Source organism: Geobacter sp. PheSNFMC, from assembly GCF_059620965.1.
This window is the reverse complement of sequence record NZ_JCAMRN010000021.1, coordinates 1-42,463: the sequence shown is the minus strand read 5'-3', so window position 1 is coordinate 42,463 and position 42,463 is coordinate 1. Positions and strand designations below refer to the sequence as shown.

At 64.6% G+C, this 42,463-nt stretch carries 43 protein-coding genes; 17 read left to right on the top strand and 26 right to left on the bottom strand.

Annotation, left to right across the window (positions count from 1 at the left end; all coding sequences use genetic code 11):
• From AC6CDK_RS06520 to AC6CDK_RS06475, 10 genes are all read right to left on the bottom strand, one after another.
• Positions 1–143, bottom strand: a 143-nt coding sequence (locus AC6CDK_RS06520) for a ferritin family protein (RefSeq protein ID WP_496639781.1), incomplete at its 3' end; no start/stop codon positions are given.
• Positions 144–201: 58 nt separating this feature from the next.
• Complete coding sequence (locus tag AC6CDK_RS06515; RefSeq protein ID WP_039643316.1) at positions 202–1,101, bottom strand: cation diffusion facilitator family transporter; 900 nt, start codon at positions 1,099–1,101, stop codon at positions 202–204.
• Entirely contained in the window at positions 1,091–2,827 is a 1,737-nt protein-coding gene (gene recJ / locus AC6CDK_RS06510) for a single-stranded-DNA-specific exonuclease RecJ (protein WP_039643315.1), read from the bottom strand. The genes AC6CDK_RS06515 and recJ overlap by 11 nt, the downstream gene beginning before the upstream one ends.
• A 61-nt stretch (positions 2,828–2,888) precedes the next feature.
• Entirely contained in the window at positions 2,889–3,479 is a 591-nt protein-coding gene (locus AC6CDK_RS06505) for a tetratricopeptide repeat protein (protein ID WP_039643314.1), read from the bottom strand.
• Positions 3,480–3,492: 13 nt separating this feature from the next.
• On the bottom strand, positions 3,493–4,401 hold the full coding sequence (gene secF / locus AC6CDK_RS06500) for a protein translocase subunit SecF (protein ID WP_039643313.1): 909 nt from the start codon (positions 4,399–4,401) through the stop codon (positions 3,493–3,495).
• A 9-nt stretch (positions 4,402–4,410) separates the two neighbouring features.
• Positions 4,411–6,012 (bottom strand): protein translocase subunit SecD, encoded by a 1,602-nt coding sequence (gene secD / locus AC6CDK_RS06495; RefSeq protein ID WP_039643312.1) that lies wholly within the window; start codon positions 6,010–6,012, stop codon positions 4,411–4,413.
• A 25-nt stretch (positions 6,013–6,037) separates the two neighbouring features.
• Positions 6,038–6,358: a preprotein translocase subunit YajC gene (gene yajC / locus AC6CDK_RS06490; RefSeq protein WP_039643311.1), complete on the bottom strand. Its 321-nt coding sequence runs from the start codon at positions 6,356–6,358 to the stop codon at positions 6,038–6,040.
• A gap of 64 nt (positions 6,359–6,422) precedes the next feature.
• The gene (gene tgt / locus AC6CDK_RS06485) at positions 6,423–7,532 is read right to left on the bottom strand and encodes a tRNA guanosine(34) transglycosylase Tgt (protein ID WP_039648103.1); all 1,110 of its coding nucleotides are present in this window, start codon (positions 7,530–7,532) and stop codon (positions 6,423–6,425) included.
• A gap of 84 nt (positions 7,533–7,616) precedes the next feature.
• Positions 7,617–8,648, bottom strand: coding sequence for a tRNA preQ1(34) S-adenosylmethionine ribosyltransferase-isomerase QueA (gene queA, locus AC6CDK_RS06480; RefSeq protein WP_192905512.1), 1,032 nt, complete (start codon positions 8,646–8,648; stop codon positions 7,617–7,619).
• Positions 8,635–9,771, bottom strand: coding sequence for a SpoIID/LytB domain-containing protein (locus AC6CDK_RS06475; RefSeq protein ID WP_039643309.1), 1,137 nt, complete (start codon positions 9,769–9,771; stop codon positions 8,635–8,637). Before AC6CDK_RS06475 ends, queA begins: the two co-directional genes overlap by 14 nt.
• A gap of 424 nt (positions 9,772–10,195) precedes the next feature.
• Between AC6CDK_RS06475 and AC6CDK_RS06470 the strand changes: the two genes are divergently transcribed.
• The 4 genes from AC6CDK_RS06470 to AC6CDK_RS06455 all read left to right on the top strand — a co-directional run bounded on the left by AC6CDK_RS06470 (position 10,196) and on the right by AC6CDK_RS06455 (position 14,787).
• A complete protein-coding gene (locus AC6CDK_RS06470) occupies positions 10,196–12,334 on the top strand; it encodes an HD domain-containing phosphohydrolase (RefSeq protein ID WP_192905511.1) in 2,139 nt (712 codons plus the stop codon).
• Between the two features lie 102 nt (positions 12,335–12,436).
• Positions 12,437–13,399 carry an ABC transporter ATP-binding protein gene (locus tag AC6CDK_RS06465; protein ID WP_039643307.1) on the top strand — a complete coding sequence of 321 codons (963 nt, stop codon included), beginning with the start codon at positions 12,437–12,439 and terminating at the stop codon, positions 13,397–13,399.
• A complete protein-coding gene (locus AC6CDK_RS06460) occupies positions 13,396–14,394 on the top strand; it encodes an ABC transporter ATP-binding protein (RefSeq protein ID WP_192905510.1) in 999 nt (332 codons plus the stop codon). The genes AC6CDK_RS06465 and AC6CDK_RS06460 overlap by 4 nt, the downstream gene beginning before the upstream one ends.
• Positions 14,395–14,502: 108 nt before the next feature.
• Positions 14,503–14,787 carry an ArsR/SmtB family transcription factor gene (locus AC6CDK_RS06455; RefSeq protein ID WP_039643305.1) on the top strand — a complete coding sequence of 95 codons (285 nt, stop codon included), beginning with the start codon at positions 14,503–14,505 and terminating at the stop codon, positions 14,785–14,787.
• Between the two features lie 158 nt (positions 14,788–14,945).
• On the opposite strand, the gene bioC is transcribed toward AC6CDK_RS06455, so the two are convergent.
• From bioC to bioF, 3 genes are read right to left on the bottom strand one after another with little or no spacing between them, the layout of a single operon-like run.
• On the bottom strand, positions 14,946–15,749 hold the full coding sequence (gene bioC, locus AC6CDK_RS06450; protein WP_192905509.1) for a malonyl-ACP O-methyltransferase BioC: 804 nt from the start codon (positions 15,747–15,749) through the stop codon (positions 14,946–14,948).
• The gene (locus AC6CDK_RS06445) at positions 15,742–16,563 is read right to left on the bottom strand and encodes an alpha/beta fold hydrolase (RefSeq protein WP_039643303.1); all 822 of its coding nucleotides are present in this window, start codon (positions 16,561–16,563) and stop codon (positions 15,742–15,744) included. The genes bioC and AC6CDK_RS06445 overlap by 8 nt, the downstream gene beginning before the upstream one ends.
• A gap of 11 nt (positions 16,564–16,574) precedes the next feature.
• Positions 16,575–17,750 carry an 8-amino-7-oxononanoate synthase gene (gene bioF, locus AC6CDK_RS06440; RefSeq protein ID WP_039643302.1) on the bottom strand — a complete coding sequence of 392 codons (1,176 nt, stop codon included), beginning with the start codon at positions 17,748–17,750 and terminating at the stop codon, positions 16,575–16,577.
• Positions 17,751–17,913: 163 nt separating this feature from the next.
• Between bioF and AC6CDK_RS06435 the strand changes: the two genes are divergently transcribed.
• The 4 genes from AC6CDK_RS06435 (at position 17,914) to AC6CDK_RS06420 (ending at position 21,068) form a co-directional block, all read left to right on the top strand.
• On the top strand, positions 17,914–18,600 hold the full coding sequence (locus AC6CDK_RS06435) for a metallophosphoesterase family protein (RefSeq protein WP_192905508.1): 687 nt from the start codon (positions 17,914–17,916) through the stop codon (positions 18,598–18,600).
• Positions 18,597–19,013: a secondary thiamine-phosphate synthase enzyme YjbQ gene (locus AC6CDK_RS06430; RefSeq protein WP_039643300.1), complete on the top strand. Its 417-nt coding sequence runs from the start codon at positions 18,597–18,599 to the stop codon at positions 19,011–19,013. The genes AC6CDK_RS06435 and AC6CDK_RS06430 overlap by 4 nt, the downstream gene beginning before the upstream one ends.
• 78 nt (positions 19,014–19,091) lie before the next feature.
• Entirely contained in the window at positions 19,092–20,327 is a 1,236-nt protein-coding gene (locus AC6CDK_RS06425; protein ID WP_039643299.1) for a GGDEF domain-containing protein, read from the top strand.
• A 123-nt stretch (positions 20,328–20,450) separates the two neighbouring features.
• Complete coding sequence (locus AC6CDK_RS06420) at positions 20,451–21,068, top strand: YMGG-like glycine zipper-containing protein (RefSeq protein ID WP_039643298.1); 618 nt, start codon at positions 20,451–20,453, stop codon at positions 21,066–21,068.
• A gap of 97 nt (positions 21,069–21,165) precedes the next feature.
• Here the strand turns inward: AC6CDK_RS06420 and AC6CDK_RS06415 are convergent, their stop codons facing one another.
• The 11 genes from AC6CDK_RS06415 to AC6CDK_RS06365 all read right to left on the bottom strand — a co-directional run bounded on the left by AC6CDK_RS06415 (position 21,166) and on the right by AC6CDK_RS06365 (position 32,622).
• Positions 21,166–21,501, bottom strand: coding sequence for a hypothetical protein (locus tag AC6CDK_RS06415; protein ID WP_039643297.1), 336 nt, complete (start codon positions 21,499–21,501; stop codon positions 21,166–21,168).
• 36 nt (positions 21,502–21,537) lie between these two features.
• Positions 21,538–21,957, bottom strand: coding sequence for a bacteriohemerythrin (locus tag AC6CDK_RS06410; protein ID WP_039643296.1), 420 nt, complete (start codon positions 21,955–21,957; stop codon positions 21,538–21,540).
• A gap of 38 nt (positions 21,958–21,995) precedes the next feature.
• Entirely contained in the window at positions 21,996–23,870 is a 1,875-nt protein-coding gene (locus AC6CDK_RS06405; protein WP_052269377.1) for an alpha-amylase family glycosyl hydrolase, read from the bottom strand.
• 84 nt (positions 23,871–23,954) lie between these two features.
• A complete protein-coding gene (locus AC6CDK_RS06400; RefSeq protein WP_039643295.1) occupies positions 23,955–24,941 on the bottom strand; it encodes an NAD(P)H-quinone oxidoreductase in 987 nt (328 codons plus the stop codon).
• Between the two features lie 232 nt (positions 24,942–25,173).
• Complete coding sequence (locus AC6CDK_RS06395; protein WP_192905507.1) at positions 25,174–27,228, bottom strand: coiled-coil domain-containing protein; 2,055 nt, start codon at positions 27,226–27,228, stop codon at positions 25,174–25,176.
• A 158-nt stretch (positions 27,229–27,386) separates the two neighbouring features.
• The gene (locus AC6CDK_RS06390) at positions 27,387–28,088 is read right to left on the bottom strand and encodes a roadblock/LC7 domain-containing protein (RefSeq protein WP_192905506.1); all 702 of its coding nucleotides are present in this window, start codon (positions 28,086–28,088) and stop codon (positions 27,387–27,389) included.
• 44 nt (positions 28,089–28,132) lie between these two features.
• A complete protein-coding gene (locus AC6CDK_RS06385; protein WP_066357101.1) occupies positions 28,133–28,864 on the bottom strand; it encodes a DUF4388 domain-containing protein in 732 nt (243 codons plus the stop codon).
• A gap of 251 nt (positions 28,865–29,115) precedes the next feature.
• Entirely contained in the window at positions 29,116–29,805 is a 690-nt protein-coding gene (locus AC6CDK_RS06380) for a hypothetical protein (protein WP_039648099.1), read from the bottom strand.
• Positions 29,806–29,836: 31 nt separating this feature from the next.
• The gene (locus tag AC6CDK_RS06375) at positions 29,837–30,304 is read right to left on the bottom strand and encodes a cytochrome C (RefSeq protein WP_192905505.1); all 468 of its coding nucleotides are present in this window, start codon (positions 30,302–30,304) and stop codon (positions 29,837–29,839) included.
• Between the two features lie 44 nt (positions 30,305–30,348).
• On the bottom strand, positions 30,349–31,611 hold the full coding sequence (locus AC6CDK_RS06370) for a hypothetical protein (protein WP_039643291.1): 1,263 nt from the start codon (positions 31,609–31,611) through the stop codon (positions 30,349–30,351).
• Between the two features lie 78 nt (positions 31,612–31,689).
• Positions 31,690–32,622: a cytochrome C gene (locus AC6CDK_RS06365; RefSeq protein WP_192905504.1), complete on the bottom strand. Its 933-nt coding sequence runs from the start codon at positions 32,620–32,622 to the stop codon at positions 31,690–31,692.
• A gap of 252 nt (positions 32,623–32,874) precedes the next feature.
• Here AC6CDK_RS06365 and AC6CDK_RS06360 point away from each other — a divergent pair, with 252 nt between their 5' ends.
• A complete protein-coding gene (locus tag AC6CDK_RS06360; protein ID WP_039643289.1) occupies positions 32,875–33,207 on the top strand; it encodes a hypothetical protein in 333 nt (110 codons plus the stop codon).
• 76 nt (positions 33,208–33,283) lie between these two features.
• Here the strand turns inward: AC6CDK_RS06360 and AC6CDK_RS06355 are convergent, their stop codons facing one another.
• Both AC6CDK_RS06355 and AC6CDK_RS06350 read right to left on the bottom strand, forming a co-directional pair.
• A complete protein-coding gene (locus AC6CDK_RS06355) occupies positions 33,284–34,153 on the bottom strand; it encodes an SDR family oxidoreductase (RefSeq protein WP_039643288.1) in 870 nt (289 codons plus the stop codon).
• A gap of 101 nt (positions 34,154–34,254) precedes the next feature.
• Positions 34,255–34,722: a YqhA family protein gene (locus AC6CDK_RS06350; protein WP_192905503.1), complete on the bottom strand. Its 468-nt coding sequence runs from the start codon at positions 34,720–34,722 to the stop codon at positions 34,255–34,257.
• Positions 34,723–34,867: 145 nt separating this feature from the next.
• Between AC6CDK_RS06350 and AC6CDK_RS06345 the strand changes: the two genes are divergently transcribed.
• The 8 genes from AC6CDK_RS06345 to AC6CDK_RS06310 form a co-directional block, all read left to right on the top strand.
• The gene (locus tag AC6CDK_RS06345; protein WP_041914022.1) at positions 34,868–35,035 is read left to right on the top strand and encodes a hypothetical protein; all 168 of its coding nucleotides are present in this window, start codon (positions 34,868–34,870) and stop codon (positions 35,033–35,035) included.
• A 99-nt stretch (positions 35,036–35,134) separates the two neighbouring features.
• The gene (locus AC6CDK_RS06340) at positions 35,135–35,944 is read left to right on the top strand and encodes a transporter substrate-binding domain-containing protein (RefSeq protein WP_039648097.1); all 810 of its coding nucleotides are present in this window, start codon (positions 35,135–35,137) and stop codon (positions 35,942–35,944) included.
• Positions 35,945–35,950: 6 nt separating this feature from the next.
• A complete protein-coding gene (locus AC6CDK_RS06335) occupies positions 35,951–36,739 on the top strand; it encodes an amino acid ABC transporter permease (protein WP_039643286.1) in 789 nt (262 codons plus the stop codon).
• A complete protein-coding gene (locus AC6CDK_RS06330) occupies positions 36,729–37,460 on the top strand; it encodes an amino acid ABC transporter ATP-binding protein (protein WP_039643285.1) in 732 nt (243 codons plus the stop codon). The genes AC6CDK_RS06335 and AC6CDK_RS06330 overlap by 11 nt, the downstream gene beginning before the upstream one ends.
• Before the next feature lie 210 nt (positions 37,461–37,670).
• Complete coding sequence (locus tag AC6CDK_RS06325; RefSeq protein ID WP_039643284.1) at positions 37,671–38,849, top strand: methyl-accepting chemotaxis protein; 1,179 nt, start codon at positions 37,671–37,673, stop codon at positions 38,847–38,849.
• A gap of 60 nt (positions 38,850–38,909) precedes the next feature.
• The gene (locus AC6CDK_RS06320; RefSeq protein ID WP_039643283.1) at positions 38,910–40,325 is read left to right on the top strand and encodes an MATE family efflux transporter; all 1,416 of its coding nucleotides are present in this window, start codon (positions 38,910–38,912) and stop codon (positions 40,323–40,325) included.
• A gap of 113 nt (positions 40,326–40,438) precedes the next feature.
• Positions 40,439–41,497, top strand: a complete 1,059-nt coding sequence (pdhA, locus tag AC6CDK_RS06315) for a pyruvate dehydrogenase (acetyl-transferring) E1 component subunit alpha (RefSeq protein ID WP_066357095.1) — start codon at positions 40,439–40,441, stop codon at positions 41,495–41,497.
• A gap of 15 nt (positions 41,498–41,512) precedes the next feature.
• A partial coding sequence (locus tag AC6CDK_RS06310; RefSeq protein ID WP_496639779.1) for an alpha-ketoacid dehydrogenase subunit beta occupies positions 41,513–42,463 on the top strand: 951 nt, incomplete at its 3' end.

The window sequence follows — 42,463 nt, the reverse complement described above, 5'->3', positions numbered from 1 at the left end:
GCAGCGGCACGGAAGAGCTTGGCCACCTGGGCGAACCCTTCCTTGTCCGCCTGCTTCGCAAAGGCGAGGTATTTGCGGTTCGCCTGGGACTCACCGGCGAATGCTTCCTTCAGATCAGCGATACTCTTGGGGGTCTCTGCCATGGCTGCCTCCTTGTGGTGGTATGGGGTCCGCGTGCATCAGCGCCCGAACGCCTCTCCGCTAAAGCCGTATCAGGTCCTCGTGCTCCTCGTCGTGGGGGTTGATGTGGATCATGACATCCCCCACGTTGGGGAACCGCTCGAAAATCAATTTTTTGACACGGGTGGCGATGTCGTGGGACTGCTTGACCGTCATCTCCGGATCCATGTCGAGCTTGAGATCAATGATGATGTACTGGCCCGACCGGCGGCCCCGGATTTCGTGGACGTGCTCCACCCCCTCCACCCCCTCGGCCAGTTCCGTGACCGCCCGGATGAAGTTATCGGGCGGCTGACCGTCCATGAGGTCGTGGAGGGCGGTTCGGAAGGTCTCGTACCCGATCCGGAAGATGAAGAGGGACGTGAGCCCCGCTGCCAGCGGGTCCATGACCCCGAACCCGGCATAGGCGCCGGCAACCCCCACCAGGGTCCCGATGGAGGTAAGGGCGTCCTTGCGATGGTCCATGGCAACGGCCTGGACTGCCGGACTGTCGAGCTTCCGTCCCGCCGCGGCGCTGTACCGGTAGAGCCCTTCCTTGATGATGATGGTCAGGAAGGCGACCCCCACGGCCATGAGATCGGGGGTCTGCCAGGCCCGGAACATGATGGTGCGCACCGACTGCACCAGAATGAACATGCCGGCGCCGACGATGACCAGCGCGATGACGAATGCCGCCACGTTCTCCGCCCTGCCGTGGCCGTAGGGGTGCCTGGCGTCGAAGGGCTTGCGCCCCACCCGCAGCGCCGCCAAGGTGAAGAGGAGCGCCACAAAGTCGCAGCCGCTCTCCACGCCGTCGGCAAAGACCGCTTCCGAGCCGCCGAAGTGTCCTGCCGCCAGTTTCACGACCATCAGAACGGCGTTGACCCAGAATCCCAGGTGAATGACTTGTTCCGCCCGCTCGAACCGTTCCTCACGAAGCACGGCCGTCTCCCGATCGTCTCAGATCCTTCAGGGTAAGCTGGAACTTCCGCCGGCCGTTCCAGTTGTTCCAGCCCGCCGAGAAGAGGATGTCCACCCGGTCGCCGGGCGCGCCATCCCTGGCGGCGAGATTGAAGCCGACGGCATCGACCTGGCGTCCTCCCAGGTCCAGCCGCAGTTGCAGGTGATGCCCGCCGGCGACCCGCCTGCCGCAGACCGTGACGCCGCGCAGCAGGAACAGCGGCTCCGGATTCCCCATGCCGAAGGGTTCCAGGTCCTCGATCAGATCCACGAGCTCCGGGATCACCTCGCCGGCGGTGAGTTCGGCGTCAACGGCCACCACCGGTTTCAGATCCTCGGGGTCCAGCAGCCCGGCACAGACGTCCTCGAACCGCTCCACAAAAATCTGGAGAGTTTCCTCGTCAATCGTGAGGCCCGCCGCCTGCCGGTGTCCGCCGAACTTCTCCAGGTGTTCGCCGCACGCCGACAGGGCATCCAGGAGATGGAGCGCGGGCACGCTCCGCCCGGAGCCCCGCCCCATCCCGTCCTGCAGGGCGATGAGGATGGTGGGCCGATGGAACCTGTCTACCAGGCGGGAGGCCACGATGCCGACCACCCCGGGATGCCAGGAGTCCGAGGCGAGGACGATGCTCCTCTTGCGGGGCATGGCGGGGTTTGCCCGCACCATGGCGGTCGCCTCGTCGAGGATGGAGCGCTCCAGGGCCTGGCGCTCCCCGTTGCTCCGGTCGAGTTCTGCCGCAAGGACGGCCGCCCTGCTCCGATCACCGGTGAGGAGGAGTTCCACGCCGAGGGAGGCATCCTCCAGGCGGCCGGCAGCGTTCAGGCGCGGGGCCAGGCGGAAGCCCACGGCGCCGCAGCCGACCCGGCCGGCAACTCCTGCCACCTCCTTGAGGGCGCTCAGCCCCACGCGGCCCGTGGCGGTCATCTCCTTCAACCCATAGGTAACAAAGATGCGGTTCTCTTCCACCAGTGGCACCACGTCGGCAACAGTCCCCAGGGCCACCAGGTCCAGATACTGGCGGAGATTGGGGCCGGGACCGCCGGCGAAACGCCCCTCCTCCCGCAACCGGCCCCGGAGGGCGATCAGGAGGTTGAAGGCAACGCCGACGCCGGCCAGGGACTTGAAGGGGTAGGAGCAGCCGGGTTGCCGGGGATTGATGACCGCCAGGGACCGGGGCAACTCGGGACCGGGGGTGTGGTGGTCGGTGATGATGAGGTCCACGCCGAGGGAGGCGCACAGCTCGGCCTCCGCCAGGGAGCCGATGCCGCAATCGACCGTGACGACCACCCGCGCCCCCCTGTCCGCAATGGTGCGGATGCCGTCTTCGGAAAGGCCGTAGCCGTCGCTGAGCCGTTTGGGAATGTGATAGCCGCAGGAAAACCCCACCTCACGGAAAAAGCTCACCAGGAGGGCGGTGCCGGTCACGCCGTCCACGTCGTAGTCGCCGTACACGCAGACCTGCTCACCGTTGCGCAGGGCGGTGCAGAGGCGCTCCACCGCGGCATCCATGCCGCGCAACAGCAGCGGGTCTCGGATGTCGGCCAGGGTGGCACCGACAAAGCGCCGCCCGCCGGCACCGTCGGTCACCCCCCGGTTGGCCAGCAGCCGGGCCAGGAGGGGATCAACGGAGAGATCCCGGACGAGCCGGGCCACCACCTCCTGGCCGGGCTCCCGCATGGTCCAGATTTTGTCGTTGGTCGCGTGCATGGCTCCTCGTGACCGGCTGTGCGAAAAAAATCCCCGCCGGAGCGGGGATGAGGTGTGCGACCTACCGGAACATGGGACCCGGCGCCGAAGAACTGGGCTGGACCTGTTTCGCCTGTTCCAGCATCATCCTGACCCGCTGGGCATTGGGGCTCGCGGGGTCCAGCTCAAGGTAGCGCGTCCAGTACTGGATTGCCTTGGCGGGCTGTTTCAGGTCTTCCATGTAGATGATGCCCAGGTTGAACAGGCTCTGGACATGCTTCGGATCAACCTTGACGGATGCCTCCAGGTTGGCGATCGCCTTGTCGAACCAGCCCACGGCCCGGTACATGATTGCCTGGTCGGTGAGGATGTTGGGGTCGTTCGGCTTGATCTCCAGGGCCTTGCCGTAGGCCTCAATGGATTTCTGGGGCTGATTGGTGTCAAAGTAGTCATTGCCCAACTGGACCCAGGCCTGGAGATTTTTCGGGTCCTGGGCCACGACCTTGAGGGCCTGGGCGATCCGCTCATCATAGTTCACCATGGGAGCGCCGCCCCCCGGCATCCCGCCAACCGGCGCCGGATTCTTGGACCCGCTGATGCTGAACACCAGGTAACCGCCCAGAAGTCCCACGACGAGAGCCACAACTGCGGCAAGCAAGGTTTCCTTGTTCATGTTCTGTCTCCCCCTAGGCCTTGGTTTCCTTGTTCCGCTCCCCCCAGAGCACGACAATGGGGCTCGCCACGAACACGGATGAGTACACGCCTACGATGATGCCCATCAGCAGCGCAAAGGCGAAGTCGTGGATCACGTCGCCGCCGAAAAAGAAGAGGGCTGCGGTTGCCAGGAACGTGGTCAGGGCGGTAATGATCGTCCGGGAAAGGACCTCGTTGATGCTGAAGTTGCAGATGGCCGTCAGGGAGTCCTTGACGTTCTTGTGCAGGTTTTCCCTGATCCGATCGAAGACGACCACCGTATCGGTCAGCGAGTAGCCGGCAATGGTGAGCACCGCCGTGATGAAGAGCAGGTTGATCTCCTTCTGCATGACGAAGAAGATGGCGAACATGGCCAGCACGTCGTGGAGGGTCGCAGCCAGGGCGCCCATGCCGAAGGCGAAGTCGAAGCGCCAGGCGATGTAGATGAGGATTCCCACCATGGAGACGGCGATGGCCACCAGCGTATCCCTGCGGAGCTTGTCGCCGATGGCCGGGCCGATCTCCGTGGAGCTCTCCACCACGAACCGGTTGCCGGTAAGCTCTTTGTGGAAGGCATCCTGGATCGCGTCAGCGACCGGGCCCTGGACGTGGGTGGCCTTGCCGACCTTGACGAGGAGCTTGTTCCCGCCGGTGATCTCCTGGAGGTTGGCATCCCTGAAGCCGTGCTTGGCCAGGGCCTGCCGGGCCTGGTCGATGGGGACCGGCTGGCTGAAATTGAGCTGGACCGCGGTGCCGCCGGAGAAGTCGATCCCCATGTTGGCGGTTCCCATGGCTATCTGGCCGATGCCCAAGAAGCCGAGCAGCGCGACAATGGCGGAGATCACGAACGTGATCTTCTTTTTGCCCATGAAATCGAAATTTGTTTTGCCGATTATTTGCATGATGGCCCCCTAGACGCTCAGACGCTTCACCCGCAGACGGTTCAGGGCGAAATCGAAGATCGCCTTGGTTCCGACGAGGGCGGTGAAGAGGTTGATGATGACCCCCAGGCTGAGCGACACGGCAAATCCCTTGACCGGGCCGGTGCCGAACTGGAAGAGGACCGCGGCGGTGATGAGGGTGGTCACGTGGGAGTCCATGATGGTGAGGAACGCCTTGTCGTAGCCTGCGTCCAGGGCCGCCCGCGGCGTTTTGCCGAGCCGCAGTTCCTCCCGTATCCGTTCGAAGATCAGAACGTTGGCGTCCACCGACATGCCGATCAGCAGCACGATGGCGGCGATGCCGGGCAGGGTGAGGGTCGCCCCCAGGGCGGCCAGCGCCCCCATGAGGTAGAGAACGTTGAGAACCATCCCGAAATTGGCCACCATGCCCGACAGCTTGTAGTAGATCCCCATGAAGATGATCACGAGCGCGACGCCGATGGCGCCGGCCATGAGCCCCTTGTGGATGGAGTCCTCACCCAGGGACGGCCCCACCGTCATGTTCTGGATGATCTTGACCGGGGCGGGCAGGGAGCCGGCCCGGAGCACGATGGCCAGGTCGGCCGCTTCCTTCTCGGTGAACGAGCCGGAGATCTGGGCGCTCCCGCCGGAGATCCGCTCGCGGATGACCGGGGCGGAGTAGATGGTGTTGTCGAGGACGATGGCGAAGCGCTTGCCCACGTTGGCTGCGGTCACCTGGTCGAAGAGCCGGGCCCCGGTCGAGTTGAACTCGATGGCCACGTAGGGCTGGTTGAACTGGGAGTCGATCCTGATCTGGGCGTCGGTGAGAAGGTCACCGGTGATGATCGCCTTCTTCTTCACCGCCAGGGGAGTCTCGGAGACCGCGCCGGTGGTGGGATCGGTCCGCTTCTCCACCAGGATTTCCGTGTCTTCGGGAACGGTACCCGGCGTGGCAATGGCCGGATTGACCGTCTCGTCCACCAGCTTGAACTCGAGCCGGGCCGTGCGGCCGATGAGCTCGATGGCCCGCTTCGGGTCGCTGATGCCCGGCAACTGGACCACGATATTGGTGAGTCCTTCGCGGGCGATGACCGGTTCGGAAACCCCGAACTGGTCGATCCGGTTACGGATGGTCTCCAGGGCCTGGGCCACGGCCCGGTCTTTGCGCTCCTGGGCCTCCTTCTCGTTCACCCGGAGCTGCAGGTGCACGAAGCCCCCTTCGTCATAGGGGGGGACGAGGGTCATGGTCGGGTATTTGCCCTTGAGAAGCTTCTGGGCCTCGTCAGCGGTGCCGCGGTCGTAGAAGGTCATGGCGACCCGGTCGCCACCCTGACGGGCGATCTGCTTGTACCGCAGCGCCTTGGCTGAGAGCGCATCCTCCAGATCGGTGGCGATGAGGTCCAGGGTCCCCTCGACGGCCTTCTGGGTTTCCACCTCCATGACCAAATGCGTCCCGCCCTGCAGATCGAGCCCCAGGTGTATCCTGTCCTTGGGAAGGAGTCCCTTCCACCAGGACGGCAGCGGCGACACCAGGGTCGGGGTCAGGTAGAGAAGCGACAGAGTAATGAATAACGCAATGAGGCTGAAACGCCAGAAAAGCCCTTTGGACATGAGCGAAGCTCCTTTCGATGGATCCTTAGTCCTTCTTCAGGCTGGCGACGTATCCCTTGGTGATCCTGATGACGACGCCCGGTGCGATCTCAAGGTTCACGATATCGCCGTCGATGCCGCTCACCTTGCCGTGCATGCCGCCGGCGGTGACCACCTGATCGCCCCGCTTGAGGGATTCGAGCAGGGCCCGGTGCTCCTTGGCCTTCTTCTGCTGGGGGCGGATCAGCAGGAAATAGAAGATGGCGAACATGAAGAGAAGGGGGAGAATTGCCTGGAAGGCTCCCATGGCACCGCCGGTCTGGGCGCCTCCCGGGGGTGCCGCCATTGCAAACGCGATTCCGAGCATTGTGTGTACCTCCACGTGTATTGTGTAGGGCAGAGCCCTTGGTTAAACGACTGCGAAAAGACTGCTACTGCGTTTCCCGGCGGCCGTGAAACTCCCGTCGGAAGGAGTCGAACTTCCCCTCGGCAATGGCTGCCCGGATCTGCGCCATCAGATCCAGGTAGTAGGCAAGGTTGTGGTACGTATTGAGGCGCGACGCCAGGATCTCGCCAGAACGGTAGAGGTGCCTCAGGTAAGCCCTGCTGTAGTTCCGGCAGACATAACAACCGCATGCGGGGTCCACGGGACCCTGGTCCTCCGCATAGGCGGCCCCCTTGATGTTCAGGCGGCCGAAGGAGGTGAAGAGCATGCCGTTGCGGGCATTGCGGGTGGGCATGACGCAGTCGAACATGTCGAAGCCGCGCCAGACCGCCTCCACCAGGTCCTCCGGGGTGCCGATCCCCATAACGTAACGGGGCTGGTCCGCAGGGAGCAGCGGCGCCGTCCACTCCATGACGCCATACATGTGCTCCTTCTCCTCACCCACCGAGAGCCCGCCCACGGCGTACCCGTCGAATCCGATCTCCACCAGCTCTGCGGCGCTCCGCTCGCGCAGGTCCCGGTACATGCCCCCCTGGACGATGCCGAACAGGGCCTGATCCCCACGGCTGTGGGCATCCTTGCAGCGGCGGGCCCAGCGGGTGGTCAATTCCATGGAGCGCCGGGCATAGTCGTGCGTCGCGGGATAGGGGGTGCACTCGTCGAAGCACATGGCGATGTCGCTGCCCAGGGCCTCCTGGATGGCCACGGCGTCCTCGGGCCGGATGGTGTGGTACGAACCGTCCAGGTGGGACTGGAAGCGCACCCCCTCCTCCGTAATCTTTCTGAGCTCGTTGAGGCTGAACACCTGGAACCCGCCGCTGTCGGTGAGAATCGGCCGGTCCCAGTGCATGAAGCGGTGAAGCCCCCCCAGCCGCCGGATCAGTTCATGGCCCGGGCGGATATAGAGGTGATAGGTGTTGGCGAGGATGATCCGCGCACCGATGGCATCGAGTTCCTCGGGGGTCATGGCCTTGACCGTGGCCTGGGTTCCCACCGGCATGAAGATCGGGGTCTCGATGAGCCCGTGGGGAGTTGTCAAAGAGCCGAGACGGGCCGCGCCGTCCTGCTTCAGTAATCGGAACTGGATAGCTGCCAAGGATGCCTGCACGCAGGGCCGGACACCGCAGCCCGGGGCCGGGAAATCGTCCCGTCCGCCCCTGCGCGGCCTCGTGCCCGCCTTTCAGAAGATGAACATCGCGTCTCCGTAGCTGAAGAAACGGAAACGCCCGGCCACCGCCTCGCCGTAGGCCCGGAAGAGAAGGTCCCTGCCGGCGAACGCCGACACGAGCATGAGCAGGGTCGACTTGGGCAGGTGAAAGTTTGTTATCAGGGCGTCCACCGCCTTGAAGCGGTAGCCCGGATAGATGAAGATGTCGGCCTCGCCCTCGCCGGCTGCGATGGTCCCGTCGGCCGCCGCGGCCTGTTCCAGGGTCCGGCAGACGGTGGTGCCCAGGGCGATGACCCGGCCCCCGGCCCGTCGGCACCCGTTGACCGCTTCGGCAGTGGCCGGGGAAATATGATACCGCTCCCGGTGCATCCGGTGGTCCTCAAGCCGTTCGACCCGGATCGGCATGAACGTGCCGAGGCCCACGTGCAGCGTCACGGGCACCACCCGGACTCCGCGGCCGGCGATCTCGTCCAGAAGCCCGGCGGTCATGTGGAGGCCGGCCGTGGGCGCGGCTACCGCCCCGCGGTTGCGGGCGAATACCGTCTGATACCGGTCCCGGTCCGCCGCATCCGCCCCGCGCCTGATGTAGGGAGGAAGGGGCATGGCGCCGTTGCGATCCAGCCATTCCTGAAACCCTTCACCGGGAGTGAAGGACACGAGCCAGGTCTCCCCTTCTCCGGGCTCGCGGACAACGGCGCGGACCCCTTCCGGGAGGAGCACCGTCACGCCCGGCCGGGGCGGTTTTGAGGAGCGGATCAGGCAGTGCCAGGTCTCGCCGTCCCCCGGCCGGCGCTGCACGAGAAAGATCTCCGTCTTGCCGCCGCTTTCCTTGCGGCCGTGGAGCCGCGCCGGGATGACGCGCGTATCGTTGATCACCAGCAGATCGCCGGGCCGCAACAGGCCCGCGATGCCGCGGAACGGGATCTCCCCGATGCGGCCGCCGTCCCGCTCAACGGTCATGAGCCGGGTGGCGTCCCGCTGGCCGAGGGGCTCCTGGGCAATCAGTTCCGGGGGGAGATGGTAGTCGAACTCAGTGACGAGCATCGCTCCCCTGTCCATCGTCCATGCGCGTGAGCACCGCTTCCGGGAAATAGTAGGACAGGATCTCGCGGTAGCTGAATCCGCTCGCGGCCCGCTGCTTGGCTCCCCACTGGCAGAGGCCGACCCCGTGGCCGTACCCCATGCCCGTGAACACGGCTTCGTCGCCCCGTACCCGGACCAGGAAATTGGTGCTCTTGATAACGGTGTAGCCGACGATCTTGCGGAACGTGACCGCCGGAACAGCGGTGTTCCCCCGGGACGACACCAGGACCAGCTCGGTGAGACGGCCGCTGTTGTTACGCGCGCCCTCCCTGATATCCCTGAGCCCGGACACGGCAATCCCTGCCCCCCGGAGGAGCGGTTCGAGCTTCTTCAGGGACAGGGTCTGTTCCCAGCGGATCGGGGGTGTATCCGAGCAATAGGTGCAGTCAACGCTCTTGAGATAGGGAAGCCTGAAGCCCCAGACGTTCTCCGACACCTCGGTCCGGCCGCCGCAGTTGGAATGATAGAAGGCCTGGATCGGCTGCCCCCCCCAGGTGAGAATCTCTCCGGCGGTTTCGCGCACCCCGCGGGCGGCCCGGCTGTCTTCGATCTCGCACCCGCCGTAAACCTGATCGAGGACCGTGGACTCCAGGTGATAAACTGCGCCGGCACGGGCCCTCTTCTGGTAGACTGCATAGGTGCGGGCTACCACGGCCTGGGCCTTGACCGACTCCATGGGCCACTGGGACGATATCTCGCAGTTGATGAGTCCCACCAGGTAATCTTCAAGGGGAAGTTCGTTTATGACGAGAACCCCCTTGTCCGCCGGGACCAGTTCGATAACGCCCCGATACCGCTTGCCATTGACCGTGACGGTCGAAGGGGAGGCAACGGTCAGGCGGCGCAGAACCCTGCCGCCCACGGAAAGGGCGTCGCCGGCGCGGCGGACGGGGGCAGGCAGCGCGAATCGCACCGGCTCTCCGCTCTGGTCCGTGGCAAGGAGGCCGTCGCCGTCGACGCGGACCTCGTCATCACCCTTGACGATGGCGACCCGCACGGTTTCCTGGCGGAACGGAGCGGCTCCGCCGCCGGCTGTCGCTGCGGAAAAGACAACGGCCAGAAGGACGAATAACGCTCTCACCACTGCTGTCCGCCTATGGTGCGCTCTGAGTTTGGTTTCACCGGCCGATGCATAAAAAGAGGGAGGGGATTGCCCCTGCGCCTGCGTGTGCTTTCCTGGATGAAATCCGGATTAATGGGAGTGCAAAAATCATTGGCCGACACTTGGCAAATGAATTGCTTTTAAATCCTGGCGCGGGCAGTCAAATCCTCACGCAGGTTCGTAATCATAGGGGGAGTCAGATGCCTTGTCAAGCGTTTCGGGGCAGCGGCAGCACAGGCCGCCGGCAGTCCGGGAACCGGCTTGCCGGATAAACAGGACCGAAGCACTCGCGTGCCACCGGCGTCTGACAATTTGACAATGGGAAGCCGCCATATCACTTGACTTCGATGCCATTTTCTGCGATTTGACGAACAATCGCCCCATAGTGGCACATGGATATCCCTTCATGAATTCTCTTCGAGTAAAAATACTTGGCATGATAACCCTGATCGTCGTGGTGATCGTTGCGACGTTCGGGTATCTGGAATATCGCAACCAGCAGCGTACCATCACCCGCATTTCGGCACGCAACGCCCAGATCCTCGCCACCACCATCCAGAACAGTATCGAAAACGTCATGATGAGCGGGCAATCAGACGAGGTGACCCGCATCCTGACGCGCCTCAAGGCGCACGAAGCCATCAACAGCCTCACAATCTTCGACGAAAACGGCCGCATCCTCAACTCCTCCGACAAGCGCGAGATCGGTGGCCAGGTGGATGTGCAGGAGCTGGAAGCCTACCGCCAGGGAAACGCCATCCACCTGCACAACAGGGGAAATCACCAGCAGTTCCACAGCATCTCCCTCATTTACAACAGGCCGGCCTGCCAGGGATGCCATGACGCCGGCCAAGTCATTCTCGGCGCCCTCGAGATCGAGCTCCCCATCGACTACCTCCAGGCGGATCTGGACAAGGGCAAAAGCTTTGCCCTGACCTCGACCCTGTTCATGGTCCTGCTGATCTTCATTACCGTATCGCTCTTTCTCCACGCCTACGTGAACCGGCCCCTGAAGGCCATCATCGCGTCAATGCAGCGGGTGGAGCACGGCGACTTCGATGTGAGGAGCGACATTTACAGCAGCGATGACATGATGGCGCTGTCCGACAACTTCAACATGATGGTGAACAAGCTCAAGTACTACATGGAAACCACCATCAGCCACGAGCGCGAGCTGGCCCGGGCCCAGTCCAAGCTGTCCCATCACCACGAAATGCACCTCATGAACCAGAAACTGGAGGAACAGCTCAGGGAGATCGAAAATCTGAACGTCGGCATGGAAGAGCGGATCGAGGAGATCGAGGAGGCGAACTACAAAATCGCGGACCTGGCCAGCGAGCTGGAGGACAAGAACACCAACCTCGAACAGGCCGTTGCGAGGCTCTCGACCCTCTACAAGGTGGGGCTCGCCCTCAACTCGACCATGGAGCCCGAGCGGCTCTTCAACCTGATCGTCAAGACCACGGTCGACACGCTCCACGCCCAGATCGGCTATGTCATCCTCTATTCGCCCCGGGAAAGGAACCTGCAGGTGACGACGCTGCTGGGCCACACCATCCCGGAGGGCTCGTCGACGACGCTGCCCATGAAGCAGTCGAGCGTATCCACCTGGGTCATCGAAAACCGGCGGCCGCTCCTCATCACCGACATGGACGAATGGCCCCAGTTCGACCGGTACAGTTCCCTGGGATACGAGCGCAGGACCCTCGTCTGCGCCCCGCTCCAGGTCAAGGACGAAATCATCGGCACCATTACGGTGGTGAACAAGGACGACCATTCCACCTACACCAATGAAGAGCTGGAGCTGCTCTCCACCATCGCCGCCCAGGCGAGCATCGCCATCAAGAACGCCCAGCTCTACGACGAGCAGCAGGCCACCTACCTTCACACCATCCAGGCCCTGGTTTCCGCCATCGAGGCGAGCGACAGCTATACCCGCGGCCACTCGGAGCGGGTCACCCGCTACTCCACGGAACTGGCGCGCAAGCTGCGGCTTCCCGCCGATCGCGTCAAGGTGATCGAGCGGGCCGCCATCCTGCACGACATCGGCAAGATCGGCATCGATCTGAGCCTGCTCCACAAGGAAGGCAAACTCTCGTCGGACGAGATCCGCGACCTTCAGCAGCATCCGGAGATCGGCATGAAGATTCTGGAGCCCATCGATTTTCTCCAGGATGTGCGCCAGTGCATCGGCCAGCACCACGAGCGGTACGACGGTCGCGGCTACCCGAACCGCCTCGGCCGGGAGGAGCAGTTGCTCGAATCCCGCATCCTCGCCGTGGCCGACGCCTTCGACGCCATGACCTCCGACCGCCCCTACCGCAAAGCCCTGCCGGTGGAACTGGCGGTACGGGAATTGATCGACAACGTGGGCACCCAATTCGACCCGGAACTGGTGCCTGCGTTCATCGAACTCCTGGAATCGGGCATCCTGGGCATCGCTTTCCAACGGGAAGAGCCGCACGACTTCTCACCTGCCCGCGATCATCGGCGTGCGGAACGCAAGGTGGTCGCCATCAGCGAATACGGCCACCGCACCACCTGAGCCCCGAGACACAGCCGACATTTGCCCGCCGATGGAGATCATGGTATAACCACCACTGACTCATCACATCCTGCGCCCATTTTTTCCCAACAGGAACCGTCCGTGGCAAACCTGCTCGACATCAAGCGACTCACCACCGTTTTCCATCTTGCCGAAGGGGACATCCATGCCGTGGACGGCGTCGATCTCTCCATTGCCGCCGGAGAAACCCTGGCCCTGGTGGGTGAATCCGGCTGCGGAAAAAGCGTAACCGCGGCATCCATCCTGCGGCTGGTGCCGCCGCCCGGCGAAATAACCGGGGGTGAAATCCGCTTTGACGGGGTCGACCTGCTGGCGGCAAGCGAGGCGGAGATGCGCTCCATCCGCGGGAACCGCATCGGCATGATCTTCCAGGAACCCATGACATCCCTGAACCCGGTATTCCGGATCGGCAGCCAAATCGCCGAAGGGCTCATCCTCCACCGCCGGCTCGGCCGCCGCGAGGCGCGGGAGGAGGCAGAGCGCCTGCTGGCCCTGGTGGGGATTCCCGAGCCGGCATCCCGGCTCGACGCTTATCCCCACCAGTTGTCGGGCGGCATGCGGCAACGCGTCATGATCGCCATGGCGCTGGCCTGCGGCCCGCGGCTTCTGATCGCTGACGAGCCGACCACCGCCCTGGACGTCACCATCCAGGCGCAGATCCTGGAGCTCCTCGACCGCCTCGGCGAAGAGCACCGCATGGCCCTTCTCCTCATCACCCACGACCTGGGGGTGGTTGCCGAGCGGGCCGACCGGACCATGGTGATGTACGCGGGACGGATCGTGGAAGAGGGGCCCACCGCCGAACTGGTGACCACCCCCCTGCATCCCTATACCGAGGGGCTTCTGGCGTCGCTCCCCCAGCGCAGCGTTCCGGGCGAGCCGCTGCGCACGATTGCCGGGCAGGTGCCGAGCCTGCTCGGCGGGCTCACCGGCTGCGGCTTCTGCAACCGCTGCCCCCGCAAGGTGCGGGAGTGCGCCCGGGAAACGCCTCCCCTCATCGAACGTTCGCCGGGCCACCGGGTCCGGTGCTGGAATCCCCTATGACCGACGATCATCTCCTCAGCGCGGAGAACCTTTCCAAGGCGTTTTCCGTCAGTGCCGGCCCCTTTTCCCCCCGACGGGAGCTGCGGGCCGTCTCGGACGTGACCTTCGGCATCGCTCCGGGCGAGACCCTGGGACTCGCCGGCGAGTCCGGGTGCGGCAAATCCACGGTGGGCAAGCTTCTCATGGGGCTGATCCCTCCCGACGCCGGCACCATCCGCTTCAACGGCCGGGCCGTGGCCCACATGACCCGCGACGAGCGCCAGTCGTTCCGCAAAGATGTGCAGATGATCTTCCAGGATCCGTTCTCCTCCCTGAATCCGCGCATGCGGGTGGCCGACATCGTGGGCGAGGCATTGGACATCCACGGCCTTGCCCCGCGCGGGGGACGCCGGGCCCGGACCCTGGAACTGCTGGACATGGTGGGACTCCAGGCGGGCCATGCGGACCGCTATCCCCACGAATTCTCCGGCGGCCAGCGGCAGAGGATCGGCATTGCCCGGGCCATTGCGGTCTCGCCCCGCGTCATCGTGGCCGATGAGCCGGTGTCCGCCCTGGACCTCTCCATCCAGGCCCAGATCATCAATCTTCTGCAGCAACTGAAACGCGATCTGGGGCTCTCGTATCTCTTCATTGCCCACGACCTGTCAGTGGTCAGGCATCTGAGCGACAGGGTGGCGGTCATGTACCTGGGTAAAATCGTGGAGATCGGGACGAGGGATGCGGTGTTTTCGCGGTTTCAGCACCCCTACACCGAGGCGCTCCTGTCGGCGGTCCCCCGAGTAAAGGCGGGATCCAGCCGCAAACGGATCATCCTGGCAGGCGATCCGCCTTCACCGATAACTCCGCCACCTGCCTGCCCTTTCCATCCGAGATGCCCCTATGTCGAAACGATTTGCCGTTCTGAAATCCCCCCCCTAGAAGAGAAGGAACCCGGCCACTTAGCAGCGTGCCACCTCAGTAAAAAACTGTTTGGTATGCCGGCACCTTTTTCTTGACAAGGCATGTTTAGAACCATATAACTATATGAAATATTCCCTAGGCCCCACCTCATTCTCCCGATTCCGGAGGGGCAACGCTTCCGCGGGCAACAGGAAGGATTTTTCATGAAAATGGAAGAATTCGACAAGAGCAGAAATTTCACCGACGAAGCGGAAATCTTCAAGGTGCTCGGCCACCCGGTCCGGCTCAAGATCGTGGCGGGGCTCTGCACGAGGGAATGTAACGTAAAGCATATCTGGGAGTGCCTCGGTCTTCCCCAGGCCACCGTTTCCCAGCATCTGGCCCTGCTCAAGAACAAGGGCATCATCGAAGGCAAGCGCGAGGGCGTCGAGGTCCACTACACAGTGGTCCACCCCTTGGCCAAAAAACTCATCGACGTGCTCGGCTAGTCTCTCCCCACCGTACTGACGTCACCCCAAATCCCCTCCCGGCGAGGGGTTTTTTTTGGAGCGCGCATGAACGGAACGAGCAGGCCCCAGGCAGTCTGATCTCCGGTCGGGGGAGTCGCCCGCACGGTCCCCTGTTTTCCGTCGCTTCACGCCCTCAGCTAACGCTTCCCCACCCCATAGACCACCGTATAGGTGGCCGGAATTCCATCGGCACCGCCGAAGCTCTCGGCATACGTCCGCATCATCGCCTCCATGACCCGCCGCCCCGAGAGGCCCCGCCCGGGAACCGGCGAGGCGTTGCCGGCGCCGATCCGCTTCACGGAGCGGAGAAAGGCCGGCACGTCCGGGTGGTATTCCACCTCGTCCTCATCGAACACCTCCACCGACCTGAATCCCGCCCGCGCCAGTGCCGCCCGCACTTCGTCCCGCGTGAAAAACCGGTGGGTCCGGTCCCTCCCCCCGCGCGGCACCGAATGGAGGGCGGCCCGGTAGGATGCCTTGAGCTCCCGGAAGGTGCCGTCGCCAAACAGGGCAAAGGCGAACAGCCCGTCATCGGCCAGAACCCTGCGGGCCTCCACAAAGGCCCGGTCGAGCGTGGTGAGCCACTGGAAGGTGGAGGTGGAGACTACCAGGTCGAAGACACCATCGCGAAGGGGAAGATGTTCCGCATCGGCTACGGCGACCAGGCGCTCCATGGTCCGGCCCAGGTTGTCGCGGGCCTGCCGCGCCATGCCGTGGGCCAGGTCCACGCAGGTTATGGCGGCCGACGGGTAGCGGTCGGCAAGGCGCAGGGCCAGGGCGCCGGTGCCGGCTCCCACGTCGAGAATGCGGGCCGGTTCGACCCCCTCGGCAAAAAGGAGGGAAAGCATCCGCTCCATGACCCGCTTCTGCACGGCGGCGTAGGCATCATAGTCGGCGGCCCCTTGGTGAAAGGCGTTGCGGACCTTGCGGCGGTCAATCATCTCCGGCAACCTCGCGCAGAAAGCGTGTCACTTCGCTGTTGAATTCCCGGGGGCGGGAAAGGAAGGGGGCATGACCGGCTCCGGCGAACAACAGGAACCGGCCCAGGGGAAGATGATCCGCCAAATGGACGCCGGCCTCGGGGGGACAGATGGCGTCCCGGTCGCCGTGAATGACCAGGGCGGGCACGCGTATTTTTGCCAGGAGGTGGCGCTGGTCGCTTTCCGCCAGGGTGACGAGGGCGGCCTGGGCGGCCGTGGCGGCGGGACGGCGGTGCGGTGCGGCGATCTCTTGCCCGATGAGCCGTACGGATTCCTCAGAGAGCTCCCCCTCCGCGAACATGCTGTGGAAAAAACCGTCAAGCGCGGCATCGAACGAGCGCCGCAGGCGCAGCCCCAGCCCCCGGCATTCGGTGGCGGGAAGGCCGTGGGGCCAACCATCCGCTGCCGAGAATCGGGGGGTCGCCCCCACGAGCACGAGTGCGGCAAGGCGGTCTCCCAGCAGCGGTGCCGCCTCCAGGGCCGCCTGGGCACCGAGGGACCAGCCGGCGATCGCGGCCCGTTCCAGGCCAAGCCCGTTAAACAGTGACACAATATCTGCCGCGAAATCGGCGAGACAATACCCGTCACCCGGCGCCGTGGACCGGCCGTGGCCCCTGAGATCCACGGTGATGAGCCGGAACGAGGCTGCCAGCGGCCGCTGGAAGGCCCAGACGCCACCCTCCATGGCCCAGCCGTGGACGAGCACCAGGGGGAAGCCGTCCCCCTGGTCGTCATAATGGATCGTCAGGTTGTGGTCTGTTTGGAGAAACGGCATGACACCTCGGTTCACACAATGCCCAGTTCTTTGCCGATCCGCGTCATGGCGGCCACGGCGCGCTCCAGGTCGGACTCGTCGTGGGTGGCCATGAGGGTGCAGCGGAGACGGCAGGTACCGGCCGGCACCGTGGGGGGGCGAATGCCCTGGACGTAATATCCCTCCTCAAGAAGCCGCCGGGTAAAGGCCATGACCGGTTCGGCCTCACCTACCAGAGCTGGAACGATCTGGGTTTCGCTCCCCATGGTGTCGAAGCCGGCCCCCTGGAGCGCGTCCCGGAACAGAGCGGCGGAACGGGCCAGGCGGCGGCGTAGCGCGTCCCCTTCGGGGGAATCGACCAGGTCCAGGGCGGCCCGGGCCGCGGCCAGGACCGCCGGGGGGAGCGACGTGGAAAAGATGAAGCTGCGGGCCCGGTTTACGAGCAGTTCCACCACCTCGGCGGAGGCGGCGACATAGGCGCCGAAGCCGCCAAGGGCCTTGCCGAGGGTCCCCATCTGGAGATCGATGTCGGCCGTCACCCCGAATTGTTCGGCGGTTCCCCGCCCGCTCTCCCCCAGCACCCCGGTGCCGTGGGCGTCGTCCACCATGAGCAGGGCGCCGTACTGCCGCTTGAGGGCCGCCAGGGCGGGGAGCGGTGCCAGGTCACCGTCCATGCTGAAGACGCCGTCGGTGACGATGAGCATGCGGCCGGCGCCCCGGTGCTCGGCCAGGAGGCGCTCCAGGGCGTTCATGTCGTTGTGGGGGTAGCGGACGAACCGGGCCCGGGAGAGCAGGCAGCCGTCCACGATGCTTGCATGGTTGAGCCGGTCCGAGAACACCACGTCGCCCCGGCCGGCCAGGGCGGGGATGATGCCGCTGTTGGCCGCGTACCCCGAATTGAAGACCAGGGCCGCCTCGGTTCCCTTGAACCGGGCGAGCCGCTCCTCCAGAGCCGCGTGGAGCTCCATGGTGCCGGAGACGAGCCGCGAGGCGCCGCTGCCCGTGCCGTAGCGCTCCACGGCCTCCACGGCCGCCCGTTTGAGGGCGGGGTGATCGGCCAGCCCCAGGTAGTTGTTGGAGCAGAGGAGCATTACCTCCCTCCCCTCCACCACCACCCGGCTCCCTTGGCTCCCCGCCACGGTCCGCAGGCTCCGGTGAAGGCCCTGCTCCCTGAGTTGCTGCAATTCCCCGGCAATGCTTCGCGTCACGCTCTCCTCCCGGCGTCTGTCCCAAGAGTAATTTTTTAGCACAGTGGCACCCGGATCGTCAACCAAGCCGAGAACAGAGGTTGACAACGGTCATGGCTTTACTCCCCGGATTCCCCCATGGTATAAAAAATGTACCAAATCCGTTATCTCCCGGTCAGGAGCCATGGTACATCACTCGACCCATTCCCGCCGTTTCGTCATCCCCGACATCCATGGGTGCGCCCTGACCCTCGACCGGCTGCTGTTCCGGGTCCTGGGCCTGACGCGCCGGGACGATCTCTACCTGCTGGGGGACTACATCGACCGGGGTCCCCGGAGCCGGGAGGTCATGGACCTGCTCATCTCCCTGTCGCTCAAGGGCTACCGGGTTCGCGCGCTGCGGGGCAACCACGAGGAAATGTTCCTGAACGGCTGCCGGGACCGGAACGCCTTCAGGCTCTGGACCCTGAACGGCGGCCTCGCCACCCTCGGAAGCTTCGGCGTTGGGGACGCCTGCGAGGTGCCTGCCCACTATCGCCGCTTCATGGAGCAGATGCCGTGCTACCTGGTGCTGCCGGACTTTGTGCTCGTCCACGCAAGCCTCGACCTCTCGCTCCCCGACCCCTTCGTCAACCGGGAGGCGATGCTCTGGAGCCGCTCCCTGGAGGTGCGCAGGGAACGGCTCGGCGGGCGCCGGGTCATCGGCGGCCACACCCCCATGACCCGGCAGGAGATCGAACAGGGGCTGGCCACGGACCGGATCGTCCTCGACAACGGCTGCGTCTACCCGGAGCGGCCGGGCATGGGGTCCCTGGCGGCCCTGGAGCTCGACGGCATGACGCTCCATTTCCAGGAGAACATCGACCGATGAAACACTTCCGCAAGGAACTCTGGTTCGAGACGCGCCAGCGCCGCCAGTTCATCAACATTACCCCCACGGTGCGGGAATGCCTGCGGGAAAGCGGCATCCGCGAGGGGCTGCTCCTCTGCAATGCCATGCACATCACGGCAAGCGTCTTCATCAACGACGACGAGTCGGGGCTCCACCACGACTTGGAGGTCTGGCTTGAGGGGCTTGCCCCTGAAAGACCCTATGAACGCTACCGTCACAACGGTTATGAGGATAACGCCGACGCCCACCTGAAGCGGACGGTCATGGGCCGGGAGGTCGTAGTTGCGGTCACGGCCGGGGAACTGGACCTGGGACCGTGGGAACGGATCTTTTACGGAGAGTTCGACGGCAAGCGCCGCAAACGTGTCCTGGTAAAAATTATCGGCGAGTGACCTTGCGTCGGCCGAAAGATTGCATATTTCTCATCCAGACCGATCCCACTGACCACCTGTCCAAGGAGCAGCGCCCGGGTGAACACCCTGACGGCAAGACATTTCACCATCTTCGTGATTCCCGCTGCGCTTCTGGCGGCAACCTTCTGGTTCGTGCCCCGGGTGCCGGAGCTGCCCCCGGCACGACTTGAACTGCTCGCCCACCTCCCCTACCCGGCGATTGCCCTTGGCGCCATCCTCTCCATCCACTTCCACCGGGGACGGGCGCTGTTCGTCTTCTTCCTGCTGGCGGTCTCGCACTGGAGCTTTCAGGGGAATGCGGCGGAACTCCCCCGGGGGATCGAGGCCACGGTGCTCTTCCAGGCCGTCACCCTGCTCGTGCCGCTCAACATCGCCCTGTTCTCGCTCATGCGGGAACGCGGGATCATCACGGTAGCGGGGCGGGTCCGCTTCGCGTTCCTGGGGTTCCAGGCCCTGCTCGTCTGGTGGGCCATGACACCGGGGCACGTGGCGGGCCAGCAACTGCTGGCGGGCCATTTTACCGGCGCCGGCATGGTTGCCGGGTCTCCTCTTCCTCCACCGGCCATTCCGGCAATCGTCCTTTCGGGGCTGCTGGTGGCGGCGCGGGCAGGCCTGAAGCAGTCACCCGTGGACAGTGCGTTCCTGGGGGTGCTGGTGGCCTTTGCCGCGGCGGGCAACGGCATCGCCCACCCCCACGTCACGCCTGTTTTCATGACTGCCGCGGCGGTCATCCTGTCGCTCGGCGTGCTCAAGGATTCCTACAACATGGCGTTCCGGGACGAGCTGACGGGACTCCCGTCCCGCCGGGCGCTCAGCGAGCAGCTCACCTGGCTGGGCCGGCGCTACAGCGTTGCCATGGTCGACGTCGACCACTTCAAGAAGTTCAACGACACCTACGGACACGACGTGGGGGATCAGGTGCTCCGGCTGGTGGCGGCAAAACTGCGCGGCGTGGGAGGCGGGGGCAAGGCCTACCGCTACGGCGGCGAAGAGTTCACCATCCTCTTCCCCAACCGGACGAGGGAAGAGGTCCTTGGCCGTCTGGAAGAGCTGCGGCGGGCCATCGCCGATTACCGGATGCGCCTGCGCTCCTCGGACCGGCCCGCCTCCAGCAGGGAGGGAAAGAGGCATCGCTCCGGGATGCCCCAGGGACGCGGCTGCGTCTCGGTCACCATCAGCATCGGCGTGGCCGAGAGCAGCGGCGAGCTCCGCCGCCCCGCCGACGTCATCAAGGCGGCGGACGACGCCCTCTACCGCGCCAAGGGGCGCGGCCGCAACCAGGTAAGCACCTGATCCGGCAGGGGTGCCCTCTCCCCGCACATCCCATTCCTCCTCCGATTGCATTCTTCCGACCGACCGCTATACTTTTTTCTTGTCATCCCACACCATCGCCCGGAAACGGCAAGGAGGCACTCCATGAAACACGGATTCATAGCGGCGTTCACCCTGGCGGCATTCACCATCACTTCGCTTACCGGGTGCGTAACGGTTTCCGAAGAGCACAAGGGCGCGGCAAAAGGGGCCGGCTACGGAGCGGCGGCGGGCGCCATCGCAGGCGCAGTGCTCGCCGGTGAAGGGTCGCGCACCAAGGGGGCGGTCTTCGGCGGCCTGGCGGGCGCACTCATCGGGGGACTCATCGGCAACTACACCATCGACCGCAAGTCCACCGCGGAGCAGACCGCGGCCCGGTACAACTACCAGCCCGCCTCGGGCACCATGGTGCGGATAGAGAATGTCTCCACCACGCCCACGAGCGTCAACGCCGGCGAAAAAGTGGAAATCCAGACCACCTATGCCCTGCTGACCCCTTCCGCCTCTGACCAGACCAATGTGACCGAGTCGGTCGAGATCCGCTACGGCGGCGATCTCGTCGGCAATCCCGAAGCCACCGTGGCCCACACGGGAGGCACCTACACCTCCACCATCCCGATCATCCTGCCGGCGGACGCAAAGAAGGGAAACTACAAGGTGATCACCACCGTCAAGACCGACTCGGGAAAGGACACGCGGGAAACATCCTTCACGGTGCGGTAGGACCCAGCGGCATTCCCCCCATCCACGCAAAAAAGCGGGACCCGGCAGCAGACGGCGCCGGGTCCCGCTTTTTCGTCTCCGTCACGCGGCTGGCCGGTCAGTCGCCGTATTCGCGCCCCCAGGTGTCCCTGAAGGTGATGTGGTGCAGATCGTTCTGGGACTTGACATCGTCAAGGATCGTCTGGGCTTCCTCATCGGTGAAGCCGACGCTCGGACGCACCCCCATCCAGTGGGTGGTATCGCCCGACGGGTTATCCAGAGGGCGCGGCAGGGGGGGCCCCGGCTTGTAGCGGCCGTTCAGAAAGAGGGCCGCCTCGTACTGCCGGTGGCGCTTCACCATCCGCACATCCACCAGGAACCCGTTTTTGGTTTCTTTGGACAGGATCGACTCATGGACGTCCATATCGCTGGGCACATCGTAAAACTCAGGCATTGCTTCCCCCGGTAGCGTGTAGTATGTCAGGTTTCCTTACAGTCTCATATCGGCAGGTTGCCCTGTTTTCTTGAGCAGAAACTCGCTCATTGCGGCATCCACGCTGCGGATGTGTGTCTTGAGCCAGTCAATGAGCGTCTGGTTCACCCTCAGCACAAAGTCCCGCGTGACCCCCGACTCCACCAGCTCGGCCTTCAACCGCTCCAGGGTAGCACGAAAAATGAGGTGCTCGGCCCGATGCCGTTCATACTCGGGATACCCGGCTTCCCGCTGAAGCCGTTCCTCGGCTTCGAAATGGCTATCAACGTAATCGTCCAGGAACACCATCATTTCCACGACCTCGTCCAGTTCGCGCCCCACCATGCAGGCGTCGAGGAGCTTTTCCAGTTGAACGAAGAGCGCCCGGTGCTGGGTGTCAATTTCCCAGATGCCCACTGTCAAATCATCGGTCCACATGGCCCGTCCTCCTGAAAGATGAATAGTTCCATGTCATTCTAAGCAAAAGCGGGGCCAGCATCCCGAGTGTAGTATCGTTTCTGGAACATGACGAAACCGGCTGCCGGCACCCTGAGCTCTACGGCCCGAATGGCGGGACCGGCATCCCGCACCACCACCCTGCGGCGCACCTGGTCCGGATCGGTGGAGTAGCGGCAGACGAAAGCGTCCCCTGCCCGGTGGAGGGAGCCGTCCACGAGCACCAGGGCGGTGCGCGGATGGTCAGGATCGGTGTTGATGGCGAGGACGATCTCTTCGGTGTCGAAGATCCGCGACCAGGCCACCACGGAGCGGATCTCGCCACCGATGGCGTAGGGAAGCCCGAAGTTCACCCCGTCGCCGGAGATCTCCCGCAGATACTGGCGCCCCCGGCGCAGGGCGATGATGTCCCGCCGCAGGGCGAGGACCTTGGCACACTCCCGGTAGACCGGGTTATCCTCGTCGAAGAAGTGGACCCCGCGGCTGCGGAAGGCGCCAAAGGGGCCGCCGAACATGCATTCGCGCAGGTAGCGGTCGTCCCCCCCTTCGCCGTCGAAGGCCTGCTCGGTACCGTAGTAGATGCAGGGGATGCCGAGGGTGGTGGCATTGAGCGCCAGGGCATTCAGCACCAGCCGGCGCCACGAGGGATCGCCGGCACAGAACCGCTCTTTCTTGGCGCCGCGGCAGACCTGGTCGTGATCGTCGATGACCGTCACCACCTTGTCGCGGAACCAGGCGTGGGACTCCTTGCGCACCAGCAGGGAGTTGCGGAAGAGATCGAAGTAGTCGGCCGGATTGGCCTTTCCCTTCACCAGATCCTCCAGGCGCAGCGGAATGTCGTCCACCCCCAGCGCGGCGTTGAGGCCGGTGGTCTCCAGGGTGTCAAAGGCGTTGACCCGGCCGCCGGTGATCTCGCCGATGAGATAGAAATTCTCCTTGCCGATCCTCTGGGCGAATTCGTGGATGGCTGAAGCGAAAAAGCGGGTGGCCCCGGGCCCCATATGCTTTACGGTGTCGATCCGATAGCCGTCCAGGTCGGCGTAGGCGATCCAGTACTTGTACGCCTCGCAGAGCGCCAGGAGCGCCGGGGACGGACTGAACGTATCCACGTCCCCGTCTCCCAGATGGATGTCCTTCAGGTCGAAGAAATCACCATCCAGGTACTCGTGGTAACGGTCCCAGTCCCGGATGTATCCCTTGCGCGTGAAGCACTCCGGCGCCTGCAGCTCCCGGGGCCAGACCGCACCGTCTGGCCAGGCCCCGGCGGGGGACGGGCCGAAGGGGAGCGACGGCGTGCCGTCGGCCGTGCGGAATCCCGTCACCGGGTAGCTGGTGCCGCCGTCGTAGGGGGTGTATCCCCGGTCGTAGGCGAACACGTTGCCCGCATGATTGAGGATGATGTCGAGGATGACGTAAATGCCGTTGGCGTGGGCCACGCGGACCAGTTCCCGCAGGTCGTCGCGAGTGCCGAAGTGGGGGTCCACGTCCAGGAAGTTCTGGATACCGTAACCGTGGTAGGTGGGGACGAAGGAGCACTGCTTGAACAGGGGGCTGACCCAGACCGCGGTCACCCCCAATCGCCGGAGATACCCCATCTTGCCCATGAGGCCCTTCAGATTCCCGCCGCACCAGCGGGTGCCGGCCTCGCGCCAGGCCGCGGCCTCGGGCTCGGTGGCGATGGCGTTGCCCGCATCGGCCGGGCGGTACGGCGGGGTGTCCCCCCGGCTCGTGCGCCGTCCCCGGTTGTCCCGGTAGCCCGTTTCGTTGCCGTCGGAAAAGCGGTCGAGCAGCAGGAAGTAGAGCACCTCGTCCTCCCAGGCTGACGGGGAAGGGTGAAAGATGCGGTTGCAGAGGCGTTCCAGATCCAGGTCCCTGATCGATTGCGGTGCCGTCATGGCGTGATCCTCCTTTTTCCGCTGAAAGAGAAAAGCCCTCTCCCGGCAAGGGGAGAGGGCCTGAAACAACCGCTGAATCGAACGCTAGCTGATCTTCAGCACGATCTTCCCGAAGTGCTTGTCTTCTTCCATCATCCGGTGGGCTTCAACCACCTGGTCCATGGGGAAGACCTTCTCGATGATCGGTACTATGGTTCGGTCGGCGAACTTCGGCAGAGCCGTCCTTGTGAACTCGGCCACGATCTCCCCCTTGTCCTTCACGGGACGGGAGCGGAGCACGGAGCCGATGATCTGTTGCCGCTTCACCATCATGAGCGCCAGATTGAGCTCAGCCTTGATGCCGCTGATGACGCCGATGATGACGAGCCGCCCGGCGTAGGCCAGAGAATTCATGTTGGGGACCAGGTACTTGGCGCCCACGTGATCGAGGATCACGTCGACCCCCTTCTTGCCGGTGAACTCCTTCACCGCCTCGGAGAAGTCAGGGGTCTGGGTGAAGTCGACGACCAGGTCGGCGCCCAGGGCCTTGACCCGGTCCATCTTTGACGGATGGGCGGTGACAACGATCTTCGTGTTGGGAACCAGGGCCTTGCAGAGCTGGATGCCGGCAGTGTTCACCCCGCCGCCGCCGCCGTGGAGGATGACGCTGTTGTTGTCCTTGAGCCCGCCGATCATGAAGACGTTCAGGAATGCCGTAATGTAGGACTCGCAGACGCAGGCCGCCTCCTCGAAGCTCATGCTTTCGGGAATCCGCATGAGGTGGCTCGCGTAGGCCACCGCGTACTCCGCGTAGCCGCCCCCTCCGACCAGGGACATGACCCGGTCGCCCACCTGCCAGCCGGTGACGCCCGGGCCCAGCTCCTCGATGGTGCCCGAAACCTCCAGGCCGAGGATTTCCGAATCACCCGGCGGAGGCGGATACTTTCCCTCCCGCTGAACGAGGTCGGGACGATTGACGGAGGTGGCCACCACTTTGACGAGCACCTGCCCTTCCGCCGGTTTCGGCCTCTCCGCCTCCCCTACCTTGAGAACATCAAGCCCGCCAAAGCCGTCGAGCAGTACTGCTTTCATAGCTGTTCCTCCTTGAGTGGAAAAGTCACGGAATTAATCCCGACACTCTAGCCAACAAACAGCGTTCTGTAAACACAAAATCCAGAGTGAGCCCGACTCCGGCGCTTTCCCGTCAGAAGAAGGTAGCCGCCACGAAGAACGCCACCATGGCCCGGGCCGGCAACAGCGCTCCGGCAATGCCGATCAGGACGGGGACCACGGCGAGAAGCCAGAGGACGGTGGTAACGGCCCGCTATCCCCTGCGGCAGAGGACCGGCACCGTGGCCAGCGCCTTGGCCCGTTTGGCGGGATCATCGGGGAGCCGCAGCCTGTCCATCATGAATCCAACGGTTTCCACGAAGGCGAAGGCATCACGTACCACACCGGCGCTGTCCGCCTCCCCGGAGGAGGGATGCTCGGGGACGTAGACCAGGGTCTTGCGGTCGGCGGTCAGGCTCCAGGCCACGTAGACCCGGACGGCTTCCCGCCGTTTCAGGACGCAGATGTACGCGCCGCAGGTCTGGGGCACATGCCCCGGCGGCGACACGTTCACGTAGTTGAGGGGCAGGTGGAGTTCCACCACATCGGCGGGATCGTGGTATTCGACGCAGGACAGGGACGGGTCGAGACGGAAGGCCCCGCCGCCGGATAAGCCGGAATTCGCCCCATCCCCGAATGAAAAGTCGTCTGATGCGTTTTCTCCACCGGAAAGCAGCTCGTCGACCGTGGCAGCTACGCCGGCACTCCAGCCGGATTCGGAGGACGCGGCGGACGGCACGGGAGGCGGTGAAACCGGCAGCGACGGCAACTCCGCCGGTCGGGGAGCAGTCTCGCGACGGACGGGACGGACCGGTTCCCGCGCCGCGCCCAGGCGCTCCACCTCCGTCTGCAGCGCGGCGATTCTCGCGGCGGCCGTCTGCTCGGCCAGCGCCTTGGCGGCTGCAAGCCGTTCCAGCTCGGATCGGAGCGCTGCCGCTTCCGCCTCTGCGGCTGCCAGCGCCTCCACGGCGCCCCCTTCGCCCGTGCGGAGCACCAGCCGGCGGACCGCTTCCCGCTCGGCCGCAACCACCGCCTCTTCGGCGACCAGCGCGGCCAGGCGCGCAACAGCCCCGTTCCGCTCCGCTTCCCGCTCAGAGGCCTGCTGCCGGAGCGACTCCTCCAGCGATTCAATATCCCTGGCGGCAACGGCGCCGGCGGCTTCGCGTTCCTCCTCCCCCCGCCGGACCGCCTGTTCCAGCTCCCGGACCCGCTCGGCCCCGAGCCGTTCAGCCTCTTCCTTCTCCCGTGCCATGCGGGCGATATCGCGCTCAAGGATCTCCTGGCGCGCTTCAGAAGCCTTCCTGGCCTCTTCCCACTCGGCCGACAGACGCGCCAGCCGGTCGCGGAGCTCGGATTCGGCGCTCCCGGCCGAGGACTCGGCCCGTTCCCGCTCCGCCGTCAGCCGGCTGAGCTCCGCGGTGAGTTCCGCCATCTCGGTCGACTCGCCGGATCCGAGCCGCGCCAGCTCCGCGCCGAGGTGCTCGATGTCCGCCCTCAGGCGAGCCACCTCGGCACCATGGGCGGCGGTCCGCGCGGTCAGCTCCCGTTCGTCTTCCGCCTTTCGGCGCTCCAGTTGTGCGATCTCGGCTTCGAGCGACTTTTCCTTCCCGGCAAGGGCCCGCCGGATTTCCTCACGTTCGCGGCCCAGTTCGGCAATGCGGGCGTTGAGCTCCTCCAGCCGGGCGTTCCCCTCGCGCTCCTGGGCCGCGTTTTCGGCCTCCATTCGGCGCGCCTCCGCCTCCTGGGCCTTCACATCGGGGGCAGACGACGCCTTCTTTGGGGCCGGTTCCGCAGGCGGTCGTGGGGCCTCTGCCGGCGTGGCCTCCTTTTCAGGGCGCTTGGCGGCGGGACGTTTTCCCGCCGGCTCCACCGTCCCGGTCATGGGAGGAGCCGCAGGACGGCGAATCACCCGGATTTCCCGGATGACCACCTCGCGCATGGCCTTGCTGTAGCGGAGATTGACCTCCTGCATGACAAAGCCGAGGGATTCGGCAAAGGCTATGGCTTCAGCCACGAGGGCATCGTGCGATTCCCCCTCGGCCGGCTCGCGGTCAGGACGGTACAAGGCCATACAGCGGCGGTCCGTCTGCTCGAGGGCCACATAAACCCGGGCCCGTTCACCCTCTCGGACGACACAGACAAAGGCCAGGCAGGGAGAGGGGGGGCGATCGCCGCATGCGGTGGTGACCGGTTCCACCGAGCGGTGGATCTCGATGACCCCTGACTCGTCGGCTTCAATGGCGGTTCGTGCACTGTCGGGAACAAACATGAGCTACACTCTACCCCATTTTGGGCATAAGGCAAACCGGATGTCCGCATGCCGGGAACAGCGGCGCAGGGACGGCCAAACGGCATCGGACCGCGCACTGGTCAACAGTGGAGCGGCCCGATGGCGCTGAAAGGATCAGTGGCAGGACGACTTCCCGGTCAGGGGATTTCGACCATCAGGAGATCGCCGGGACCGACCTTGAGCTTCTTCTCGATGGCCCTGCAAAGGATGATTTTGCCGTCATAGGCCGCATCGTTCTCGTTGACCACCATGAAGGGGAAGATCGCCGAGATGCCGTTGGCGCTGCTGGTGAGCTTGAGTCTCTTGACCGCTCCGGTCTTGTAGAAGTTGCCGACCTGCTGGGCCGTGACCTGGTTGAGAGCTCCCATGCCCAACTGCTCGAAGGAGCTCCCCACGGTGGAATCAGCGATGTGGCAGGCCGGCAGGGCCAGAATGCCGGCGGCGGCCTCTGCCACGGGCGCCTGCGCGACCGCCGGCCTTGCGAAAACCTGGTCTGTGGCTGCGGCAATGAGCGCGTCAAGCTTTCCCTTGGCCACGTTCAGGGAGATGTTGAGCACCTGCAGGTTGATGGCCCTGGTGCAGAGCAGGAGCAGAAATGCCTCGCTCAGGGGCTTGACGACGATCCGCCCGTCATTGTACCGGAAGTCGAGCAGGTCGAAGGAGCCGACCGCGGTGCGCACGCCGCTGTTGCGATCCGCCACTGCAGCGGATGCCTGTCTGACAATGGATTCGTCAAACAGCGGGGGAAAGGCGTGAACCATGAGCTCCCCGCCGCTGCCGCAGACAAGGCTGCCGACAACCCCCGGAACCGCATTCAACTGAGTAAGAACCTCGCGCATATCCTCTCCCACCCGTCAGCCTCCGCCGGTCTGCCCGCGGCACGCTACTTGCGACCGGCAAACGTGGAGCGGATCTCGTTTTCCACGTGGGCCAGGGAACTGTCGCCGCGAACCGCGATGGAGACGTAGTGATTTTTTGCTTCGAACAGAAGGATCTGCTTGCCGCGGGCATGGACCGCCGCCGACTTCACCTCGCCCAGGCCGAACAGCCCTCCCAGGCGCGAACCAATGCCCGCGAGGCTCAGGCCCTTGGCGGAGAGAACCTCGGCCTCGAAACTGTCATCATCAAGGGGAGTTCCGTCCTTTTTCATCAAAACAGCATAGGAGACACCCGCAATTTTGACGATGCGTTCCGCGACAGCGCTCATACGGGTTTGCACGGCAGCCGGAGCCGCCTCATCCTCTCGCCGTGTCCCCCCATCGGCGCGCAGGGCGGCCTGTTCCTCATCCATCAGGCGATGGGCCTCCAGCAGCAGGAAGCTGATGCTCTGCTGGATGGTGCGGCTCGTGGTGGTCACCTTCGGCTGGATAGTGAACCGCCCTTCCGGCCAGCGGATGATCTCGTAGAGAGCCATCTCCCCCATCATTTTTCCCTGCTCGGCATGAATGATGTCGCCGTCGCGGAAAAAGATCATTCCCTGCCGCTCCCGATACTCCACGGCAATGCAGCCGGAAAACCGGTTGTGCCCCTTGAGTTGAATGACATCAGTCAGGGGGAGACCGGCGACGGACCCTTCGAAACCACTCGGATTTTCCCGTTGCAGAGCTTCAGCCATCGCTTCTCCTCCTTTCTGACCCACTGGACCCGAACCAATTTAAAGCATTTTCCATGCCCGTCTTTTCACGTGGTATCCTCCAGCACTGCATGGCGTACAAATCAGGCCGCTACCAGACATGAACGGATAGCCCTGCATAGGGTACCGTGTCAATTTAAGGTTAGACGCAACGCCATATGGCAGCATTCGCCAATGCAAAGCACTGGCAGGAGATTGCGCTCAGGGATGGACCCGCACCGTAGCGGACGGTGTTAACGGATGATTGTCGGATGACAGATGATGCAGTCGCGTACCGCCCGGATCGGGATGTTCAGTTCCGGATCAATGGCGTACACGTGGCACGAGGTGCACTCCACGAATTCCGGAATGCCATCATTGTTGATGTCGCGGAAGGTGAATACCAGCTTGTGGTGGATTTCGGGCAGGGGACGGTCCGGAAACTCCGTCTGCGGGGCGTGGCACCGCAGACACGCGTCGGGATTCTCCATTTCGGCGGGAGGGACGGCGTCGTGCTTCAGGTGGCGGAGGCTGCCGTTACGCACCCGCTGGACGAACGCAGGGTCGATCGGCATGCCGTTGCGCGTGGCGCGCATGGTGGAATACCAGGAAAAGAAGGGCTTGACCGGGTCGCTGCCGTGGCATGAATAGCAGCGCTCAGGGTACGGTACCGGGTCGACCACGTGACAGCTCAGGCATGCCGGCGCGCCCGCCCCGTCCGCGGCGCCGAGCAGGTTGGCTCCGTGGCAGACCTTGCACTGGTTGAGGGCCTCGGCCCCACTGCTCGAAAAGCTTTCGGTGGTCGGGAAGCGGTGATAGGTCACCCAGATGGGGGTGTGGGCCGCCGTGGCAGCCGGAGAAATGCCGTTGCCGGCATTTGACCCGCCGCCGCAACCGGCAAGGGCGAGCGCAACGAGTCCCGCGAGTGCGATGAGCCTCTTCATGGCCAGCGTGCTCCGATCCGTGATATCGCCGTCAACCATGACACGGCCGACAGGTGGCGGCTGCGCGGGGGTTGCCGTGACAGCGGAAGCAGGAGGATGGGTCGAGCCGCCCGTCTATCCGGTGGCGGGAAAGATAGTCGCCCCGGTGCTGCATCCTGCGGAAGGTCTCTGTCGGGTTCTTCTCCGACGGCTTGAGTTCGGTCCGGCTCGCATGGCAATCGTTGCAGAAGCTCTGTTCGTGGCACAGGGCGCAGATGTTCTGGTTCTGGTATGCAACCATCCGGTGCGAATCGGTGAACAACGGCGTGTGATTGTAGCGCTCAAAGTCCACCGGCTCCTTCCGGTAGCCGTGGCACTTGGTGCAGAACTCCCGCCGCTCGCCCAGCTCGAAAATCGGCGGATGCTTGACGGGCAGCCGGTAGCGCGCCTGCTGCGTGCAGGAAACAACAAGGGCGAGGAGCATGTACCCCCCTGCCATGAAAACGGTTCTACGATTCATGTGCCTGATTCCATTTCTTTTCCGCTGACCGGTCCATTACGCTCTTACCTGCGAAACGCATAGGTCACGGCAAGGGTGCCGCGGTAATCCTTGTGGAAATAGGGATCATTGCTGTAGTCCACCGAAAGCTTGAGGGAAAGCGCCGGGTCCGGCATCTTTCTCCCCAGGCCGGCGGAAACGAAGAGCGCACTGTTCTCTCCGTAGATGGCCCGGTCGTAGCGGACGTAGGTGACATCGCCGGTGGCGAACCAGGGGGTGAAATCTCCGTAGAGATAGCCGCGCCCCAGGTAGTAGCGGTTTTCTGCCAGGTCGCCCTGAACGCGGCCGAATTCCAGGCCTGCTTCCGAAAAAATGCCCCGCCGCACCGTTGCCAGGGCGGTGGCCATGTGGGCGTTGCCGAACCGGCGGTCATAGGTGAGGTACTTGTACCTCCCGCCAAACTCCACGCTCTCGGCCGGATACCAGAATCCTTCGGCGCCCGCAATCTCCACCCGGTCGCCGAGTGCCGTCTGGAAACGGAACGGCCGTGAGGCCCCGGAGCGGTCGTTGAGATAGTCGGAATACCGGTACCGTTGGTAAAAGGGGCGGAACTCCATGGAGGCAAACGGTATCCGGGCTTCGTAGGAATGTTCTCCCCACCCGCCCGTCAGGAGGTTGAGGGTCGAATGGCCGAACAGCGAGATACCGGCCGGCAGGATCAGGGAGAGGTCGGCGCCCAGGAGCTCCTCGCTCCGGGAGCCGTCATTGGCCACGTACTTGTATGAGATCCCCGCGTCATAACGGCCGCGCTGTCCCTGGACGATCCGGGCTCCGTAGATCAGGTCGCCGCTGCGGCCCGCCGCGCTGCCCGCACCGACCGGCATGCCGGCGAATGCCGAGAGGGCCACCGTCGGCACGAGCTCCGTTCTGGCATAGAGGCCATCGAAACTCTCCCGCATCACCCCCTCGAACAGGTACTGGCGGCCGATCCGCACCTGGTGATCGCGGTCGGGATCGATGTATTCCAGATAGGCATAGAGGAGATCGCCCTCGGCATCGCCATCCTCGTGCGAATCCCGCAGGTCGAGCCGCCCCCAGCCGTAGGCGTGGAGCGAGAGCCCCGGCGTGGTTACGCTGCCGTAATCGATCCGCATGAATTCGTAGACCGGCAGAAGGGAGCGCCCCCTGCCGTTGCGGTCGTCCCGCTCGTAGACCCTGACGATGGTATCGGAACTGATCCCCAGATCAACGGCCCGGCAGACCGCGGGCACGGCAAGAACGGCTGCGAACAGTATCAGTTGTGCGGTCATCCACCAGGAACGCGTCAATGCATCCCCCTCCTCGTGGGCATGTCGGCCCCCCTCTCCGGCCATCCTGGCGGAGGAGGGGGGCATCACAACGGACTGTCAGCGCTGGCGCACCGGCGGATTGTGGGCGTCCTGGTGGCAGGTCAGGCACTTGGGGAAACGGTCGTGGAGCTGCTTGGAGTGCGGCAGGCCGTGGCATTCGCCGCACTGGGGAATGTAGCCGTGCCTGGAGTGGCAGACGGCGCAGTTGACCGTACCGTGGCGGCTCGGCGTTCCCGTCCAGGCGGCGTAGACCTTGCCGTGGCAGGCGCCGCAGGTCCGCGCGCCCACGTCCTTGGCATAGGTGACCTGCTTCGGCTTGTGGACCGGGTGGCATTCGCTGGCGCAGGTCTTGAACTCCTGTCCTTCGTAATGGGGCTTATGACACATGTTGCAGGACGGAATCACCCCGTGCCCCGTATGGCAGGCGGCACAGGCCAGGCTGGTGTGCTTGCTCGGGTACTGCTTCAACTCGGCCGGCGGACCAGCGTGGCAGACGGCACAGGAGTCGGTGAGCTTCTTCGTCATGGGAAGCCGGGCGATGGAGTGCGGATTCGTATGACATTCGGAGCACTGGGTAAAGACCTGCACGTGGGGGACCGACGGCGTGGAGTGACAGTCGGCGCACTTGGGCATTATTTCATCCCAGTTGTTCTTCCGCGGATTGAAGCTGTGGAAGCTCTTGTGACAGCCCTGACAGGTGAAGGTATGCCGGCCGCCGTCCTTCTTGATATCCTGGAACGCGGAGGGATGGCACTGGCCGCACTGGGTGACCGTAAGGGGGGGCGGGTCGGCCGCGAAGAGCTCCGGTTGCTTCTCGATAGTGACCGTGGCCACGGGCCCGCTCGCGTGGGTACCCATGCCTGCGGGCAGTTTCCCGGCCCCGCTCTTTTCACTCGCGTCACCCGCCGGCATCCATCCGAACAGGGCAACCATCCCGACCAGAACCGCCACCGCCGCCACTCCGCTCAAACCGCCCCTGTCACATCTCATGGAGTCGTTCCTTTCTTCGTTCGGCTTCCGGCGCCATCAGGAATTGCCGAAAGAAATTAGCGTATACCAATAACCCTGAACGTGCCGCCCTGTCAAGCAATGAAATGGCAGCCGCTGCCTTTTCGAAACACCCCACAATTATTCAACTTTTTGCATGATTAGATAAAATCTTAAAGAATTTCCCGGCCAGGCCGAATAATACTCTTAACAAGTCGGTACCCTCACTCACCGAAACAGATCAGGAAGTGACGCATGTCCGCAGACAAAAACATGTATGACACGGTGCTCGCCTATTTCGAGCAGGAGTTCGCCGCCGTCAGGGAACGGTTACAGGAAGGCCGGTATGCCGGACTGAAGGAGCGGATTCTTGTCAGCCTGAAAATCAGCGATGCCCTGACCCTGCTTGCACCCTATACGCGGGGCGACCAGCGGGCGCGCAAGCTGGTAAAGGCAGGCGAAGCGCTTCGAACGGAGCTTCTCTCTGTGCGGGACGTCATCGAGAAGAAGAGAGCACCCCGCAAAAAGCGGCAGGACATGCTCATCTGCCAGGTGCTCAGAAGGCGCAAGCCGCTGCTGCTGGTCTGAGCGCCACCATCTCTTCACGCATCCCCGACGCCGGCCCCCAGGGTCCGGCGTTTTCTTTTTTCCGCAGACAGCCGGGCTACTCAACAGAGCTGCGCACCCCCTCCTGCATGGCCGGATGGAGCAGTGTCACGCGCAGCTTCTCGCGCATCAGGCGATTGTCCATTTTCCGCGATTCGGTCACGTACGAAAACATGAGCGGCGTCATGACCCGACGGGCTTCCTCAAGGGTCACCCGGCGCGGCCGCGGCAGGCCCAGGGCGTCGGCGCACGCGTCGAAATAGGCGGTCATGGTGGTGGGGTGACCATCGCTCACGTTGAAGATGTCCCCGTCTTCGCCGCGTTCCGCAGCGGCGAGGCAGATGCGGGCCAGATCGTCCGAATGGATGCGGTTGGTAACGGGAGCCAGGCTGTCCTCAAGCACCGGCTGGCCGCTGGTGAGCTGCTGGAGGGGAAGCCGGCCCGGCCCGTAGATTCCGGTCACCCGGAGGATGACCACCGGGACGCCCCGCTCGGCCCCCCACTGGCGGAAAACCGTTTCCGCATCGTAGCGGCGGCGTGCCCGCGAGGTCTGGGGATTCGGCGGAGTCTCTTCGGTCACGACCTCGCCGCCGCAATCGCCGTACACGCCACTGGTGCTCAGGTAAACGATCTTCCGCGGCTCCTCGCCCGGAGCAATGGCATCGCAGAAGGCACGCACGCGGGGATCGGTGAACCCTCCGCCGGGCGGGGGAGCAAAATAGAACACCACGGCGCCGCGGGTGGGCATCCCTGCCAGGGAATCCCGTTCATCCAGGTTCGCCTCCAGGGCGGTCACCCCCATTTCGCGGAGGGATGCCGCCTTATCCGGAGACCGGATCAGGGCCGCGACCCCGGCACCGCTTGCCAGGGCGGTCCTTGCCACCTTTTTCCCGATATCGCCGCACCCGACGATGAAGAAACGTTCCATGCTCCCCCCCGTGCTGCGTTCACCGGCTGAACGCCCCTTCCGCAGCGAACCCTACCTATTACCATCCGGAAGTAAACACTGTCAACACGCAGCGTTGTGTCCTACTTTTCCTTCTGACTGAGAAAGTACGTAAGGGCAGCGATGACCAGCGAGGCTGCCACGCCGTAGCCGAGGAGATCCCGCTGGCCGTCCCAGGTCATCACCTGGCCGAGAAAGAGGACGCCGATGACCACCACCACGACCCCCACCAGTTTGTACTTGAGGTCGTCCAGGCTGTGGATCGAAAGCCATTCGGGAACCTGCACGCTGTCGTCGACGAAGAGCTCGTAGAGGGCAAGGGAAATGATATAGAGGACCGTGCCGAGCAGAAAGGTGTCGACCACCTCGATGAACGACAGGACCAGGGATTTCATCCCCTTGCTGCTCACGTAGCCGGAGGCCAGGGTCTCGATGATCGTGCGGAATGCGAAGATTCCGCCATAGACGATGAGGGTGACGGCGGCGGCAAAGGAGCCGATCACGGCGATGAGGATGATGTAACGGGTCGACTCGATCAGGCGGTTTTTCATGGATCGGCGGGGCCTCCGCGGGACGGTGCGTGGCGCCATGATAGCTAAAACCCTCCCTCCCGTCCAGCACCATCCGTGCCTTGACAGGGGGCTGTCCCGCGCTAGACTTCCACTGTCGGGAACAACGCGCAAGGAGGAACGTCAAATGGCATGCGACATCACAGCCCACAAAATGCATATGTGTGCCCTCAAGGCCGAGGGATGCAGCGATGAGGTGGCAAGCCTCTCCGCCTCGCCCACCGTTAAATGCGGCAATTGCGGCGCACTGGCCAACTCGCCGGACAACGTATGTAACCCGGTGCCGTTGAAGTAGCCGGCAGCACAGACCCTGCGGCATGGAAAACGGCCCGTGACCGATGCGCGGGCCGTTTTTTTCAGCACGGCCGCCATATCACACTCACTGGAGGACCCCATGGTTATCGCACGCACACTCCGCTTCCGGGCGGCGGGATGGCTTATCGGACTCTTCTTCGTTCTGCTCCTGAACGCTTCCCTTGCCCGCGCCGCGGGGGACTCGCTCGTCGTCGGCATGGAACTGGCCTATCCGCCGTTCGAGATGACCGACACGACCGGCAAGCCCACCGGCGTGAGCGTCGACCTTGCCACGGAACTCGGCCGGGCCCTGGGCAAGAAGATCGTGATCCAGAACATGGCCTTCGACGGTCTGATCCCTGCCCTGAAAACCGGCAAGATCGACCTCATCATCTCATCCATGACCGCCAATGCGGAGCGGGCCAGGTCCATCGACTTCTCCGACCCCTACCTGAACACGGGGCTCTGCCTCCTGGTCAAGAAGGAATCGCCGGTAAAGGGCATCGGCGACCTGGACCAGCCGGGCCGCAGCGTTGCGGTCAAAAAGGGGACCACGGGCCACGCCTGGGCCGGCAAGAACCTGAAAAAGGCCAGGGTGCTCGTCCTCGACAAGGAAGCCGCGGCCGTCCTCGAAGTGGTGCAGGGGAAAGCCGACGCCTTCATCTACGACCAGATGTCCACCTACCAGAACTGGCAGAAGAACCGGGCCACCACCCGCGCCATCCTGGAGCCGTTCCAGAAGGAATCGTGGGCAGTGGGCATCCGCAAGGGCAACGATGACCTGAGGACGAAAGTGAACGCCTTCCTGGCCGATTTCCGCAAGAAAGGCGGTTTCGAGACGCTTGGCGACAAGTACCTCAAGGAGCAGAAGGAAGCGTTCAGGAAACTGGGCTATCCCTTCTATCTCTAGGACGCCATGAATCTTCTCTTCGCACCCCATGACTGCCGGGAGGGAGGCGCCGTCCCCCTCCCGGCCCGCATCGTCGGCATCCTCATCGCCTTTTTCCTGGTGACGCTCATCTTTGCCTACGCCTTTCACACCCTCCAGTACCACTGGGGGTGGGAATCGGTCTACGCCTACCGGCAGAAATTCATCAACGGCTGGCTCATGACCCTCGCCATCTCGGCGGCGGCGCTGTTTCTCTCGTTCGCGATCGGTTTCTGCACGGCCCTGGCCCAACGGAGCCGGTTGCTGCCGCTGCGCTACCTGGGCCGGATATACGTGGAGACGATCCGGGGAACGCCGCTGCTGGTGCAGATCCTGGTGTTCTTCTATGTGGTGGCCGACGCTTTCGGCGTAAGCGACCGCTACCTGGTGGGAGTGATCACCCTGTCGCTGTTTGCCGGGGCCTACATCTCGGAGATGATCCGGGCCGGCATCGAAAGCGTGGGCGACTCCCAGATGGAATCGGCCCGGGCCATCGGCCTCACCCGCGCCCAGATCTACCGGTACGTGGTTTTTCCCCAGGCGTTCCGCCAGACCATCCCCCCCCTGGCGGGGCAGTTCGCCTCCATCGTCAAGGACTCGTCGCTCCTGTCAATCATCGCCGTGAGCGAATTCACCCTCAACGCCCAGGAGGTGAACGCCTTCACCTACAGCACCCTGGAAAGCTACCTGCCCCTGGCCATCGGCTACCTGGCCATCACCCTGCCCATCTCGCTCCTTTCGCGCCGGCTCGAGAAGAAATTCCGCTATGCGACTTAGGCTGGCGGGGATAACCAAGCGGTTCGGGAGCCAAGCCGCCCTGGCCGGCCTGTCGCTGGATCTGGCCGAGTTCAAGGCCCTGGCGGTGATCGGCCCCTCCGGCGGGGGCAAGACGACGCTGCTGCGGGTCATCGGCGGGCTCACCGCCCCGGACGGGGGAGAACTGGAGATCGACGGCGAGCGGATCGGGTTCGACGAGGGGAGCCTCCTGGCCCACCGGCGGAGGATCGGCACGGTGTTCCAGGCCTACAACCTTTTCCCCCACCTCTCGGCCCTCGAGAACATCACCCTCCCCCTGACAAAGGTGCACGGCATCCCGCCGGCCGAGGCAAGGGACCAGGCCCTGGCGCTCCTGGAGCGCTTCCAGCTCGCCCCCCATGCGGCCAAGAGGCCGGCCGAGCTCTCGGGCGGCCAGCAGCAGCGGGTGGCCATTGCCCGGGCCATGGCCATCCGGCCCCGGTTTCTCCTGCTGGACGAGCCCACCTCAGCCCTGGACCCGGAAATGACCGCCGAGGTGCTGGACATCATCATGGAGCTGCGCAGCGAAGGCCGCGACATCATCATGGCCACCCACCACATGGGCTTTGCCCGGAGCGTGGCGGACCGCTGCCTCTTCGTCTGCGACGGGATGGCCGTCGACGAGGGGCCCGCGGCGGAGCTGTTCGTCAATCCCCGGAGCGACAAGCTGCGGAACTTCCTGGCAAAGGTCCTCAAGTACTGATCGCGGCGCACGGCGGCCCTCTCCGTCCGGACGGCCCGGTGCCACGGCGCCATCTCACGCAGGATACCGTCCCCCGGTTTTCCGGCGCATCCCGCCATGCCTGATCTTCACGTTTGTTCCGTGCCCCAACTATTTCTCTGGAGAAACAGCGCGGCATGACGATAAGAACAATGGTAATCCAGAACGGGCAGTGCCTGTCGGGGGGCGGTCATGTCATATTTACTGAATCTCTACCTTCACCTGAAGATCCGAACGCGGATCATTCTGCTGTGCGTCTGTTACAGCTTCTGCATCATAGTCGCGGTCGTTGCAGGGCGCGTGTTCTCGACGTCCCAGGCCATCGTGTCCACATCCGTATTCGTGCTTCTCGGGGCTTTGTTCAGTTGGCTGCTCTTCTGGACGGTCAATGATGCGCTCGCGCGGATCATGGGCTATCTGGCCGGGATAACCAGAGGTGATCTGACGGAGACGATCGCTCCCAAACGCAACAACGAGATCAGCGACATCATCCGCTCCATCGGCGGCCTCCAGTCAACCATGCGCGAGATCATCTCCCGGATATCGCAGACATCGGAGGAGGTCGCGCTGGCGTCGCGGCAGCTTCAGGCCAACGCCGACCGGATCGCCTCGGGAACGGAGAATGTGGCATCCCAGGCCAACACGGTTGCCGTTGCCAGCGAAGAGATGGCCGCCACCTCCAGCGACATAGCCGACAATTGCCTGAGCGCGGCGGACAACTCCACCCGCGCCAGCGCTACCGCCCGTTCGGGCTCCGAGGTGGTTCGCCGGACAACGGATTGCATGGAGCGCATCGCCGGCAAGGTCAAGGGCGCGGCCAGGACCGTCGAGGGGTTGGGTTCCCGGTCGGACCAGATCGGCCAGATCATCGAAACCATCCAGGACATTGCCGATCAGACCAACCTGCTGGCCCTGAATGCCGCCATCGAGGCCGCCCGGGCGGGAGAACAGGGCCGCGGCTTCGCCGTCGTGGCCGACGAAGTCCGCGCCCTGGCGGAGCGCACCACCCGCGCGACCCGCGAAATCAGCCAGATGATCAAATCCGTTCAGAATGAGACGAAAGAGGCCATTTCAGCGATCGACGAAGGCGTGGCGGAAGTGGAGAAGGGAACCGAGTACTCGGGCGAATCCGCCAGGTCCCTGGAGCACATCCTCCAGCAGATCAGCGACGTCACCCAGCAGATCAACCAGATAGCGACCGCGGCCGAACAGCAGACCAGCACCACCGCAGAGATATCCAACAACATCCAGCAGATAACCGCCGTGGTTGACCAGACCGCCCAGGGGGCGACGGAAACGGCCGGGGCGGCAGCCACCCTTTCCAGACAGTCGGAGGAGCTCCAGCGCCTGGTCGGCCAATTCAAGCTGTGAGTTCCGCGCGCCGGTGCTGCGTGGTCCCCAAACGGATCAAGGGATGGTACTATTAGCAGGATGAAATCCTCTGTCGACCTGATCCGCGATCCCATCCCGCAACTCCTGGTCCGGCTCGCCGTGCCCGTGGGGACCGGCTTTTTCTTCAACACCATGTTCAACGTGGTGGACACCTTCTACGGCGGCCTCATCTCCACCAAGGCGCTGGCGGCCCTGTCCCTTTCCTTTCCCCTCTTTTTCATCGTTCTGGCCCTGGGGGCGGGAACCTCCATGGGCGCCACGGCCCTCATCGGCCATGCGCTGGGGAGCGGCAATCGCGAGGATGCCGAACTCTACGCGGCCCAGGCGGTTTCCTTCGGGGTGCTCCACGCCCTGCTCCTCACGGCCGCCGGGCTCGTCGCGTCACCGGCGATCTTCCGGCTCATGGGGGCCTCCGGCGACTACCTGGCCCTGGCCCTGGCCTACATGAACGTCCTCTTTGCCGGCAGCATCTTCTTCATGGGCAACTATATTCTCAACTCCATGCTCAATGCCGCGGGCGACACCAAAAGCTTCCGCAACTTCCTGGTGACGGGCTTCTTCTTGAACCTGGCCCTGGACCCCTGGTTCATGTACGGCGGCTTCGGCATCCCGGCCATGGGCATCGGCGGCATCGCCCTGGCCACGGTGATGATCCAGGCCGCGGGCAACCTCTACCTCCTGGGCCGGGTCCGGCGGACCGGGCTTCTGTCGGGGCGGTCGTGGCGGCTGATGGCACCGCGGCGGGAGGCGTTCCGTCGGCTCTTCGGCCAGGGATTCCCGGCAAGCCTCAACATGCTGACCGTGTCCCTGGGCATCTTCGTGATCACCTGGTTCGCGGGACGGTTCGGGAAAGAAGCGGTGGCCGCCTACGGCATCGGCACCCGCATCGAGCAGATCGTGCTCCTGCCGGCCATGGGGCTGAACGTGGCGGTCCTGTCCCTGGTGGCCCAGAACTTCGGCGCGGGAAAGCTGGCGCGGGTGCGGGAGGCCCTGTCCCGGGCTCTGCGGGCCGGACTCCTGATGATGGTGGCCGGGACGGTGCTGATGATGGCCACGGCGGCCCCCCTGGTGGGCCTGTTCACCGACGACCCCGCAGTGGTTGCCCGGGGGGCGGGATTCCTGAGGGTGGAGGCCCTGGTGCTCGGGGCCTATGTGATCCTGTACGTGAACAACTCGGCCCTCCAGGGGCTCCAGCGCCCCGCCTTCGCCCTCTGGATCGGGCTGTTCCGCCAGATTCTGGCCCCGGTGCCGGTCTTCTGGCTTCTGGCCCTGCGGCTCGGCTGGGGACTGCCCGGCATCTGGTGGGGGTTCGCGCTCGTCACCTGGAGCGCGGCGGCCGTTTCCATACTCTACACCCGCCGCGTCATGCGCGAACTGGAGGCGGAGGCCGATCTCCTCCTGGCAGCCAACAGCGGGCCGCCGGCCGCTTCGGGGCCTGCGCCCGGCGGCAAGTGATGCGAAACCGGAACACTCTGGTATCCTTGCTCGTAACACGGCGATGACGACCGGGCCGCGACACCCTCAGTGCCCGGGCCTGCGGCATCATCAACCTGAACGAGAGTGATCCCATGCCCGAAACAACGATTCAGACATTCGGCGTCCGGCGGATCGAGATCATCGCTGCGGACGGCACGGCGGACGAGGCGCTCCTCCCCGGCCTTTCGGGCGACCAGTTGCGGCGGCTCCACTACCTGATGCTCCTGACCCGTACCTTTGACCGCCGCGCCCTGGCGCTCCAGCGGGAGGGCAGGATCGGCACCTACCCCTCGGTGCTGGGCCAGGAGGCGGCCCAGGTGGGGAGCGCCTTCGCCCTTCAGCCAAGCGACTGGGTCTTCCCCTCCTTCCGGGAGATGGGCGCCCACCTCACCCTCGGCTACCCGGTCCACCAGCTCTTCCAGTACTGGGGCGGCGACGAGCGGGGACTACGGACACCGGACGGCATGAACCTCTTTCCCATCTGCGTTTCCGTGGGGACCCACATCCCCCATGCCACAGGGGCGGCGCTGGCGGCCAGGGCCAGGGGCGACCGGTCGGCCGTGGCGGCCTACTTCGGCGACGGCGCCACCTCCAAGGGGGACTTTCACGAAGGGTTCAACCTGGCCGGCGCCCTGAAGCTGCCGGTGGTCTTCATCTGCCAGAACAACCAGTGGGCCATTTCAGTGCCCCTGGCGGCCCAGACCGCCTCCCAAACCCTGGCCCAGAAAGCGCTGGCCTACGGCTTCGAGGGCATTCAGGTGGACGGCAACGACGTGCTGGCCGTATTCCGCGCCACGGGCGAGGCCCTGGCCAGAGCCCGCAACGGGGGCGGCCCCACCTTCATCGAATGCCTCACCTACCGCATGGCCGACCACACCACCGCCGACGATGCGAGCCGCTATCGTCCCCCGGCTGACGTGGAGGCGTGGCGCGACCGGGACCCCCTGCTCCGCTTCGAGCGGTTCCTGGCAAAGCGCGGCCTCTGGAACGGGGATTACGGGGCCGAGGTGCAGGCACAGGCCGAGGGAGAGATCGACGAAGCGGTACGGCGCTACGAATCGGTGCCGCCGCCGGAGCCGGGAGAGATGTTCACCTGCGCCTGCGCGGAGTTGAGCCGGCGGCAGAGACGGCAACAGGAAAACATCCGCTAGAGGAGAGGATGCTCCATGCCTCAACTGAATATGGTCCAGGCAATAAACCTCGCCCTGCGGGAAGAGATGGCCCGGGACAACCGGCTGGTGGTCCTCGGCGAGGACGTGGGCAGAGACGGCGGCGTGTTCCGGGTGACGGAGGGGCTGTTCGAGCAGTTCGGCGGGGAACGGGTCATGGACACTCCCCTGTCGGAATCGGCCATAGCCGGGGCGGCCATCGGCATGGCCGTGTGCGGCATGCGTCCCGTGGCGGAGATCCAGTTCATGGGGTTCATCTATGCCGCCTTCGACCAGCTCGTGGCCCACGCGGCACGCATCCGCACCCGGTCCCGGGGCCGCTTCACCTGCCCGCTGGTTATCCGCACCCCCTATGGCGGCGGCATCAAGGCGCCGGAACTCCACGAGGAGAGCACCGAGGCCCTGTTCTGCCACGTGCCGGGGCTCAAGGTGGTGGTCCCCTCGGGGCCTTACAGCGCCAAGGGGCTCCTGCTGGCCGCCATCCGCGATCCGGACCCGGTGCTCTTCCTGGAGCCGACCCGCCTCTACCGGCTGGTGAAGGAGGAAGTGCCCGAGGGGGACTACACCCTGCCCCTGGGCACGGCCCGGATCGTCCGGCAGGGAGGCGCGGTGACCGTGGCCGCCTGGGGCAGCATGCTCCAGCGGACCATCCAGGCCGTTGAAGGATACGATGCCGAGGTGATCGACCCCATGACCCTGGCTCCCTTTGACTGGGAGACGCTGCTGGCATCGGTGCGGAAGACCGGCCGGCTCGTCATTGTCCACGAGGCGCCGCTGACCTGCGGCCTGGGGGCCGAAATCGCCGCCACCGTGGCGGAGGAGGCGATCCTCCACCTGCGGGGTCCGGTGCTGCGGGTTACGGCTCCGGACGTTCCGGTGCCCCTGGCCCGGCTCATGGACCGGTACCTGCCGTCTCCGGAGCGGATCCGGGCGGCCGTCGAGGACGTG

Coding starts and splice junctions, on each gene's coding strand:
- AC6CDK_RS06355 (WP_039643288.1), bottom strand. CDS start 34,153: ATGGAACGTTTCTTCATCGTCGGGTGCGGCGATATCGGGAAAAAGGTG.
- AC6CDK_RS06435 (WP_192905508.1), top strand. CDS start 17,914: ATGGTACATCACTCGACCCATTCCCGCCGTTTCGTCATCCCCGACATC.
- pdhA (WP_066357095.1), top strand. CDS start 40,439: ATGCCCGAAACAACGATTCAGACATTCGGCGTCCGGCGGATCGAGATC.
- AC6CDK_RS06400 (WP_039643295.1), bottom strand. CDS start 24,941: ATGAAAGCAGTACTGCTCGACGGCTTTGGCGGGCTTGATGTTCTCAAG.
- recJ (WP_039643315.1), bottom strand. CDS start 2,827: ATGCACGCGACCAACGACAAAATCTGGACCATGCGGGAGCCCGGCCAG.
- AC6CDK_RS06470 (WP_192905511.1), top strand. CDS start 10,196: ATGAATTCTCTTCGAGTAAAAATACTTGGCATGATAACCCTGATCGTC.
- queA (WP_192905512.1), bottom strand. CDS start 8,648: ATGCTCGTCACTGAGTTCGACTACCATCTCCCCCCGGAACTGATTGCC.
- AC6CDK_RS06430 (WP_039643300.1), top strand. CDS start 18,597: ATGAAACACTTCCGCAAGGAACTCTGGTTCGAGACGCGCCAGCGCCGC.
- secF (WP_039643313.1), bottom strand. CDS start 4,401: ATGCAAATAATCGGCAAAACAAATTTCGATTTCATGGGCAAAAAGAAG.
- AC6CDK_RS06405 (WP_052269377.1), bottom strand. CDS start 23,870: ATGACGGCACCGCAATCGATCAGGGACCTGGATCTGGAACGCCTCTGC.
- AC6CDK_RS06330 (WP_039643285.1), top strand. CDS start 36,729: ATGCGACTTAGGCTGGCGGGGATAACCAAGCGGTTCGGGAGCCAAGCC.
- AC6CDK_RS06395 (WP_192905507.1), bottom strand. CDS start 27,228: ATGTTTGTTCCCGACAGTGCACGAACCGCCATTGAAGCCGACGAGTCA.
- AC6CDK_RS06335 (WP_039643286.1), top strand. CDS start 35,951: ATGAATCTTCTCTTCGCACCCCATGACTGCCGGGAGGGAGGCGCCGTC.
- AC6CDK_RS06325 (WP_039643284.1), top strand. CDS start 37,671: ATGTCATATTTACTGAATCTCTACCTTCACCTGAAGATCCGAACGCGG.
- secD (WP_039643312.1), bottom strand. CDS start 6,012: ATGTCCAAAGGGCTTTTCTGGCGTTTCAGCCTCATTGCGTTATTCATT.
- AC6CDK_RS06415 (WP_039643297.1), bottom strand. CDS start 21,501: ATGCCTGAGTTTTACGATGTGCCCAGCGATATGGACGTCCATGAGTCG.
- AC6CDK_RS06380 (WP_039648099.1), bottom strand. CDS start 29,805: ATGAAGAGGCTCATCGCACTCGCGGGACTCGTTGCGCTCGCCCTTGCC.
- AC6CDK_RS06410 (WP_039643296.1), bottom strand. CDS start 21,957: ATGTGGACCGATGATTTGACAGTGGGCATCTGGGAAATTGACACCCAG.
- AC6CDK_RS06390 (WP_192905506.1), bottom strand. CDS start 28,088: ATGCGCGAGGTTCTTACTCAGTTGAATGCGGTTCCGGGGGTTGTCGGC.
- AC6CDK_RS06505 (WP_039643314.1), bottom strand. CDS start 3,479: ATGAACAAGGAAACCTTGCTTGCCGCAGTTGTGGCTCTCGTCGTGGGA.
- AC6CDK_RS06350 (WP_192905503.1), bottom strand. CDS start 34,722: ATGAAAAACCGCCTGATCGAGTCGACCCGTTACATCATCCTCATCGCC.
- AC6CDK_RS06385 (WP_066357101.1), bottom strand. CDS start 28,864: ATGGCTGAAGCTCTGCAACGGGAAAATCCGAGTGGTTTCGAAGGGTCC.
- AC6CDK_RS06365 (WP_192905504.1), bottom strand. CDS start 32,622: ATGAGATGTGACAGGGGCGGTTTGAGCGGAGTGGCGGCGGTGGCGGTT.
- AC6CDK_RS06445 (WP_039643303.1), bottom strand. CDS start 16,563: ATGCCGTTTCTCCAAACAGACCACAACCTGACGATCCATTATGACGAC.
- yajC (WP_039643311.1), bottom strand. CDS start 6,358: ATGCTCGGAATCGCGTTTGCAATGGCGGCACCCCCGGGAGGCGCCCAG.
- AC6CDK_RS06420 (WP_039643298.1), top strand. CDS start 20,451: ATGAAACACGGATTCATAGCGGCGTTCACCCTGGCGGCATTCACCATC.
- AC6CDK_RS06460 (WP_192905510.1), top strand. CDS start 13,396: ATGACCGACGATCATCTCCTCAGCGCGGAGAACCTTTCCAAGGCGTTT.
- AC6CDK_RS06340 (WP_039648097.1), top strand. CDS start 35,135: ATGGTTATCGCACGCACACTCCGCTTCCGGGCGGCGGGATGGCTTATC.
- AC6CDK_RS06360 (WP_039643289.1), top strand. CDS start 32,875: ATGTCCGCAGACAAAAACATGTATGACACGGTGCTCGCCTATTTCGAG.
- AC6CDK_RS06320 (WP_039643283.1), top strand. CDS start 38,910: ATGAAATCCTCTGTCGACCTGATCCGCGATCCCATCCCGCAACTCCTG.
- AC6CDK_RS06455 (WP_039643305.1), top strand. CDS start 14,503: ATGAAAATGGAAGAATTCGACAAGAGCAGAAATTTCACCGACGAAGCG.
- AC6CDK_RS06375 (WP_192905505.1), bottom strand. CDS start 30,304: ATGAATCGTAGAACCGTTTTCATGGCAGGGGGGTACATGCTCCTCGCC.
- bioC (WP_192905509.1), bottom strand. CDS start 15,749: ATGATTGACCGCCGCAAGGTCCGCAACGCCTTTCACCAAGGGGCCGCC.
- AC6CDK_RS06345 (WP_041914022.1), top strand. CDS start 34,868: ATGGCATGCGACATCACAGCCCACAAAATGCATATGTGTGCCCTCAAG.